Below are 55,581 nucleotides of genomic sequence, written 5' to 3'. Positions count from 1 at the left end.
GGCCGATACCGGTGCCGTCACGAAGACGAAGAGCGTGATCAGCAACTCGGGCACCCCGAGCCGGCCCTGCGCCGCACCCACCAGGATGGATGCCAGCAACACACCACCGACGCCCAGCGTCGACGCCTTGGTCGGAGCATGCAGGCGCATGAAGAAATCGGGCAGGCGGATCAGGCCGATCGCGCCCACCAGGATGAAGAAGGCCGCCACCAGCACGAGCGCGGCCGCCAGCCATTCGATCACGGGGTTCATCGCGCTTGCTCCTTCATTCGACGACGTCGCCGCGGGTGAGGTATCGCGCCAGCGCCACGGTGGACGCGAAGCCCAGCATGGCGATGATGAGGGCGGCCTCGAACAGCAGCGGCGTGCTCCAACGCATGCCCAGCATCACCACCAGCGCCACCGCGCTCAGGTAAAGGGTGTCGATGGCAAGAATGCGGTCGGTCACCTCGGGGCCGCGCAGGAGGCGCCAACCACAAAGCACCATGGACAAGGCCACGGCCATGCTGCCGATGTCAATGGCCAGATTCAACACACTCATGGCGATGCCTCCACCACACCGAAGATGCGCAGCAGTGGCGCCTCGTAGCGCGTCTTCATGTCGTCGATGGCAGCCTGGGCATCATCGCAATCCAGCGCGTGCACCCAGATGACCTGCCGGCTTTCATCCACCACGGCTGACACGGTGCCGGGCGTGGTGGTGATGATGCTGGCAAACAGCGCATTGACGCGCTCGTGCCCGCTGGCCAGCGGCACCGCGAGCCACGCTGGTTGCGGCTTGCGCATGGGGCCGAGCACGATGCGTGCCACCGTGATGTTCGACTTCACGATGTCCCACAGCACGACGAGGGTGAGACGCAGCGCGGCGCCCCACCGCACCCGCGAACCCCTGGGTGGCACGAATCGGTGCAGCAGGCGCGGCACGATCAGCCCAAGCAGCGCGGCCGACAGCAGGTGCACCGGCTCCAGGCTGCGCGAGAGCGCCAGCCAGCTCGCCGCCAGCAGCAGCGAGAGCACGGGATGGTCGAACCAGCCAGTGCGGCTGGCCGTGGACTTGTCCTCGGCAGTGGTCATGGTTGCTCCTTCGCAGCGCCGCCCGGAGCGCGCTGGCCGTCATAGGGTCGCGTGGTCGGCTGTGTCACGGCCTCCTCGCCGAGCACCGCGCGCACATAGGCCATGGGGTCGGCGAGTTGGGTGGCCGCGGCGTCGGTGTAGCGCTTGATCGGCGAGGCGAACACCGCCATCGCCACCGTCAACGCCATGAAGGCCCAGGCGGCCGCCAGCATGGGGCGGCTCGCGCCGGACACATCACCATCGGCGGGTGCTGGCTGCACATGCCAGAACACCACCACGCCGGCACGGGCCAGGCCCACGATGCTGAAGAAGCCGACCAGCAGAACGATGCTCCAGACCCAGGCCTGCGCCGCCAGGCCGGCCGCGCTGTCCAGAATCATGAGCTTGCCCAGGAAACCCGGTAACGGCGGCAGCCCGGCCGCCGAGGCCGCGCCGAACAGCATCATCAGCCCCAGCAAAAGCGGCTCGCGCACGGCGTTGGCAGGTTGCAGTCGATCACAGGCGGTCCCGCGCTGCGCGGCCATGAGTTCGACCAGCAGGAACAGCCCGGCCATCACGATCGTGCTGTGAAGCGTGTAGTAGAGAGCGGCCGACAGCGTGGCCGGACTGAACAACCCGACGCCCGCGAGGATCGTGCCCACCGAGGAGACGGTGAGGTAGGCGACCAGCCTCCCCATGGAATGCGCGGCCAGTGCACCGAGCACGCCGAGCACGCTCGTGGTGAGCGCGGCAGGCAGCAACCAATCCTGGGCAACCAGCGCAGCCCCGCCGGCCTGCTCGCCGAACACACTCCAGTGAACGCGGATGATGCTGTAGGCGCCCACCTTGGTCATGATGGCGAACAACGCCGCCACCGGCGCGCTGGCCGCGGCGTAGGTGCCGGGAAGCCAGAAATACAAGGGCACCAGCGCCGCCTTGAGGCCGAACACCACCAGCAGCAGCAGCGCGGCAGCGCGCGCGAACGCCACACCATCGCCTTGCAGCTGCTGCAGGCGCAGCGCCACGTCGGCCATGTTGAGTGTGCCGGTGGCCGCGTACAGCATGGCCAGGCCGATGAGGAACAGGCCGGACGCCGTGAGGTTGAGCACCACGTAATGCACGCCCATGCGGAAGCGCTCGCGTCCCTGTCCGTGCACCAGCAGCACGTAGGAGGCGATCAGCAAGACCTCGAAGAACACGAACAGGTTGAACAGGTCACCCGTGAGGAAGGCGCCGCTCAGGCCCATCAATTGGAACTGGAACAACGCGTGGAAGTGGCGTCCCCGGCTGTCCCAGCCACAACTGGCGTACCAGAGCACGGGCAGCGCCACCAACTGGGTGAGCAGCACCATCAGGGCAGACAGCCGATCAAGCACCAGGGCGATGCCGTAAGGCGCCGGCCACTCGCCCAGCCGGTAGACCAGGATGTCTCCCGTGGCGGCGTGCATCACGAGGCCGATCGACATCAGCAGGCCCAGCGACACCGAGAGCAGCGACAGGCGCCTGCGCCAGCGCAGCCGGGCATCGTCGTGCCCGCCACCCTGCCCCGCCATGCCCCCCGAGTCGCCAATGAGCAACAGGGCCACGGCCGTGAACAGCGGCAGCAGCACCGACAGCACCGGAGCGTGCTGCAGCCAGAAAGCGGTGATCGCGCTCATCGCTCACGCCCTCCGGGTTCCTGGCCATCGACGTGGTCGCTGCCGCTCTCGTGACGGCTGCGCAGGGCCAGCTCGATCACGAGTCCGGTGGTCGCAAAACCGATCACGATGGCCGTCAGCACCAGCGCCTGCGGCAGCGGGTCGGCGACCGCGCCCTCGCCCACGAGAATCGGGTTGGCGTTGAACCACAGCCGCCCCATCACGAAGATGAACACGTTGACCGCGTAGCCGAACATCGACAAACCCAACACCACCGGAAAGGTTCGGCCACGCAACATGAGGTAGACGCCGGCGGCGGTGACGACGCCGATGCCGCTGGCGAGCAGGAATTCCATGCTGATCATGGCGTGCTCCGGGGCGCGCCGGCAGGTGCCTCGCGCGAGACGGTGCCCAGCACCGAGATGGTCAGCAACGTGGACCCCACCACGGTGAGGTACACACCCAGGTCGAACGCGGCCGCCGAGGCGAAGGGCAGCTCGCCCAGCAGCGGCACATGCGGATGGCCGTGCGCGCTGGTGAGAAACGGCCGGCCGAGCACGAAGGCCCCCACGCCGGTAAGGCCGGCGATACCCAGGCCGGCACCGATCCAGCGCACGAAGCGCCGCCCGCCACCGGCCCGCAGCAGCAGTTCCGCGCGCGCCTGCCCCATGGCCATGAACTGCAGCACCAGCGCCACCGCGGTGATCAGGCCCGCGATGAAGCCGCCACCCGGGAGGTTGTGCCCACGCATGAAGATGTAGACCGAAAACACCAGGGCCACCGGCAGCACCACGCTGGCTGCCATGCGCAGCAGCAGCGGCTGGCGCGCAAAGGTCCAGGCGCGCCCGTCAGGGTCGGTGGTTCCGCGGCGCGTGCGCAGCCCGTCCATCAGCGCAAGCACGCCCACCGCGGCGATGCCGAGCACGGTGATCTCGCCAAAGGTGTCGTAGCCGCGGAAATCGACCAGGATGACGTTGACCACGTTGGTGCCGCCGCCCTTGGGGTAGGACTGCTCCAGGAAGTACCAGGAGATCGAATCGTGCCCGCGCGTAAGCAACCACCAGGCCGCCACCGCCACCGCGGCGCCCACGGCAAGTGCCAGGCCGGCATGCCACGCCCGCCGCACGGCGGGCGTCTCGCGCGGCGAGTGCTGCGGCAGCAGCGCCAGGCCCATGAGCAGCAGCACCGCCGAGACCACTTCGACCGACAACTGCGTGAGCGCGAGATCGGGTGCGGAGAGGCCGACGAACGTGAGCGAGACGATCAGGCCGACCACGCCGACCAGCACCACGGCGCGGAACCGCTGGTGGTGCGTGAGCACCAGCGCCAGGCAGGCCGCGAGCAGGAGTGCCCACACCACCAGCGCGAGCGGCGTGGCCGGCAGCGTTGCTCGCTCGCCAGTGCCGATGCCGCTGCCCACCAGCGGTGAGGCAGCGAGCACCAACGCCGCCACCAGAAAGCAGGCCACATACCGCTGCAGCGAGCCGTTTTCCAGCCGCTCGGTGACGCGCCCGGCCAGGCCGAAGAGCCCATCGATGGCACCCTCGAAAATGCGCCGTCCCGTGGCCCACCCAAACCACACTTCGCTCTGGATGCGGTGCAGGCGCCGACCCGCCGCCAGCCACAGGTACAGGCCCCCACCCGCCGCGAGTGCGATCACGCTCATCAGCAGCGGCAGGTTGAAGCCGTGCCAGAGCGAAAGATGGTACTCAGGCAGCGGGCGCCCGGCAAGCGCGGTGGCCGCCACGTGCACCAGCGGTCCGAAAGTGACCGCGGGCAGCAGGCCCACCACAAGGCAGATCAGCACCAGCAGCATCGACGGGGCCTTCATGCCCAGCGGCGGCTCATGCGGGTGTGTGTTCGGCACATCACCCAGCGGGCCGTTGAAGAAGGTGTCATGCACCAGCCGAAGCGAGTAGGCGACGCTGAAGATGCCGCCGAGGGTGACGGCCAGCGGCACCAGCAGGTGCCACAGGCCGCTGGTGCCGTTCACGGCCTCGGTGAAGAACATCTCCTTTGACAGGAAGCCATTGGTGAGCGGCACGCCAGCCATCGACGCTGCCGCAATCATGGCGAGTGTGGCCGTCCAGGGCATGAGCGCGAACAGGCCGCCAAGCTGGCGCATGTCGCGCGAATGCGTCTCGTGGTCGACGATGCCCGCGATCATGAACAGTGAGGCCTTGAAGCTGGCGTGGTTGAGCACGTGGAACACTGCCGCCACTGCGGCCAGTGGCGAGCCGAGCCCGACCAGGAAGGTGATCAGGCCGAGGTGGCTCACGGTGGAATAGGCCAGCAGGCCCTTGAGATCGTGCTTGAAGATCGCAATGAAGGCAGCGAACAGCATGGTCACGAGGCCCGCCGTGCCAACGATGACCTCGAAGTGGCCGGTGCCCGCCAGCACCGGGTACAGCCGCATGAGCAGGAACACACCCGCCTTCACCATGGTGGCCGAGTGCAGATAGGCAGAGACCGGCGTGGGCGCGGCCATTGCATCGGGCAGCCAGAAGTGAAACGGGAATTGCGCGCTCTTGGTGAAGCAGCCCACCAGGATGCACAGCAGCGCAGGCACGAAACGCGGGTCGGCCTGGATGGTGGCCACCTGCGAGAGCATGCCGCTGATGTCGTACGTGCCCGCGATCTGGCCCAGCAACACCACGCCGGCGAGCATCACCAGGCCACCGCCACCGGTGACGGCCAGTGCCTGGCGCGCGCCGGCGCGCGCGTCGGCGCGGTGGCTCCAGTAGCCCACGAGCAGGAACGACGACAGGCTGGTGAGCTCCCAGAACACCACCAGCAGCAAGAGGTTGTCCGACAGCACCACGCCCAGCATGGCGGCCATGAACAGCATCATCTCGCTGAAGAACTTGGCCACCGAGTCCTTCGCGCTCAGGTACCAATGGGCGTAGGTGACGATGAGCAGGCCGATGAACAGGATCAGGCCCGCGAACATCAACGACAGGCCATCAAGGCGCAGGCTGAGGTTCAGGCCAAGTTCCGGCACCCACTCCCAACGGTTGAACACGGTCTCGCCCCGCATCACGGCCGGGGCCTGCGACAGCAACGCGGCCAGGCTGGCCAACGTCACCGCGAACGCGGCCAGGGCGGTCAAAGGACGGGACTTGTTCCCCAACCACAGGGGGAGCAAGGTACCCAGCAGCAGAGGCAGCAGGATGGTGATCAGCAGCACGGTGTCTCTCTCGGGTCAACCTGCGATCGTAAACGCAGCGTCCTTCCGCCCCGCTGACAACGCGCTGAAAGCCCGGGAAATCAGGATTCCAGGGTTGACACCGGTGCCGGGCCGCCCGCCGGCGGGCGCAGCCGCCAGGCGATCGGCGAGGCCGAGCCGATCGCAGCACCCACGATCCAGAAAACGCCCGCCACCCCAAGCAGGGCGCCGGTGGAGCCGAACAGAAGCGGCATCACCACGCTCGATCCATTGATGGCCATGGCACGCAGGCCCAGCGCTTCACCGTGCCGGTGCGGCGGCGTCATCTGGTGCAACGTGCTCATGATCATGGGCTGCACCGAGCCCAACGCCAGACCGAGCAATACCGACAGACCCGCCATTGACCACGCCGCATGCGCCAGCGGGTAGAGCGCAAAGAGCAGTGCCGTGCAGACCATGGCGGTGGCAATCACGGCCGACTCGCGCAGCCGGGCCGCCACCCAGGGCAGGATCAGGCGGATCGCAGTGGCAGCCAGCGCGAAGGCGCCCAGGATGGTGCCGATGGCAGTGGCACTCAGGCCGCGCTCGTGGCCGATCACGGGCACCAGAAAAGTGTGCACGTCCCAGCACGATGACAGCATCCAGTTCAAGACCATGAGGCGGCGAAAATCGGGGTTGCGCAGCAAGTCCCAGGACGAGCGCTTGCGACCATCCGCGGGCTGCGGCGCGCTCGGCAACTCCTGCGTGCGCCGTACCCACCACCAGGCCAACCAAGGCAGCGATGCCAGCAACAGAAAGGCCCAGCGAAAGCCCGCGGCGTCGATCAGCAAGCCGGCCAGCAGCGGCCCGAGGAAGTTGGAGATCGAAGGACCAACCGCCATCCAGCTGAACACCTGGCGCAGTTCGGTGGCGTCGTGGGCGAGCCGGCCCACGTGGCGTTGCAGCGCGATCATGGCAATCCCGCTGGCCGCACCGCAAGCCGTGGCCGAAAGGCACAGCACCCAGAACGCCGGCCAGGCCACCGCCAGCATGGCTCCGGCGCTGGCCACGGCCACCGCCACCCGCACGGGGTGGCGCAAGCCGTGCCGATCGGCAAAGCGGCCGGCGGGCAAGGCCAGCACAGCGGGCGAGACGGCGAACAAAGCCAGCAGCACGCCCACCGACAAGGCGCTGTGACCCTCTCGCAGCGCCATCAGCGGCGCGGCCATGCGAAAGCCCGTCATGCACGCGTGCACGCAGATCTGCGAGCCGATCAGGCGCACGAGATCCACACGCAAGCGGGGGTTCAAGGTGCCTCGGAGGGGTCGTTGTCGAGCGGCAGCAAGGCGCTGCTGCGCTCCTGCGGCAGCGCCTCGACGGTCTTGAGCGCACGGCCCATGGCGCGGCTGCGCACCTCGGCGGCTTCCAGCGTGTTGAGCACGGTCTGCGTCTGGCCTTTCACCTTGGCCAGCACGTCGCCGAACTTGCCGAACTCGGTCTTGACCGCGCCCAGCACCTGCCAGACCTCGCTGCTGCGCTTTTCCAGCGCGAGCGTGCGAAAGCCCATCTGCAGCGAGTTGAGCATGGCCATGAGCGTGGTCGGGCCGGCCAGCGTGACGCGGTGCTCGCGCTGCAGCAGTTCCATCAGACCGGGGCGGCGCAACACCTCGGCATAGAGGCCTTCGGTGGGGAGGAACAGGATGGCAAAGTCCGTGGTGTGCGGCGGCTCGAGGTACTTCTCGGCCATGGACTTTGCTTCCAGGCGGATGCGTTGTTCCAGTGCCCTGCCCGCGGCCTCGGCGCCCTCCACATCGGCGCGCTGTTGCGCATCAAGCAGCCGCTCGTAGTCCTCGTTCGGGAACTTGGCATCGATCGGCAACCAGCACGGCGCACCGTCATCGCCGCGGCCGGGCAGGCGCACCGCGAAGTCGACCACGTTGCGGCTGCCCGGTCGCGTGGCCACCTGGGTGGCGTATTGGTCGGGCGCGAACACCTGCTCCAGCAAGGCGGCAAGTTGCGCCTCGCCGAACATGCCCCGCGTCTTCACGTTGGTGAGCAGATGCTTCAAATCCCCCACACCCTGCGCCAGCGTCTGCATCTCGCCCAGGCCCTTGTGCACCTGCTCCAGGCGGTCGGCCACCTGCTTGAAGCTCTCGCCCAGGCGCGCCTGCAAGGTGCTCTGCAGCTTCTCGTCAACCACCGCGCGCATCTCGTCGAGCTTGGCCGCGTTGCCCTGCTGCAACTGCGTGAGCTGGGCATCGAGCGTGGTGCGGATTTCGGCCAGGCGTCGCGCGTTGGCCTCGCTCATGTCCTGCAACTGGCGCGTGAGCGCGTCGCCCAGCGCGCCGCGCAACTGCACCAGTTGCTGCGCGAAGCCATCGAGCTGCGCGTTCTGCGTGCGCGTGGTTTCGGCCGACTGCGCGGTGAGCGATTCCTGGAAGCGAGCAAGGCTTTGCTGCTGCTCCTGGCGTGCGGCGCGCGCGTTGTCGGCCACCTCGCGGCGCAATTCGCCCTCCACGTGCTCCACGCGCTGCACAACCTGCTGCAGTTGTGCCAGCACGGCCTGGCGGTGCGCCAGTTCGGTGGCGTCGGGCGCCGGCTGACGGCGCAGCAGCAACACCTGCAACAGCACGGCGATGACCGCCAGCGCCAACAGAACCAGCAGCAGCCAGGAAGCCATCACGGGCGAGCGCCCTTTCCGATGATGTCGGCGTTGAGCGGGGTTCGCGGCTGGCCGGTGGTGAGGTAGTCGATCACATTGTCGGCCGCCAGCATGGCCATGGCGCGGCGCGTCTGGATCGTGGCGCTGGCGATGTGCGGCGTGAGCACCACGTTGGGCACGGTGAGCAGATCAGGGTGGACCTTCGGCTCGCCTTCGAACACGTCCAGGCCGGCAGCCGCAATGCGCCGCTCCTTCAGCGCCGCCGCAAGCGCCGCATCGTCCACGATGCCGCCGCGTGCGATGTTGGTGAGCGTGGCCGTGGGCTTCATCTGCGCGATCTCGGCCGCGCCAATGGCATGGTGGCTCTCGGCGCTGTAGGGCAACACGAGGATGAGGTGATCGGCCTCGCGCAGCAGCGTGGCCTTGTCCACGTAGCGCGCCTTGCATTCGGCCTCGGTGGCTGCGTCCAGCCGCGAGCGGTTGTGATAGATCACCTTCATGCCAAAGCCGTGCGCGCCGCGGCGCGCGATCGCCTGGCCGATGCGGCCCATGCCCAGGATGCCCAGCGTGCTGCCGTGCACCTCTGCGCCCGCAAACATGTCGAGCGCCCAGCGGTTCCACTGGCCGGCGCGCAGAAAGTGCTCGCTCTCGGTGAGGCGGCGCGCGGTGGCCATGAGCAGTGCAAAGCCGAAATCGGCGGTGGTCTCGGTGAGCACGTCGGGCGTGTTGGTGGCCAGCACGCCCGCGGCACTCAGCGCGGGTACGTCGAAGTTGTTGTAACCGACCGCGATGTTGGCCACGATGCGCAGTTGCGGACAGGCACCCGCCACAGCGCCGTCGATGCGTTCGCTGCCGGTGGTGAGTGCACCCACCTTGCCTTGCAGACGCTCGATGAGTTGCGCCGGTGAAAGAACGCCGTCAGCGTCGTTGTGATCGACGTCGAAATGCTGGCGCAGGTGTTCCACCACGTCGGGAAATACCTTGCGCGTGATGAGGATGGCAGGACGGGTCATTTCGTTCACACCGCGAGCAGGTCGACTTCGAACAGCAGCGTGGCGTTGGGCGGGATCACGCCGCCGGCGCCGCGCGCGCCGTAACCCAGCTCGGGCGGAATCACCAGCCGGCGCGTGCCGCCAACCTTCATGCCTTGCACGCCCTCGTCCCAGCCGCGGATGACGTGGCCCATGCCGAGGGGGAATTCGAACGGCTGGCCACGGTCCTTGCTGGAATCGAACTTGCGGCCGGCCACGCCGTCCTGGTAGAGCCAGCCGGTGTAGTGCACCTGCACCGGGCGGCCGGCGCGGGCTTCATCGCCCTGACCGAGCGTGGTGTCTTCGTACTGCAGGCCGCTGGGGGTGGTGATCATGGTCGTCTCCTGTGGTGTTGAAGGGTTCAGCCGAGCCAGTGCGTGAAAGCGGACACGGGCTCGCGAGGCGTGTGAAAGCCGTTGACCGGCGCGTCAGGGTCGGCGTAGCCCAGGGCCATGCCGCAGACCAGCATCTCGTCGGGCCCGGCGCCGATGTGGGGCAGGATGATCTTCGCGAAACCGTTCCATGCCGCCTGCGGGCAGGTGTGCAGGCCCTGGCCGCGCGCCGCGACCATGATGTTCTGCAGGAACATGCCGTAGTCCACCAGCGAGCCGCGCCCCATCACGCGGTCAAGCGTGAACATCAGACCCACGGGCGCGTCGAACAGCTTGAAGTTGCGCTGGTGCTGCGCGTGCATCTTGTCCTTCTCGCCCTTCTGGATGCCGAGCAGGCCATAGAGACCCCAGCCGTTCTCGCGTCGACGGTCGATGTAGGGGCTGACCCATTTCTCGGGGTAGTAGTCGTATTCCTCACGGTACTCGGCAGCAAGCGCGGGGTTGGCGTAGATGGCCTCGTGTGCCGCGCAAACCTTGGCCACCAGTTCGTCGCGCGCGGCGTTCTGCAACACATACACCTTCCAGGGCTGCGTGTTGGTGCCCGACGGGGCGCGGCGTGCCACGTCCAGGATGTGCTCGATCGTCTCGCGCGGCACCGGGGTGGGCAGGAAGGCGCGCATCGACATGCGGGTGGTGATCGCGGCGTCCACGCTCGCGGGGTCGATCACGGTCTCGGCAAGGTTCATCGCAGGGTCTCCAGAACGTTCTTGAAAGCGGGCGGCAGCGCCACCGGCCGGCGGGTGTGGCGATCCACATAGACGTGCACGAAATGGCCATGCGCGGCGGTGCTGTCGGCGCCATCGGCGAACAGGCCGACCTCGTAGCGCACGCTGGAGCTGCCCAGATGCGCGACGCGGATGCCGGCCCACACCGTCTGCGGGAAGGCCAGGGGCGCGAAGTAGTGGCACTGCGTCTGCACCACCAGACCGATCACGCTGCCGGTGTGGATGTCGAGCGCACCGGCTTCGATGAGGTGCGCGTTGACGGCCGTGTCGAACCAGCTGTAGTAGACGACGTTGTTGACGTGCCCGTAGACGTCGTTGTCGGCCCAGCGGGTGGTGATGGCGCGAAAGGCGCGGTAGTCGCTGCGGGGCCGCGGGGTCGGGCGTGGGGCCGGTGCGGTCGCGGTCATGGGCGGGCATTGTGCCAGCGCATGCCGGTGGGCGCTGTCGCCGCGGCGCGTGCTGCCGCCTGCCAGCGCTGCTCGAACGCCAGCGCCGTGCGGTAGGTGTTCACCTGTACCTGCACCGTGGCTTCAAGGTCATGCCCGTAGCCCCCGCCCATGGCGAACACCAGCGGCAGGCCACGCCGCCAGGCCCAGTCCATCACGCGCCGGTCGCGCGCCTCCAGGCCGTCAAAGCTCAGCTTCAGGCGCCCGAGCCGATCGCCTTCGTGAGGATCGGCACCCGCCAGATACAGCACCAGCCCGGGCTCGAAACGGCGCTCGAGCTCGTCGAGCGCAAGGTCAAGCGCGTGCAGGTAGTCGTCATCGCGCGTGCCGTCCGGCATTTCCACGTCGATGTCGCTCGGCTCCTTGCGGAACGGGAAGTTCTTGGCCCCGTGCAGCGACAGCGTGAACACGCTGGCGTCGTTGGCAAAGATGCGGGCCGTGCCGTTGCCCTGGTGTACGTCGAGGTCAACGATGGCGACCTGCAACGGCGCGCGGCCACCGTGGCGCCGCGCGTGCTCCGCCTGCATCAGACGCGCCGCCACGGCAAAGTCGTTGAACACGCAGAACCCGCCGCCCTTGTCGGCATACGCATGGTGGGTGCCGCCCGCCAGGTTGGCCGCGAGGCCGCCGCGCTGCGCCATCACGTGCCGCGCCGCCTGCAGAGTGGCACCCACCGAACGGCGCGCGCGCTCGGCCATGGCAGGACTCCAGGGGAAGCCGATCTCGCGCTGGAGCGCCGGCGCCAACGTGCCCTGGGCAATGGCGTCCACATAGGCGGGCGTGTGCACCAGGGCCAGTTCGCCGTCGCTGGCAGGCAGGGCTTCGTGCAACTCGACGGCGGGCAATTCACCCGTCAGTCGCTCGCGCAGACGCGCGTACTTGCCCATCGGAAAGCGGTGCCCGCTGGGCAGGGGAAGCACGAAATGGTCAGCGTAGTAAGCGCGCAAAGGCCAGGCCCCGAAATAGGGCAGCGATTGTGGCAAGCGCTTGAAGCCAGAGGCTCGCGCCCCGGATTTAGAACCGCACGCCTAGAATGTTGCAACGCAGCAAAAAACGCTTGCGCACCGGCGAACGATCCCTATAATTCGAACCATGTTGCAGCGCAGCAAATCATGCACAAGAGGACGGAAGAGCCCGCAAGTGTCCACGCCGCAACCGTGAACCGCATCCCTTCATCCACCCTTCAGGAGTACTGACATGCTGACCGCCGAACAAATCATTTCCGCCCAGAAATCCCAGATCGAGACCCTCTTCGGTCTGACCCAGAAAGCCTTCGAAGGCGTCGAAAAACTGGTCGAACTCAACCTGCAAGCCACCAAGGCTGCCCTGGCCGAGTCCGCCAACAACACCCAGGCCCTGCTGAGCGTCAAGGACGCCCAGGAACTGCTGAACCTGCAAGCCAGCCTGATGCAGCCCCTGGCCGAGAAGTCGGTGGCCTACAGCCGTCACCTGTACGACATCGCGTCGGGCACCAGCGCCGAGTTCAGCAAGGCCGCCGAAGCCACCGCCGCCGACGCCCAGAAGAAATTCATGGCCGTGGTCGACAACGCCTCCAAGAACGCCCCTGCCGGTTCCGAAACCGCTGTGGCCGTGATGAAGAGCGCCGTGTCTGCCGCCAACAACGCCATGGAATCGGTGCACAAGGCCGTGAAGCAAGCCACCGAAATGGCCGAAGCCAACTTCAACACGGTGACGGCCAGCGCCGTCAACGCCACCAAGACGGCCACGAAGAAGCGCTGAAAACCACGCACTTCGTGCCGCTGATCGTGGGACTTGACTTTTCATCGAGCGCCCACAATTGAATCCACGGCGCAGGCTTAACCTTCGGTCCAAGGCCTGCGCCCCCGGTTTTTCTGGTTGTCTCCTCGGGTCCCCTTCGAAATTCGGTTTCATCGGACCCTTCAAAGCCCTCCCCCCCCTGCGGTGCTAGCCGTTCGGTTAAGGGGTTGATAACGACCACTTCGGTGGTCGTTTTTCATTGCAGGACAACGACTTAGAGAGCCCACTGCTGACCAAGAAAAAGCGCCGGACAAGTCCGGCGCTAAGTGCTTGAATCAGCTGAAGATTTCCGCCTAGTCTGTTCGCTTAGCAACTCCTTTATGGAACGGCTAGCCCTGCGGTGAGGGCTTTTTTTTGGCCGGCGTCAGAACGGAACGCGGCGCGCCATGAGCGCCAGCAGCTGCGGCATGGCCGCGCGCATGGCCTGGCGGCCCGCGTCGATGGCTCGCTGGCGCACTGAGAAGTCCGCACCACCCATCCCGTCGAGCGCCGGATGCACCACCAGATCGGCACCGGTGAGTTCGTGGCGGTTGATGCTCTGCCCCATGATGGCGAAGGTTTGCAGCAGCACCTGCAGACCTCCGCTGGCGCTGTTGGCCTCGGGCACGCTGGAGATGTCGATGGCCAGCACCACCTCGGCCCCCATCTCTCGCGCCTGGCGCACCGGCACGGGCGCCACCAGGCCGCCGTCCACGAACTCGGTATCGCCGATCTTCACCGGCGAGAACACCCCGGGCACCGCGCTGGATGCGCGCACCGCCAGGGCGGTGTCGCCCCGGCGGAACAGGACGCCGCGCCCGGTCTTGAGGTCGGTCGCCAGCACACCCAGCGGCAGCGCCATGTTCTCGATCAGCCGTCCATCGACGGCGCGACGCACGTAGCGCGTGAGCGCCTCGCCGCGCAGCAGACCACGCCCGAGGATCGGCAGCGACCAGTCGGCGATCTCGGCCTCGTGCATCTGCAGGGCCAGGCGTTCGAGTTCGCTGCCGGGTTTGCCGCTGGCGTACAGCGCGGCAACGAGGCTGCCCGCCGATGTCCCGACCACCAGGTCGGGGCGGATGCCCACCCGCTCCAGCTCCTGGATCACCCCGATGTGCGCAAAACCGCGCGCGGCGCCACCCCCCAGGGCGAGGCCCAGCCGGGGCGGTCGCGTAAGTACCGGCGGCGGGTCCGGGGGTGTGACCGCCGGTGTCTGCGGCGTGGCGGGGGTTTCGGGGGCGAGGCTCGCGCAGCCCGCCAGCGCCATGACCAGGGCAAGGACACAAAGCCCCCCCATGCGACCAAGATACTTAGTGAGAACCATTCTCGCTTCTGTTAGCATAAACCTGCTGAGATGACCGGATGCCGGATTGTCCCAAAGCAACCGCCCCCTTTCGTGACTTCAACTTCGAGAGATCTCCTCATGAACGTCTCCCGCCGCCTCACCCTTGGCCTCGTGGCCGCAGCGGCCCTGTGTGCCACCACCGCCCAGGCCCAGGACAAGGTGCTCAACCTCTACTCGGCCCGTCACTACCAGTCGGACGAGGGCATGTACGAAGCCTTCACCCGCACCACCGGCATCAAGATCAACCGCGTGGACGCGGACGACGCAGGCATCCTGGCGCGCCTGCGCGCCGAGGGCGCGGCCTCGCCGGCCGACGTGGTGATGCTGGTCGACGCCGCGCGACTGGCCGTTGCGGATTCGCAAGGCCTGTTCCAGCCGATCAAGTCCGCCAAGCTGGACGCAGCCATCCCCGCCAACCTGCGCGCCGCGGCCACCCCCGACGGCGTGACCTGGACCGGTTTCTCCACCCGCGCCCGCGTCATCGTGTACGACCCGACCCGCGTGAAGGCCGCCGACGTCGCCACCTACGAGCAACTGGCCGACCCCAAGCTCAAGGGTCTGGTGTGCACCCGCTCGGGCTCGCACCCCTACAACCTGTCGTTGTTTGCCACGGTGGTCGAGCGCCTGGGCGAGCAAAAGGGCGAGGCCTGGCTCAAGGGTGTGGTGGACAACATGGCGCGCGCACCCAAGGGCGGCGACACCGACCAGATCAAGGCCGTGGCCAGCGGCGAATGCGGCGTGGCACTGACCAACAGCTACTACTTCGCGCGACTGCTCAAGTCGAACAAGCCGGAAGACCGCGCCGTGACCGAGAAGGTGCGCGTGGTGTTCCCGAACCAGAGCACCAGCGGCACGCACGTGAACATCGCGGGCGCTGCGGTGGCGAAGCACGCGAAGAACCGCGACAACGCGATCCAGTTCATGGAATTCCTGGCCAGCCCCTTCGCGCAGGACTACTTTGCCAACGGCAACAACGAGTTCGCGGCCGCCAAGGGCGTGAAGGTGGACAACGCCGCCCTCAAGGCCATGGGCGGGGACGACTTCAAACCCGAGACGGTGCCGCTGGCGTCGGTGGCGAAGAACCTCACGAAGGTTCAGCAAATGCTTGACCGCGTGGGCTTCAAGTGAACACCACAGGCACATGACGAAGGCCCGCGCGAGCGGGCCTTCTTGTTTGTGCGTCAGTAAACAGATGGCACGTAGATTTCTCCCGGCACCTGGTGGCGGCGGTAGCCCTCGTGGCGGATGCGCTCGGGCAAGGTGATGCCCGGGCGCTCGACCTCGTGGTACGGGATGCGTGACAGCAAATGGTGAATGCAGTTCAGGCGTGCCTTCTTCTTGTCGTCGGCCGGCACCACCCACCAGGGTGATTCGGGGATGTTCGTGCGCGCGAGCATCTCCTCCTTGGCCTTGGTGTAGAGCTCCCAGCGACGCCGGCTCTCCAGGTCCATCGGGCTGAGCTTCCACTGCTTGAGCGGGTCGTGAATGCGGCCCAGGAATCGCGCTTCCTGTTCTTCGTCGGAGATCGAGAACCAGTACTTCACGAGCTGGATGCCGGAGTTCACCAGCATCTTCTCGAACTCGGGCACGGTGCGAAAGAACGCCTCCACCTGCGCGTCGACGCAAAAGCCCATCACACGCTCGACGCCGGCACGGTTGTACCAGCTGCGGTCGAACAGCACGATCTCGCCACCCGCGGGCAGGTGCGTCACATAACGCTGGAAGTACCACTGGGTGCGTTCGCGATCATTCGGTGCGGGCAGGGCCACCACGCGGCACACGCGCGGGTTCAAGCGCTGCGTGATGCGTTTGATCACGCCGCCCTTGCCGGCGGCGTCGCGCCCCTCGAACACCACCACCAGCTTGTGGCCGGTGTGCACCACCCAGTCCTGCAGCTTCACCAGCTCGGCCTGAAGCCGGAACAGCTCGCGAAAGTAGGTGCGCCGGTCATCACGACGGCGCGCCGCCTCTGCCGCATCAACTTCTTCGTGGAGATCGCGGTCCTCGATCTCCATTTCGAGTTCTTCGTCGTAGCCGTCCAGCAGGTCGTCACTGACACGGCGAAAAAGGTCGTCGGAGGATGCAAACATGGTCCCATGCGCGCACGCAAAACCCCAGTTTCCCACCCTCACATGACAACGGCGTGACTGTCATGCTGGTATCGCACCGGCCGCAAGGTCATAATTGACGTTTACGTCAACGTCAAAGGCGCGCGACGCGCCACCTCAGGAGCACAAGCATGGACATTGCAGGCAAGGTATTCATCGTCACCGGCGGCGCATCGGGCCTGGGTGAAGGCACGGCGCGCATGCTGGCAGCCAATGGCGGCAAGGTGGTGATCGCCGACATGCAGGCCGACAAGGGCGAGGCCGTGGCCAAGGACATCGGTGGCGTGTTCGTGAAGTGCGACGTGAGCAGCGAAGCGGACGGTCAGGCCGTGGTGGCCAAGGCCGTGTCCATGGGCAAGCTGATGGGCCTGGTCAACTGCGCGGGCATCGCACCGGCCGAGAAGACCGTGGGCAAAAACGGCGCGCACTCGCTGGCCGTCTACACCAAGACCATCATGGTCAACCTGGTGGGCAGCTTCAACATGATCCGCCTGGCGGCCGAGGCCATGTGCAAGAACGAGCCCGAGGCGACGGGCGAGCGCGGCGTGATGATCAGCACCGCCAGCGTGGCCGCCTACGACGGCCAGATCGGCCAGGCCGCCTACGCGGCGTCCAAGGGCGGTGTGGTGGGCATGACGCTGCCGATCGCGCGCGACCTGGCGCGCAACGGCATCCGCAACATGACGATCGCCCCCGGCATCTTCGGCACGCCCATGCTGTTCGGCATGCCGCAGGAGGTGCAGGACGCACTCGCGGCCAGCGTGCCCTTCCCCAGCCGTCTGGGCACGCCGGCGGACTACGCGAAGCTGGCGAAGCACATCATCGAGAACGACATGCTCAACGGCGAGGTGATCCGCCTCGACGGCGCGATCCGTCTCGCCCCGCGCTGAGCGATCAATCGAGCGAGGCCACCGGCTCGAGAGTGGCCCCGCTCACCGGCACGCGCCAGACCGTGCCAGACGAAGGGTCGAACAGCACGGCCACTTGAGACGTTGCGGCCACCAGGCGGCCCTTGATCACACCACCGGGCAAGCCGCGTACCGCGACGCAGAGCGCGACAGGCTCCTGACCAAGCCGTCGGTGCTCCGGTTGCAGCCGCTGCTCGCGCGTCACCTGCGGCGCGCAACGCGCCGGTTCGACGACCCAGCGTTGCAGGGCGTCGCGCCCCAGGTGAAGCCCCAGCAGCGGCAACATCGCCATCGCACTCAAGCCAGTTGCCAGCACAAACCAGAGCATGGCCGTGGCAATGAAGGGCGCGACCGACACCAGCAGAGACAACACGACGCCTGCCCACGTCAGGCGTGACGTCCGCCAGCGCGCACGGATGTGCTTCGTGAATCGTCCGGCCCCGATGGCTGTGCGGCGACGCAGCGGCCGCAACTTCGGCCAGCGCACGACGGCCACGAAGGCCCAGATGGCGACCAGCGTGGCCAGCACCCATGGCCAGGCGCTGGCATAGACAACCCACCAGGTACGCGGTGAGCCCAGGTTCTTCAGCGCGTGCAACAGCAGTTGCGCAATCACGTGACCCGCCAGGCTCAGATAGTCCAGCGGCGAGGCCGGCACGTGCGCCTGTGCGATGCCGAATCGTGATTCGATGGCCAGCGCATAGCCATAGCCCAGCAAGCACAAGGCCAGCGTGATCACGGCCACGCCCCCCGCCACGCTGACGGGCCAGCGCGCGCTTGCGCCAACCTCGCCCTGGGGGCGCGCTTCTGGCGCCATCTCGATATGCTCCATGGCCCTTCCTTTCCTTCCGAACGGATCGCCATGGTCGGGCACGCCCCCGACACAGACCCGCGGGGGTATCGTCGGAGCACTGCCGTTTGCGACCATCGACACGCCACCATGAAGTACCACCCCTTCGCGGCCTTGACCCTCGCCTGTGCACTGAGCACCTGGCTCGCGGGTTGTGCCCAGCCCGTCACGGCCCCCCCACAGCCGGAAGCGCCGTCCGGGCTGCAGGCCAAGCCCGGCTGGTCATTCGAGCGACAGGCAGTCGCGGCCGCCAACCCGCTCGCGGCCCAGGCCGGCGCACAGGTTCTGCGCGACGGCGGCAGCGCGGTCGATGCGGCCATCGCGGTGCAGATGGTGCTCACGCTGGTGGAGCCGCAATCCAGTGGCATTGGCGGTGGCGCCTTTCTGCTGCACTGGGACGGCCGGCGCGCGCAGGCCTACGACGGGCGCGAAACCGCGCCGGCCGCCGTGGATGAGAGGCTGTTTCTCGACGCCGGGGGCAAGCCCTTGCCATTTGCCCAGGCAGTCGCCAGCGGGCGCTCGGTAGGCGTTCCGGGGATAGTCCACATGCTGGCACTCGCACACCGCCACCATGGCCGCTTGCCCTGGGCCCGCCTGTTCGAGCCCGCGATCGCGCTGGCCGAAAACGGCTTCGCGGTCAGCCCGAGGCTGCACACGCTGTTAGCCGCCGAGTCAGTGCTGCCGCGCGACCCACAGGCGCGGCGCTATTTCTACCGCGCCGATGGCAAGCCCCACCCGGTGGGACACGTGCTGCGCAACCCCGGGCTCGCGGTGGTGCTGCGCGAGATCGCCACGCTCGGCCCACTTGCGATGGTCGAAGGCCCGATCGCACGCGCCATGGTGGACAAGGTGCGCGCCCACCCCACCCTGCCCGGCACCCTCACGCAAGACGATCTGCGACGCTACCAGCCGCGCGAGCGGCAAGCCCTGTGCCACCCGCTGCGGGCTGGCGCACGCTGGCTGCGGGTGTGCGGCTTTCCCCCGCCCAGCTCCGGCGGCATCGCGGTCGGGCAGATCCTTGGCCTGCTCACCCGCACGCCGCAGGCCATGGCGTCGTTGCGCGAGGGCGTGCCAGGTGCCGACTGGCTGCACGCCTACACGGAGGCCTCGCGCCTGGCTTTTGCCGACCGGGCACTGTACGTGGCCGACCCGGACTTCGTGCCCGCCCCCGGTGGCGACTGGCGCAGCCTGCTCGACGCGGATTACCTCAACGCGCGCGCCGATCTCATTGGACGGCAGCGCATGCCGCAAGCGGAACCGGGCCGGCCCGCCGGCGCGGCGCTGGCCTTCGCGCCCATGCCCGCGCAGCCGGAGGCTGGCACCAGCCACATCGGCATCGTCGATGCTCACGGGAACGTGCTGGCCATGACGACCACCATCGAATCGGCCTTCGGCTCGCGGCTCATGGTGAGCCCCGATCCGTCCGGCCCGGGTGGATTCCTGCTCAACAACCAACTCACCGACTTCAGCTTTGCCCCCACCGACGCCGAAGGCCGGCCGATCGCCAACCGCGTGCAGCCGGGCAAGCGACCGCGCTCGTCAATGGCCCCCACGCTGGTGTTCGACGCGCACACCGGTGCACCGATCATGAGCGCCGGCAGCCCCGGCGGGGCGCTGATCATCCACTACACCGCCAAGGCGCTGTGGGGGGTGCTGCACTGGGGCCTGCACCCGCAGGCCGCGCTTGACCTGCCCAACTTCGGGACCCTGGGGGGCCCGCTGCTCCTGGAAAAAGAGCGCTTCCCGCCCGCCACCGTGCAGGCATTGCAGGCCTTGGGGCACACGGTGCAACAGGACGACATGACAAGTGGTGCCCAGGCCCTGGTGCGCCGCGGGGGTCGCTGGCTGGGCGGCGCCGATCCTCGGCGTGAGGGCGTCGTCGCGGGCAACTGATCCGGGGCCACCGGCGGGGTAAGCTAGCCTCCCTCTCCATGGCCATCCCCCAGAGCTTCATCCAGGAACTGCTCAGCCGCGTCGACGTGGTCGACGTGGTGGGCCGCTACGTGCAGCTCAAGAAGGGCGGCGCCAACTTCATGGGGCTGTGCCCATTCCACGGCGAGAAGTCGCCGTCCTTCAGCGTCAGTCCGTCCAAGCAGTTCTATCACTGCTTCGGTTGCGGCGCGAACGGCAACGCCATCGGTTTCCTCATGGAGCACACGGGCATGGGCTTTGTCGAGGCGGTGAAGGAACTCGCCTCGCAGGTCGGCTTGCAGGTGCCCGAGGAGGACAGCTCGCCACAAGAGCGCGAGCGCGCCGCACAGCAGCGACAGCAGCAAGCCACGCTGACCGAAGTGCTCGAGAAGGCCGCCGGTGCTTATCAGAAGGAACTCAAGGGCTCGCCGCGCGCCATCGACTACCTCAAGCGCCGAGGCCTGTCGGGCCAGATCGCCAAGGTCTTCGGCCTGGGCTACGCGCCCGAGGGTTGGCGCCACCTCGCCAGCGTGTTTCCCGACTACAGCTCGAACCTGCTCACCGAATCGGGTCTGGTGATCGAGCACGCCGACGAGAAGGACCAGAACGGCCAGGCCCGGCGCTACGACCGCTTCCGCGACCGGATCATGTTCCCGATCCGCAACGTCAAGGGCGAGTGCATCGGCTTTGGCGGGCGCGTGCTCGACAAGGGCGAGCCCAAGTACCTGAATTCGCCCGAAACGCCGGTGTTCAGCAAGGGTCGCGAGCTCTACGGCCTGTTCGAGGCGCGCACCGCGATCCGCCAGCACGGCTATGCGCTCGTCACCGAGGGCTACATGGACGTGGTGGCGCTCGCGCAGCTTGGCTTCGGCAACGCGGTGGCCACGCTGGGTACGGCCTGCACGCCCGAGCACGTGCAGAAACTCTTTCGCTTCACCGAGGCGGTGGTGTTCAGCTTCGATGGCGACGCCGCCGGCCGGCGTGCCGCGCGCAAGGCGCTCGACGCCGCCCTGCCGCTGGCCAACGACACGCGCAGCGTGAAGTTTCTCTTCCTGCCGGCCGAGCACGACCCGGACAGCTACATCCGCGAGCACGGCACCGAGGCCTTCGCGCGCTTCGTGCGCCAGGCGGTGCTGCTGAGCGAGTTCGTGGTCGAGGCCGCCGCCGACGGCTGCGACATGGCGACCATGGAAGGCCGCTCGCGCATGATCAGCAACGCCGGTCCACTCTGGAAGGCGTTGCCCGAGGGCGCCTTGAAACGCCAGCTCATGGGCGTGCTGGCCGACAAGGCGCAACTCGACGCGCACGATCTGCCTGAGCTCTGGGGAATCTCGGCCAAGGACAACAAGCCCGCGATCCGCGGCGGGCGCGGCACCGAGTCCCGCTACAAGCAGCGCGCCTACGGCGCCGGGGCGCGCCACGCGATCAAACCGAAGTCCATCGCCATGGCCGAGCACATCGCCCAGTCCGCACTGCGCAATTCCGCCACCTGGGACCTCCTGACGAACGACGACCACCACGTGCTGTGCGAGCTCCAGTCGCCCCACGGCGACCTGTTCTCCTGGATCGACGTGCGCTTCAACGAACACGGCGCAGAGCCCTGGGCCGTGCTGCAACTGGGCGTCGAGGGCCAGCCTTTTGCGGAGCTGGCGGGCCGCCTGATCGGTCTGGACCACCTGCAACCCAGCGGCCAGACGTACGAGATCGAGGAACTTGGCGAGGACGACCTGCGCCGTCTGATGACGGCGATCCATCTCGACGCCATTGCCGACGAGATCGGCAAGGCCAGCCAGCTGCCGGCGTCCGACCCGCAACGCATGGAACGGCTCTACGAGCTCAGCCGCAGGCAGCAGGCGCTGTTGTTGGCCCAACGGCCCAAGGCACAGGCCTGATTCACCGGATCGACCCTCAACGGTATAATCCACGGTTGCACCGCAAGCGCGACAGCAGCACCTCCGGCACCGGCCCGGCCCCTACGCAGGGGCTACATGGATCACCCTCCTGGCCACCCCGCCTTCCTCCCCCGAGGGGGCGCGCGGAAACCCGCAAGGACTGCACACCAAATGTTCGCCCCCACAGCTTGCAGGCCCGCCCGCACCGGCGCTCGGTGGGTTCGTGTGCTCTTCAAATCCTCCGGTTCGGCCCCAACTGGGGGCCTTCTGGCGGCTAGCTCGTTCTGCCGGTCCGTTCGTTGATTTTTTTGAGGTTCCCATGCCCGCGAAGAAAGCCAGTGCGTCCGCTGCGTCCAAAGCCCCCGCCAAGAAGGCCGCTCCCGTGAAAGCCAAGCCGGCGGCTTCCCCCAAGAAAGCCCCCGCAGTGACGACCAAGACCCCCACCAAGGCAGCCGCGAAGGCAGCCCCGGCCAAGAAGGCCCCGGCCGCCAAGACCACCGCCAGCAGCACCGCGAAGAAGGCCAAGCCCGAAGCGCTGGCCGAAGAACTGCTCGACGACGCGGTGCCCGCGAAGAAGAAGCCCGGCCGCCCGGCCAAGGCCGCGGCTGCGGCCGAAAAACCCGCCGCCAAGCGCGGGCGCAAGCCCGGCAAGGCCGCCGCGAAGGAAGAAGACGACCTGGGTGACGACCTGGCCGATCTCGAGGACGGCGACCTCGGCGAAGAGCTTCCCGAAGAGGTGGTGGTTGACGAAGCGCAGCCGGCCGAAAAGGCCAAGCCGCTGCGCATGAAGATCAGCAAGGCGAAGGAACGCGCGCTGATGAAGGAATTCGGTCTGGATGAAACCATCCTGTCCGAAGAAGAAGCCCGTGCCCGCCGCGAACGCCTCAAGACCCTGATCAAGCTTGGCAAGACGCGCGGCTACCTCACGCACGGCGAGATCAACGACCACCTGCCGGACAAGCTGGTCGAGGCCGAGACGCTGGAAGTGGTGGTCTCGCTGCTCAACGACATGGGCGTGGCTGTCTACGAACAGACGCCCGACGCGGAAACCCTGCTGCTCAACAACACCGGCCCCACCGCTGCCACCGAAGAGGAAGCGGAAGAGGAAGCCGAAGCCGCCCTGTCCACCGTGGACAGCGAATTCGGCCGCACCACCGACCCGGTGCGCATGTACATGCGCGAGATGGGCACGGTGGAGCTGCTCACCCGCGAAGGCGAGATCGAGATCGCCAAGCGCATCGAGGGTGGCCTGCACAGCATGATGGAGGCGATCAGCGAGTCGCCCGCGACCATCGCCGAGATCCTGGCCATGGCCGAGGAAATCCGCGAGGGCAAGGTCGTCATCTCCACCGTGGTGGACGGCTTTGCCGACGCCGACGAAGCCGACGACTACGTGGCCGAGGAAGACTTCGACGACTACGACGAAGCCGACGACGACGACGGCAAGGGCGGCTCCAAGGCGCTCACCCGCAAGCTCGAAGAACTCAAGCGCGAGGCGCTGGAGCGCTTCGACGCCATGCGCGTCATGTTCGAGAAGCTGCACAAGTCTTACGACAAGGAAGGCTACGGCAGCCCGACCTACGTCAAGACCCAGCATGCCCTGACCGAGAAGCTGATGACCATCCGCTTCACGGCCAAGGCGATCGAGAAGCTGTGCAGCACCGTGCGCAGCCAGGTCGACGAGATCCGCAAGAAGGAGCGCGAGCTGCGCCGCATCATCGTGGACAAGTGCGGCATGCCACAGGAAACCTTCATCAAGGACTTCCCGCCCAACCTGCTCAACCTCAAGTGGGTGGAGAAACAGGCCGCCGCGGGCAAACCCTGGAGCGTGGTACTCGAGCGCAACATCCCGCCGGTGCAGGAACTCCAGCAAGGCCTGATCGACATCCAGAACAGCGTGGTGGTGCCCATCGATCACCTGAAGGACATCCACAAGCGCATGAACAACGGCGAGGCTTCCTCGCGCGATGCCAAGAAGGAAATGATCGAGGCCAACCTGCGCCTGGTGATCTCGATCGCGAAGAAGTACACCAACCGCGGCCTGCAGTTCCTCGACCTGATCCAGGAAGGCAACATCGGCCTGATGAAGGCGGTGGACAAGTTCGAATACCGCCGCGGCTACAAATTCTCGACCTACGCCACGTGGTGGATCCGTCAGGCCATCACGCGCTCGATCGCCGACCAGGCGCGCACCATCCGTATCCCGGTGCACATGATCGAGACCATCAACAAGATGAACCGCATCAGCCGCCAGCACCTGCAGGAGTTCGGCTTCGAGCCCGATGCGTCCATCCTGGCCGAGAAGATGGAGATGCCCGAGGACAAGATCCGCAAGATCATGAAGATCGCCAAGGAGCCGATCTCGATGGAAACCCCCATCGGCGACGACGACGATTCGCACCTGGGCGACTTCATCGAGGACACCACCAACACCGCCCCGATCGAGGCCGCCATGCAGGCCGGCCTGCGCGAGGTGGTGAAGGAAATCCTCGACAGCCTCACGCCGCGTGAAGCCAAGGTGCTGCGCATGCGCTTCGGCATCGAGATGTCCACCGACCACACGCTGGAAGAAGTGGGCAAGCAGTTCGACGTCACGCGCGAGCGCATCCGCCAGATCGAGAGCAAGGCGGTGCGCAAGCTCAAGCACCCCAGCCGCAGCGACAAGCTGCGCAGCTTCATCGACTCGCTCTGATCGGGCGAGCCGGTCAACAAGAAGGGAGCCAATGGCTCCTTTTTTTTCGTCCGACGGATCGCATCGCGCTATGCCGTCGATTGCCGACATCGATTGGACCCTTTTGATAGTTTTTGACAAACTATCAGTCAACTTCGATACAACCCATCCATGACCACCCTGCTCCGCCAGATCCAGCCCGCGTGGGATGCCTTGCAGCCATGGGACTTCCCGCTGCCGGCAAATGCCCTGCGCCGCGCACTGCTCGCCTTGGCAGCCGGCCTGCTCCTGTTGGCCGGCGTGGCCGCCGCCTCCACGTTCTGGGCGCCCACCCGGACGTGGTGGATGGCCGTCGAGGGCGGCAGTGCGCTCGTCGCAGGCCTGCAGGCATCCCTGTTGGCGGCCCTGGCCACCGCGGTGGGCGCGCTGCCGGTCTTCGCCGTGCAAAGGCTGAGCAAGCGGCAGGAGTCGGCCTTCCTGGCCTTCTCGGCCGGCGTGATGCTCGCCGCCACGGTGTTCGCATTGTTGCTACCGTCGCTGGCGGCCAGCGAGGTGCTGGTCGGCAAAGGCGGCGCAGCTGCCCTGCTCACGGGCATGGGGTTAGCGTTGGGCATGGGCCTGATGCTGGTCATCGACCGTGCCCTGCCGCACGAGCACGCGGTGTTGCCGCCGGCCGCATCCGGCCACACCCGGACCCGCACACCGGCGGGCGCTGCCGCCCAGCGCGCCTGGTTGATGGTGCTTGCGCTGATGATCCACAACGTGCCCGAAGGACTGGCGGTGGGCGCGGCATACGCTGGCCCGGCCTCCGCCGACGCCGTGCAAGACGGCACCGCCGTGGCATTGGCCATCGGCTTGCAGAACATGCCGGAGGGTCTGATCGTGGCCATGGCCCTGCGCACACTGGGCCTGGGCGTGTTCCAGTCCTGGGGGGTGGCCGCACTGACCGGCCTGGCCGAACCACTGGGCGCTCTGCTGGGCCTGGCCGTGCTGGGCAGCCTGCCGGCGTTCTACCCGCTGGGCCTGGCGCTGGCGGCCGGCGCGATGCTGTTCGTGATCAGCCACGAGATCATTCCGGAAACCCACCGCAACGGCCACGAAGGGGCGGCCAGTGCCACCCTGCTCGCAGGATTCGTGTTCATGCTCTGGCTTGACGCCGCGCTGGCCTGAGGCCCGTGCCCCGCGGCACCCACCACCGCTCGCGCGGTGATCAACGTGCCGGGCAAGGCGAATCGAACAGCTGCTCGATCCGCAACGCCTTGTCAAAGCCCGGATCGTCCATCAGCGGCCCGCGTGGTTCCAGGTAATACCCCAGCACGCGCTCGCGCAGCGCTGGATCGGGGATGGCAAACGCCCCGCGGCGTTCCAGGTCGAGGATCAACCGTTGCATGGCGTCGAAGGCTTCGACGCCCATTTGCTGGAACCGCAACCGTCCGCCGCCGTGACGTTCGTAAATGAACCGCTGCACCTTCAGCGAAGACAGAGCCATGCGCGCGAACTCACGCTTGTGCTCGGGCGGGATGGCTTCTTGCTCCGCGGGCCGGCATCGGGCGTGCTGGCGTTCGGCCTCGATGTAGGCGCGAATGTCCGACTCCGTCACCTCCCACGCCTGCCGGTGTTGTGCCAGATAGGCCTGCACAGCCGGACCCACCACCATTTCACCCAGTCGATTGGCGCGTGCCTGGTCGGTGCTTCCCTTGACCTGGCTGGACAGGATGGGGCGGCCGGCCAGAAACGCGATCGGGGTGTCCGGGGCCTGGGCCCGGGCACCACCGAGTGTGATCAGCAGGGCGCAGAACATGAGCAACTTCACTGGGGACTCCTGAAAGGTGGGTAAACCGCCATTCGGACACAAACCGTGTCGCGATACCCCCCCACATGCATTGCGCCGACCGCACGGGAGAACGGCGGCTAAGATGCCCTGCATGAGTGTGCACATCCGATTCCTCGGTGGTGCCGGCACCGTCACCGGCTCGAAGTACCTGGTCGAACACGACGGCCAGCGCCTGCTCGTGGATTGCGGGCTGTTCCAGGGCTACAAGCAGTTGCGGCTGCGCAACCGCGACCCGCTTCCGGTGGTGCCGGGCCAGATCGGCGCCGTGGTGCTCACGCATGCCCACATCGACCACAGCGGCCACTTCCCGCTGCTGGTGAAAGAGGGCTTTCGTGGCAAGGCCTGGTGCACGGCGGCCACGCGCGACCTGTGTCAGATCCTGTTGCCCGACAGCGGGCACCTGCAGGAAGAGGAAGCGGAGTACGCCAACCGCAAGGGCTTCAGCAAGCACCACCCCGCCCTGCCGCTCTACACCGAGGCCGATGCCCGCACGAGCCTCAAGCAGTTGCGCACAGTGCGCCTGCACGAAACCTTCGAGCCGCTGCGCGGCTGGCAGGCACGGCTGACGAACGCTGGGCACATCCTCGGTGCCACCAGCGTGCTGATCGAAGTCGGCGGACGGCGCCTGCTGTTCTCGGGCGACCTGGGCCGGCCCGACGACGCGCTCATGCTCGCGCCCGAGCCGCCGCCGCAGGCCGACGTGGTGGTCTGCGAGTCCACCTACGGGGACCGCGTCCACCCGAAAGAAGACGTGCTGGCCGAACTTGGTCCGGCCCTCACACGGCTGGCTGCGCGCGGTGGCACGGCCGTGGTGCCGGTGTTCGCCGTCGGCCGTGCGCAAGCGCTGCTGCATGCGATCGGGCAGCTCAAGGCGCGGGGCGATCTGCCGCACGGGCTGCCGGTCTACCTGGACAGCCCGATGGCGGTGGAGACAACCGAACTCTACGAACGCCACGTCAGCGAACACCGCCTGAACGCCGCGCAGTGCCGCGACATGGAGCGCGTGGCGCGGCTGGTCACGAGCGTGGAGCATTCCAAGGCCATTGCGCGCCAGCACGGGCCCAAGGTGGTGCTGGCCGCCAGCGGCATGGCCACCGGTGGTCGCGTGCTGCACCACCTCACCCAATACCTGGGCGACCACCGCAACATGGTCGTGCTCACCGGCTACCAGGCGCCCGGCACGCGCGGTGCGCACCTGGCGCAAGGCACTCAGTCGCTGCGCATCTTCGGGCAGGAGTGGCCGGTGCGCGCCGAGGTGGTGCAACTCACGTCTGCCTCGGCGCACGCCGACGCCGATCAGCTCATGGCCTGGCTCACGCAGCTGTCCAAACCACCGCACCGCGTGTTCGTGACCCATGGCGACATGGAGGCTGCCGACGCGCTGCGCGCGCGCATCGAACACCAGCTCGGCTGGCGGGCGATGGTGCCCGAGCACGGCAGCACCTGGCTGGCCTGAACTTTCGGGGGCACGGCGCCTCCTTCCCGCATGCGATATCTGCCTTCCCTGTTGTTCGTGGTCGCGCTCGGCGCGCAGGCCCAGACCGATGAATTCGCGCGCTGCCTCGACGGCTTGCGCCCCGCGGCGCGGGCCGCAAGCGTGAGCGAGCCCACGTGGCGCACGCACACCGAGGCGCTGCAACCCGACATGGGTGTGGTCGCGAACCTCGACGCGCAGCCCGAGTTCAAGACACCGATCTGGGACTACCTGGCCTTCCTGGTCGATGAGGAGCGTGTGACCGACGGCTCAGCGCGATTGCAGGCCCACGCCGAGGTGCTGCAGCGTGTGCAGCAGCGCTACGGCGTGGACCCGGCCACGGTGGTGGCCGTCTGGGGCGTGGAGAGCAACTACGGCCAGGGGTTCGGCCGCACGCCCATCGTGCGCTCACTGGCCACGCTGTCGTGCTTCGGCCGGCGCCAGACCTACTTCCGCACCGAACTGTTCGCCGCACTGCGCATCCTGCAGGCGGGGCACTTTGCCCCTGAGCGTTTCACCGGCTCGTGGGCCGGTGCCTTCGGCCAGACGCAGTTCATGCCAAGCAACTTCGAGCGCCTCGCGGTCGACTTCGATGCCGACGGCCGCGCCGACCTGTTCGACAGCGCGGCCGACGCGCTCGCCTCCACCGCGCATTTCCTGCAGCGCGCGGGCTGGCGCCCCCAGTTGCCCTGGGGCTTCGAGGTGAAGCTGCCCGCGGGCTTCAGCGTGGCCGGCGAAGGCCGACGCAGCAAGCGCCCGAGCGCCGAATGGCGTGCGCGCGGCGTGCGCCTGGCCGATGGCTCCCCGGTACCGGAGGACCTGAGTCTGGGCCTGCTCACGCCCGCCGGGGTGCAAGGCCCGGCTTTCCTGGTCACGCGCAACTTCGACGCCATCTACAGCTACAACGCGGCCGAAAGCTATGGGCTGGCCATCGCCCACCTGGCCGACCGACTGCGCGGCGGCGGCCCCTTCACCACGCCCTGGCCCACCGACGATACCGGCCTCTCGCGCGCCGAGCGCCGCGAACTGCAGGCCTGGCTGATCGTGAACGGTCACCACGACATCGGCACCATCGACGGCCTGCTCGGCGAAAAGACCCGCGCTGCGGTGCGCGCTGAACAGCAGCGCCTGGGTTGGGCGCCCGATGGCCGCGCCGGGCAGAAGCTGCTGCAGGCGTTGCGCGCGCGCTAAAGCTCAGGACGCCACGCCCGAGCGCGCCAGGGCGCGCGCCACGCGCTGCGTTGCCTTCTGCAGCAGGGCATTCAACGTGGGTGGCTCCAGCACGTCGAACTCGACCTCCAGGGCCAGCAACCAGTACGCCAGCGATTCGAGGTGGTTGGCGCCGCTGTGCATCACGCACCGGGCGTCGTCGAGCCGCTCCAGCCGCGCGACCGTGGGCGGGATTTGCCGCGCCATTTCTTCGATAGGCTTGTGCAGCACGACGCGCGCCTGCTCGGTGAAGGCGGAGACACCGATCGAGCGCGAGACGAAGGCGCGCAGGTCACCGTCGCCGGGCCCCGTGCGCGGGGCGAAATGCTCGCTCAGCGCCGGTGCGCCGTCGATGCGGTCAATGCGGAAGGTGCGCCAGTCGGTGCGCGCCGGGTCCCAGGCCACGAGGTACCAGCGGCTGCCGGTGTGCACCATGCCCTGCGGCTCCACACGGCGTGCCGTGACCTGGCCGCGACCATCGCGGTAGGCGAACGCCACGCACAACTGGTCGCGGCAAGCCAGCGCCAGGGTGGCCAGCACGCCGGCGTCGACGGTGGGGCGCAGGTTCTCCAGCGGCAGGATGGCCGAGCGCAACGCATCGATGCGCCGGCGCAAGCGCAGCGGCATCACCTGCTCCAGTTTCACCAGCGCACGCAGCGAGCCCTCCTCCACCCCGCTGACGGTGCCTGTCGCCGCGGTCTGCAGTGCGATGGCCACGGCCTGCGCTTCTTCGTCGTCCAGCAGCAGCGGGGGCAAGGCCTGGCCGGCGCGGAAGGCGTAGCCACCGGCCACGCCGCTGCTGGCCTGGATGGGGTAGCCCAACTGGCGCAGACGGTCGATGTCGCGGCGCAAGGTGCGCGGGTGCACCTGCAGCCGCTCGGCCAACTCGGAGCCGGCCCAATGGCGGCGCGCCTGCAGCAACGACAGCACACGCAGCAGTCGGGAAGAAGAGGACAACATGCTCCGCACTCTACCTCGTATGAAGGGCCGAATCTGTCCGCAATGGACAGCACAGTGATGGCACGCGCTCGACACGGTGTCGGGCCCGATTCCCCCACTTTCAGGAGCCCACCATGTCCCTCGTCCTGTACTGGCACCCCATGTCCAGCGCCACCCCGATCGCCTGCGCCCTCGCCGAGCTCGGTTTGCCGCACGAGCGCGTGAAGATCGACATCACGCGGGGCGAACAACGCCGCCCCGAATACCTGGCGCTCAACCCCAACGGCAAGGTGCCCACGATGACGGTGGACGGTGCGCCCATGTTCGAGGCCCTGGCCATGGAACTGTGGCTCGGCGAACGCCATGGCGTGGCGCGCGGCCTGTGGCCCGAGGCCGGCACACCCGCGCAACTGCAGGCGTTCTCGTGGTGTACATGGGCCTACGTGACCTACGGCGCACAGCTGGTGCGCCTGCAGGCCGCGCGCGACCTGGGCACGCCGCACGACGCGCACGGCAGCGCGGCCAGTGCGGCACTGGACCAGTTGCTGGCCGTGCTCGACGCCCGTCTGGCGACACAGCCGTGGATGCTGGGCGACGCGTATTCGCTGGTGGACCTGTCGGTGGGCTCGGTGATCGGCTACAGCGCCTACCTCGACGCACCGGTGTCCAGGCACCGCCACGTGCAGGCCTGGCTGGCGCGGGTGCAGGCGCGCCCGGCCATGCAGATCGAGACCTGAACGCTCAGGCGCTCAGAGCTTCACCGCCGTGCCGCTGACCGCGACCATCATCATCCCGTTGGTCTCGCCCAGCACCTCGTAATCGAAGTCGATGCCGATGACGCCGTTGGCGCCGAGCTCGCGCGCGGATTCGATGAGGTCCTCGAGCGCGGCGTCGCGCGCACCCGACAGCGCGCGCTCATAGCCGCCGGCACGGCCGCCCACCACGTCGCGCACGGACGAGAACAGATCGCGAAAGATGTTGGCACCGATGATGGCTTCGCCATGCACCACGCCCAGCATCTGCGCGCGCTCGACGCCCGGCGGCTGCGTGGTGCTGAGGAAGAAGCCTTGCGGCGCTTTGGAAAACCAGCCCATGTGCGTGCTCCCGTGGGGTTGAAGCCGCGATCGTAGGTCACCAGAGCGGGTGCAGCATCCCGCCCTCAAGCGCCCAGCCGTGCTGCGCCATGGCGCGTGCCTCGGCCTCGTCGTGCGTCACCAGGATGGCGGCGATGCCGGCTTCGGCGATGCGTTCGCGGAACTCGGACCGGAGTTGCTCGCGCAGCACGGCATCCAGTGCCGAAAAGGGTTCGTCAAGCAACAGCGCGCGCGGCCGCGTGATGAGCGCGCGCGCCAGCGCCACGCGTTGCTGCTCGCCCCCCGACAGCGTGGTCACGCGCGAGCGCACGAGGGCGCCAAGGCCGAAGCGTTGCAGCATGTCGCGCGCACGCTCCCGTGCGGCGGCACGCGGCACGCCCTGCTCCACCAGGCCGAAGGCCACGTTGTCCTGCACGTCCAGGTGCGGAAACAGCGCGAAATCCTGGAACATGAGCGCAAAGCCGCGGCGGTGCGGCGGCGTGCGCGTGATGTCCTCGCCGTCGAAGAGCACGCTGCCGCGCTCGGGCGACTCGATGCCAGCCACGAGCTTGAGCAGCGTGCTCTTGCCACTGCCCGAGGCGCCCAGCAGCGCCACCGTCTGCCCGGCGCCCACGCGCAGGTTCACGCCATCCAGCAGGGGCCGGTGATCCCAGCGCAGGGCGATGTCACGCAGTTCGAGCATGGTGGTGGTGGTGGTGGCGGCGGCCAACGCCGTCGATCAACAGGAATGCCGCGAGCGCCAGCGCCATCAACAGCGCGGCCAGCACCAGCGCGGCCTGGAGGTTGGCCTCGCGGGGGCGGCCCAGGCGCTGATGGATCAACGTGGTGAGCGTGACCCATTCAGGCCGCGACAGAAACAACGAGACCGCGAACTCGCCCAGCATGGTGGCTGCGGCGAAGGCGCTGCCACGGCGCAGCGCGGGCCACACCAGCGGAAGGGTGACGCGCGTAAACACACGCACGGGTGACGCGCCCAGTGTGGCCGCGGCCTGCGCCAGATGCGGCGGCAGCGCATCGAGCGCCGCCGCCAGCGCCTTGGTGATGAACGGGTAGGCCACGAGGGCATAGGCGGCCACCAGCAAGGGCAGGCTCGCCGTCCACTGCGGGTAGAGCAGCAGCAGCCCGAAGGCCACGGTGACGGGCGACACCACGAACGGCAGAAACGCGGCGGCGCGCCACACGACACCCCAGCCGCGCAGCGCATGTGCCGACACCGCGTGCAGCACCCCCATGAGCAGCGCAAGCAGCAAGGCCATGCCGGAAAAGCGCAGCGTGTTGAGCAGGGCTTGCAAGGTGATCGGTTCGCGCAACACGGCCCAGGCCGTGCCGTCGGCCAGCGCAGGCCATGCGCGCGCGGCAATGGCCAACAGCGGCGCGCCCGCAATCAGGCCCAGCACGCCCAGCGCAACCGCCACCGCCAGCCACTCGCGTGCGCCGCGTGGCGCGCGGCGCGCCAGCGTATCGGCGCGCGCGGGCGTGGCCAGGCGCTGCTCGATGGCCGCGTAGGCCAGCGCCACCGCACCGTTGAGCAGCAGCATCCACACCGCCAGCACACCGGCCTGGCCGAGTGCGAGCTCGTGCGCCACCAGCGTGTAGATCTCGACCTCTGCCGTGGCCCAGCGCTGGCCGCCCAGCACCAGGGCCAGGCCGAAACCGCTGAGGCAATAGAGGAACACCAGACAAGCCGCCGACGCGAGCCAGGGCCGTATGGCGGGCCACTCCACGCGCCGGAAGGCGCGCCAGGGCGTCGCGCCCAGGGTGCGCGCGGCGGCCAGGCGCGAAGCACTCACGTGTTCGAGCGCGTCCACGCCCGCGCGCACCACCAGGCACAGGTTGAAGAACACGTTGCCGGCGATCAGCAGCCAGGGCGTGCCCGAGCCGTCGATGCCGAGCAGCCCGCGCGGACCGAACAAGGCCAGCACGCCCATCGCGGCCACCAGCGTGGGCACGACAAAGGGAAGCATGAGCGCGCGCAGCACGAGGGCACGGCCCGGGAAGTCGAGCCGCGCAAACACCCAGGCCAGCGGCACGCCGATCAGCAGGCAGGCCAGCGTGCTCAGCGCCGCCTGGGCGAGTGACCACAGCACGCGGCCACGCAGGTAGGCATCGCTCCAGAGCGCCCAGAATCCCAGGTCTGCCGTGCCCCAGCCTTCGGCCAGCAGACGCGCCACCGGCGCCACCGCCAGCAACAGCAGAAAACCCAGGGGCAGCGCGCTCAGGGCGAAGCGCATGGCGTTGGCGCGTCTCAGCGCAGCACCGTGCGTACCCAGCGGTCCTGCTAGGCGCGCAGTCGCTCGCTGGCCTGCGCCGCGGGTGGGTTGTCGACCTGCGCGGGCTGTGCGGCATGGCGCTGCAGCACCTCGGCCAGTGCGACGCCGGGTTCGGCCGGGTACATCCACATGCTGGTCTGCAGCGCCTGCTGCACCGGCGCCGAACGCAGGAATTCGATGAAGCGGCCCGCCGCCACACGCGCCGCCGGGTTGCCGCCCTTGATGAGCGCCACGCCCTCGACCTGGCGGTACACGCCCCCGCGCAGGAACAGGTTGGCGGTGGGCGATTCGGTGAGCGGCGTCTTGCTGTAGAAGACCTCGGCCGCCGGGCTGGTGGCGTAGCTCACCACGATCGGCCGCGTGCCGCCGTTGCGCGTGAAGTCGGTGTAGTAGGCCTCGCTCCAGCCCTTGGCCACCTTCACGCCGTTGGCCCGCATGCGCGACCACCAGGCAAAGGCCGCCTCCTCGCCCAGGCCGCCGATGGTGGCCTGCAGAAAGGCCTGACCGGGACTGGAGGTACCCGGGTGCTGGACCACCAGCAGATCCTTGTAGGCGGGCCGCGTGAGATCGTCCAGCGAGGCCGGCAATGCCAGCCCCTTCTGCGCGAACCAGGCCTTGTCGACATTGAGCGTCACATAGCCGTGGTCCACCGGCACCACGCCTGTCTGCGCTGCGTCGCCGATCGGCATGGCGCTGGCGCGCCGCGCCGACGGGCCGTCGTAGGCGTCCAGCACGCCGGCCTGCATGGCACGTGGCAGCAAGGCGTTGTCGATGCCAAACACCACGTCGGCGATCGGGTTGGCGCGCGTGAGGATGAGCCGGTTGAGCAGCTCGCCCGCATCACCGCCCTTGACCAGTTGCAGCTTCACGCCCGCCTCACGCTCGAACTGCGCCAGCAAAGGCGCCGGCAGATCGAACGAATCGTGCGTGATCACGCGCAGAGGCACCTGCGCCGCGGCGATGCCTGCGGTACTGGCGAGTGCGACGATGAGCAGGAAACGGCGTTGCATGAAGGGCATTCCCATGAAAAAAACCCGCCGAAGCGGGCTCGTCGGAGCGCGAGGCACCAAACCAAGGTGCGCCGCGGAACCGGCTCCGCCGGGCCGCGGGCGCCGCCCTTGCAGGGGTCGCGCGCAGCGCGGCGGGGGTGGGCTTGGTCAGCCGCTGTGAGCGCGCTTGCCCGGGTTCTTCTTGCTGCGCGTGGCCACGCCACGCTCCAGGCTCACGCGCTGGCCACGGCCGGCCGTGGGAATCACCGCGCCTTTGGCGGGGGTGGGACGCGGGGTGGCCTTGCGGTCGGCCTCGGTGACGATCTTGTTGCCCATGGCAATTCCTCGATTCAACAGAAAAAAGCAAAACCAGTATTCAACCACAGAGGCCACACGCCCCATGACCGCCGGGCGGGGCGCGTAAGCTCACCGCCATGCGCCGGCTGCTCACCACCTTCTCCTGGCAGGAGCTGCGCCACCACCCGTGGCGCAGCGTGGTGGCGGTGCTGGCCGTCGCGCTGGGCGTGGCGCTGGCGTTCGCGGTGCAGCTCATCAACGCATCGGCATTGGCCGAGTTCGGCCAGGCGGTGGCCGCCGTCAACGGCCAGCCCGACGCGGAACTGCGTGCGCGCCAGGGCTCGCTGGACGATTCGCTGTTCGAGCGCGTGGCGGCCCATCCGCAAGTGGCCGTGGCCAGCCCCGTGCTTGAACTCACCGGGCTGGCGCGCCAACCCGCGCGAGAGCCCGTGTCGTTGAAGCTGTTGGGCGTGGATGCGCTGGTGGTGGCGCGCGTGGCCCCCGCGCTGATGCCGGTGCTCGACGATCGCGGCACGGGTGGCGGCGACCGGCTCGACCTGTTCGCGCCCGACGCCGTGTTCCTCAACCCCGCGGCCCGTGAGGCACTGGGCGAGGCGGCAACGCTGGTGTTGCGCCTGGGCGAGCGCAGTGCCACATTGCGCGTGGCGGGCTCGGTGAATGCGCCGGGCGCGCCGCTTGCGGTGATGGACGTGGCGGCGCTGCAGGCGTTGGCCGCGCGAGAGGGCGCGCTCAGCCGCATCGACGTGCGCCTGGCCAGCGGCGCCGTGCTCGACCGCGTGGTCTCCGATCTCGCCCTGCCGGCACAGGTGCTGGTGCAACGCCCCGCCCAGGCGGGCGAACGCGTGAGCAACCTCTCGCGGGCGTACCGTGTCAACCTGACGGTGCTCGCGCTGGTGGCGCTGTTCACGGGCGCCTTCCTGGTGTTTTCGGTGTTGTCGCTGTCGGTCACGCGGCGCCAGCCCCAGTTGGCCCTGCTGGCGGTGCTGGGGCTGTCGGCGCGCGAGCGGCTGCGCCTGCTGCTGGCCGAGGCGGCCCTCATCGGCGCGGTGGGCAGCGCACTCGGCCTGATGCTGGGCACCGCGCTGGCGGCACTGGCGCTGCAACGGCTCGGGGGCGACCTGGGCGGCGGCTACTTCACCGGTGTGTCGCCGCCGCTGCGCTGGAGCCCCTGGGCTGCGTTGTTGTACGGCGCGCTGGGCGTGGCGGCGGCGCTGGTGGGCGGCTGGTGGCCAGCACGCGCGGCCGCGGGGCTGGCGCCGGCGTTGGCCCTCAAGGGCCTGGGCACGGCCGCGCCGCCTGTGCGGCGTCACGGCATCGCGTTGGGGTTGGTGGCGCTGGCCGGTCTGGCCGCGCTGGCCCCGCCGGTGGCGGGCATGCCCCTGGGCGCCTATGCCTCGGTGGGTCTGCTGCTGGTGGGCGGCATCGCGGCGCTACCACTGGCGGTCGGCGCGCTGCTGCAGCGCATCGCACCCTGGGTCGTGCACCGCGCCCTGCCCTTGCTGGCCGTGGAACGCGCGCGCCGGCTGCGCGAGACGGCAGCGGTCGCCACCAGCGGCGTCGTGGCCAGCCTGGCGCTGTCGGTGGCACTCACCGTGATGGTGGCGAGCTTTCGCGACTCGGTGACGCAATGGCTCGACGCCGTGCTGCCCGCCCCGCTGTACCTGCGCGCCACCGGGGGCGGGCCCGACGGCGTGCACCTGACGCCGGCCTTTGTGGCCGGGGTTCGTGCTTTGCCCGGTGTGGCGCGCGTGGACACGCTGCGCGCGCTGCCGCTGCAGTTCGATGCCGCACGCCCACCGGTGACGCTGGTGGTACGCACGCTGCAGGGCGAGCCGTTGCCGCTGCCCCTGGTGGGCAACCCGCTGCCCGTGCCTGCCGATGCCGTGCCGGTGTACGTGAGCGAGGCCATGCTCGACCTCTACGGTGCGCGCGTGGGTCAGCCGCTGCCAGCGCTCGCGCAGGCCATGGCCAGCCCCGAGGCGCAGGCCGCTCGCTACGTGGTGGCCGGCGTCTGGCGCGATTACGCGCGCCAGCACGGCAGCATTGCGATCGATGCCGAGGCCTTCGCGCGCCTCACGCGCGACACCCGCGTGAGCGACCTTGCACTTCATCTGCGCGAAGGCACAGACAGCGCCGGGATACAGGCCGCGCTGCGGGCTTTGGCCGAGCAGCACGACCTCGCTCAGGCCATCGAGTTCGCCACCGCGGACCAGATCCGCGCCACGTCGCTGCGCATCTTCGACCGCAGCTTTGCCGTCACGGTGTGGCTGCAGGCGGTGGCGATCGGTATCGGCCTGTTCGGGGTGGCGGCCAGCTTCAGCGCGCAGGTGCTCGTGCGCCGGCAGGAGTTCGGCCTGCTCGCGCACCTGGGGCTCACGCGCGCGCAGGTGCTGGGTGTGGTGGCGCTTGAAGGCCTGGCCTGGACGGTGCTCGGCGCTCTGGCCGGCCTGGGCCTGGGCCTGTTGGTGAGCCTCGTGCTGGTGCATGTGGTCAACCCGCAGAGCTTTCACTGGACCATGGACCTGGTGCTGCCCTGGCCGCGCCTGCTGGCGCTGTGCGCCGCCGTGGTGGCCGCGGGCACGATCACGGCATGGCTGTCGGGCCGTGCGGCTGCCTCGGCCGACGCGGTGCAGGCCGTCAAGCAGGATTGGTGATCTCATGCTCACACGCCGTCCCTTGCTGCTCGCTCCACTGCTCGGTCCGCTGGCGCTGGCGTCGCCAGCGGCCCGGGCACGCGACATCGCACGCCCCGGTGATCCTTTGCGTCCGCGCCCGCTGGTGTTCCCGCGCGATCACGGCACGCACAACGACACCCGCACCGAGTGGTGGTACCTCACCGGCCACGCGCAGGACGCGCAAGGCCGCGAGTTCGGCTTCCAGGTCACGTTCTTTCGCAGCCGGGTGGACCCGGCGCAGGCGCTGCCCGGCCGGCTCGCCGCGCGCCAGTTGCTGTTCGCGCACGCCGCCATCACGGACGTGAGCGGACAACGCCTGCATCACGACGAGCGCATCGCGCGCTGGAACGGCGAGCCGCCGGCCAACAGCGAGCGCGCGGTGTTCGCCAGCGAGCGCGACACCGACGTGCAGATCCGCGACTGGTTCATTCGCCGCCATCCGGCCGGCGGCTATGCCACGCGCGTGACGGGCGATGCGCTGCTGATCGACATCGAGGCGGACGCGCCCCAGGCCTGGCTGTTGCAAGGCGAAAACGGTTTCTCGCGCAAGGGGCCGGATCCCGCCCAGGCCAGCTTCTACGTGACGCACCCGCAACTGAGGGTGCGCGGCACGTTGGGGCTGGCGGGTCAGCGCTTTGCCGTCACCGGCACCGCGTGGCTCGATCACGAATGGAGCGAGGCGCTGCTGCACCCCGAAGTCGTGGGCTGGGACTGGATCGGCATGAACCTGTTCGATGGCCACTGCGTGACGGCATTCCAGCTGCGCCGCGCCGATGGCAGCAAGGTATGGGCCGGCGGTTCGTTTCGCGCCGCGGGCAGCGCGCAGAGCCCTGAGGACATCTACCGCTTCCGCCCGGGCGAGGTGGACTTCCAGCCACGGCGCTGGTGGACCAGCCCCCTCACGCGCACACGCTACCCGGTGGAGTGGCTGGTGCGCACCCCGGCGGATTTCTACACCGTACGCGCGCGCGTCGATGCGCAGGAACTCGACAGCCGCGCCACCAGCGGCGCGATCTACTGGGAAGGCCTGTCCGACCTGATCGACAGCAACGGCCGAACGGTGGGCCGTGGCTACCTGGAAATGACGGGCTACGCGCGCCGGCTGCGCTTGTGAGTCCGCTCAGGCCGGCTTCTTCTCGGCACCCACCGCGTCGCGGATGCACTTGTTGGTGAAGCTGTTCTTGGCGGCTCCGGCCAGCTTCTTCTCCATCGCATTCGCGTTGCAGGCGGCCGTGGCGTCCTTCTCGCATTTGCTCAGGAAGCTGGTCTTGGCGGCGCCGGCGAGTTTTTTCTCGGCTGCGCGCGCGGTGCAGCTGCCGGATTCGGCCAGCGCCCCGCCGGCGAAGAAAGCCAGGCTCAGTGCCGCGAGAAAGGGTTTGGTGAACATCCGTCGCTCCAGATTCAAGGGTGCAGCGATTGATATCACCCAATTCGATGGCGCGCAATCGGATCGAACGCGATCCACCATCCGGGCACCGGGCAGAATCCCCGCATGACCACCGTTTCCGACCGCCCCCAGGGCCGCAGTCCACGCTCGCTCAGCGGCCTGGTGCCCTTCATGCGCCCTTACAGGCTGCAGATCGGCCTGGCGCTGTTGTTTCTGGTGCTGGCCGCGGCCGCCACGCTGGCGTTTCCGCTCGCACTGCGCCTGCTGATCGACAACGGGCTGGTGCCCGCGGGTCGGGGCGAGCAGGCGCTGGCCCTGCGCGGGCACTTTGCGGTGTTGTTCGGCGTGGCGGTGGCGCTGGGCCTGTTCTCGGCCGTGCGCTTCTACCTCGTGAGCTGGATCGGCGAGCGCATCACCGCCGACCTGCGCAACGCCGTGTACGCGCACGTGCTGCGCCAGAGCCCGCAATTCTTCGAGACCACCCAGACCGGTGAGGTGCTATCGCGCCTGACCACCGACACCACGCTGGTGCAGACGGTCGTGGGCTCCTCGCTGTCGATGGGTCTGCGCAACGCGGTGATGGGGCTCGGCGCCCTGGGTATGCTGGTGTGGTCGCACCCCTACGTGATGGTGCAGGTGCTTGCGGTGGTGCTGTTCGTGGTATTGCCCGCCATGTGGTTCGGCCGCCGCGTGCGCCGGCTCTCGCGCGCCAGCCAGGACCGGGTGGCCGATTCGAGCTCGATCGCAGCCGAGGTGCTCAACGCCATCCCCACTGTGCAGAGCCACGCGGCCGAAGCGCGCGAGTCGCAACGCTTCGACCGCTCCACGCAGTTCGCCTTCGAGACCGCGGTGCGCCGCACCCGCGCGCGCGCTGCGCTGGTTGCCTTCGTCATCATCGCCAACGCGGCGCTCATCTTGTGGGGGCTCTACCAGGGCACGCAGGCGGTGCTCGCGGGCCAGCTCACGCCCGGGCAACTCGGCCAGGCGGTGTTCTACGTGATCATCTTCGCGGGCGCGGTGGCGGTGCTGGGCGAGGTCTATGGCGATCTGCTGCGCGCCGCCGGCGCGAGCGAGCGCCTGATGGAACTGCTGGCCAGCGAGTCGCCGGTGCAGTCGCCCGCGAAGCCCGTGGCCGCGCCCCTGCCAAAAGGCGGCAGCGCACTGGCGTTCGAGGGCGTGGGTTTTCACTACCCGTCGCGCCCCGCTCAAGCGGCGCTGGAGGACTTCTCGCTCGCAGTGACGCCAGGCCAGACGGTGGCGCTGGTGGGCCCGAGCGGCGCCGGCAAGACGACCGTGTTCGGCCTGCTGCTGCGCTTCTACGATCCCCAGCGCGGACGGATCGTGCTCGACGGCACACCGATCGATGCGATGGACCTGCACGCGCTGCGCGAACGCATCGGCATCGTTCCTCAGGAGCCGGTGATCTTCTCCAGCAGCGCGCTCGAGAACATCCGCTACGGCCGCCCGGACGCCAGCGACGAGGAGGTGAAGGCCGCCGCCCGCGCCGCCTTCGCCGACGAGTTCATCCAGCGCCTGCCCGAGGGCTATGACAGCTTCCTTGGCGAGCGTGGTGTGCGTCTGTCGGGCGGGCAGCGCCAGCGCATCGCGATCGCGCGCGCCATGCTGAAGAACCCGCCGCTGCTGCTGCTTGATGAGGCCACGAGCGCGCTGGACGCGCAGAGCGAACGCGTGGTGCAGGCCGCACTGGAGGCCGCCATGCGCGACCGCACGACGCTGGTGATCGCGCACCGTCTGGCCACCGTGCAACGCGCCGACCGCATCGTGGTGCTCGACCACGGCCGGCTGGTGGAGCAAGGCACACACGCCGAACTGGTGGCGCGTGGCGGCGTGTACGCGGGGCTCGCCGCCCTGCAGTTCACCGCCTGAGGCGCGGGATCAGCGAACCTCGGGCGACCAGCCCTGAAAGAAGCGCACCCGTTCGGCGTCGGCCGGGTGGCTGCCAATGGCGATCGGCAGCAGTTCCTGCTCCTCGCCTTCGCCGCTTCGGGGTTGACGGGCGCGCAGCCGTTCGAACAGCGTGGTCATCACCGCGGGTGACACCCCGTTGGCATGCAGCAATTCGGCGGCACGCAGGTCGGCGCGGCGCTCGGCATCGCGCGAATAGGCCTGTGTGAGCAGCGCGGCAGGCACCGCGGCGACGAAGCCCCCCATGTCACCGAACACCACACCCACCAGCGCGCTGATGAACGTGGAGCGCACCAGCATGTCCATGCCGTCGCGGTGGCGGACATGGCCGAGTTCGTGGCCAATAACGCCCATCAGCACCTCGGGCCGGTCCTGCAGCAGGACCACCAGTTGATCGGTGACCACGATCTGCCCGCCAGGCAGCGCCAGCGCGTTCGGCCCCAGGCGCACCGAGGCGCGAAACGACAGGGTGTGGGCCGGCGCGTCGCCCGCGGGGTGCGCCCGTTGCACCATGGCCTGCCAGCGCGCTTGCAGCGCTGCCTGCTGCGCCGCAGGCAACTGGCTGGGCGCGAGGAACAGGCGCTCCAGCTGCGCCAGGCTCTCCTGGCCAATGCGCTGCTCGATGGCTTCGGGCATGTGCTGCGCGATGCGGGCGCTGGCCCAGGGCACGCCCCAGGTCCAGGTGGCGGCGAGCACCAGCACGGTGGCCAGCAGCGCCACCAGCACGCCGCGCCAGCTTTGCTGCCAGCCCACCACGAAGGACTCGTCCAGGCCCTGTTCAGCCCACCACGCGTCCCATTCGGCGGCGTCGGCGTGCTGCAGCAAGCCGCCGTCGGGCAGGTCCGTCTGGCGCTGGCCATGGGTGCGGCGCTCGGGCCAGCGCACCCCTGCGATCGGGTGGCGTTGCACGCCGATCGTCGACTCCCGCGGCTCGATCACGAGCACGTCGCCGTCCAGGCGTACGAGCACCGCGTGGGCGCGCGGGCTGTGGCCGTCGTACCAGCGCGTGAACAGCGGTGCACCGCGTGGCATCACAAGCCCACGTCGATGCCGAAGAAATCGCCTGCGGCGTCGCCCAGCACGCCGTCCTGGCGACGCGCCTCGGCACGCGCCATCCAGGTGTCGACATCGCCCTTGACCTGCAGCGCCATGGCTTCCAGACGCGCGCGCGCCATGCGCACCTGCGCGAACGGCCAGTACAAGCCGAGCGTGAGCGCGATCAGCAGCCAGTTGAGTGCATTGACCTTGAGCAGCCTGCCATGGCGCAGCTCGCTTCGAAAGCGTGTGTTGCGCGAACGCGTGTTGGCCCACACGAGGTTCTGCAGCGCGACCGTGGCAAAGGGGATGACGATGAGGGGCAGCAGCAGGTACAGCAGGCCGATGGCGCCGAAGAAGGCCATCATCCGGCCAGCGGGGTTGCCACCGCCGCCGGCCATCAGCAGCGCCATCACGCCACCGATGACCGTGCACACCAGCAGCACCACGCCGATCAGGCGCAGCATGAGGGCGTAGAAACTGGCGGTGCTGGCACGCAGCTGCGTGCGTTCACCCGCGAACAGGTAGCCGCCGTGCTGGTAGCGCTTGAGTCGCGCAAAGCATCACGGGAGCAAACCGAACGTGAACAGCGCAACGAGGCCCAGCACGGTGAACATCTGGCGCGCCTGGGTCGGCGTGGGTTTTTCGTCCTCGGCCAGTTCGGGCATGAACAGCACCAGGGCCAGCGCGGGCAGGAAGAACGGCAGCAGCGCGACATAGGCGCCCTTCAAGTCGCCCACGAAGGCCATGCGCACGCCGCGCCAACTGGTGTTGCGCAGACGGAACTGCAGCGAAGCACGCCACAGCGCGGGCCACACGAGCGCGAACGCGATCAGCAACAGGGCGGCGATCGAAGGCACCGTATTCGACAAGGCGCCGTAGGTGATGCCCATGAGCAGCACCACCAGGTAGCCCCGGAACATCTTCCACGGGTCACCGTGAAAACCGAGCGGGTCGTCGCCCACCAGCGTGTTGTTCTGGAAGTAGGCGATGCGCCGGGCGCGCGCGAACGGCCAGTACAGGGAGAACGTCACCAGGGTGAGCAGCAGGTTGACGATCCAGATGCGGAAATACTCGCTGCCCGATCCGGTGAAGCGGATCGACAGGGTCTGTACGCGCGGCGCAGCCGCTCCCGTGTTCTCGGCCAAAGCCATGGTTCCTCCCTCGGTGGTTGTTTGGGGTCTGAGGCGCGCCGGATGGTATCAGCGCACCTGCCAGATACCCCCCATGCAGCCGCCGCATGAAGCCATCCTGAGCCGGCCTTGGACAGCGCAGCAGCGCCTGCTTACAGTGCCGCTGAGGCCGCCACCGCGGCCCATTCCACCCGGAGCCGCACACACCATGTCGCACACCCATGCCCCTCAGGCGCTCACCCAGGCGCTGCCCTCCTACCTCGACCCCAACCACCTTGGCCCCTGGGGCATCTACCTCCAGCAGGTCGACCGCGTCACGCCCTACCTGGGCAAGCTCGCGCGCTGGGTCGACACGCTCAAGCGCCCCAAGCGCACCCTGATCGTCGACGTGCCGATCCACCTGGACAACGGCACCGTGGCCCACTTCGAGGGCTACCGCGTGCAGCACAACACCAGCCGCGGCCCAGGCAAGGGCGGCGTACGTTTCCACCAGGACGTGACGCTCTCCGAGGTGATGGCATTGGCCGCCTGGATGTCGATCAAGAACGCCGCCGTCAATGTGCCGTATGGCGGCGCCAAGGGTGGCATCCGGGTCGATCCGCGCCAGCTCTCGCTGGGCGAGCTCGAGCGCGTGACGCGCCGCTACACGAGCGAGATCGGCATCATCATCGGCCCGACCAAGGACATTCCCGCGCCCGACGTGAACACCAACGAACAGGTGATGGCCTGGATGATGGACACGTACTCCATGAACGAGGGCGCCACCGCCACCGGCGTGGTCACCGGCAAGCCGGTGGACCTGGGCGGCTCGCTGGGCCGGCGCGAGGCCACCGGGCGCGGCGTGTTCACCGTCGGCTGCGAGGCCGCGCGCCGCATCGGCATGGACATCAAGGGGGCACGCGTGGCGGTACAGGGCTTCGGCAACGTGGGTGGCGTGGCCGCCAAGCTGTTCGCCGAGGCGGGTGCCCGTGTGGTGGCTGCACAGGACCACGGCGGCACCATCTACCGCGCGGCTGGCCTGGACGTGCCCGCCCTGCTCGACCACGTGGCGCGCCACGGCACCGTCAAGGGCTTCGCCGACGCCGAAACCCTGCCCGACGCCGACTTCTGGGCCACGCCCTGCGACATCCTGATTCCCGCCGCGCTCGAGGGCCAGATCACCGAAAAGAACGCGGGCCGCATTCAGGCGCGCATGGTGATCGAAGGTGCGAACGGCCCGACCACCCCGCAGGCCGATGACATCCTGCACGACCGGGGCGTGCTGGTGTTGCCCGACGTGATCGCCAACGCCGGCGGCGTGACGGTGAGCTACTTCGAATGGGTGCAGGACTTCTCGAGCTTCTTCTGGACCGAAGACGAGATCAATGCACGTCTGGTGAAGATCATGAAGGACGCCTTCGCCGCCGTGTGGCAGGTGTCCGAGGACAACAAGGTGAGCCTGCGCACCGCCACCTTCATCATCGCCTGCCAGCGCATCCTGCACGCGCGCGACCTGCGCGGGTTGTATCCCTGACGCGCCGCTGCTATTGCAGCGTCTCCTTGGTCGGCGGCAACAGGGGCAGCGGCATCACGTCCACGCCCTCTTCGATCAGCTCCAGTGCGACCTCGGGGGTGGCGTTGCCGCGGATGTTGCGGCGTTCGATCTCGCCGTGGTGCATGGCGCGCGCCTGTTCGGCAAAGCGCTCGCCCACGTCCTCGGTGTTGGCCACGATCTCGCGCATGGCCTTGAGCATGCGCGCCTGCAGCTGCGCCAGTTCGGCGTACGCGGGGTGGTTGCTCATGGCCAGGGCGGGCGGGTTCGCGGGCACAGGCGCGGGCGCGTCCTTGCCACCGCGCAGGTTCAGGCGCGGCGCCGAGAGCTTCTTTTCGATGCGCTGATCACCGCACAACGGGCAGCTCACCAGCCCGCGCTCGAGCTGGCTCGCGAAATCTTCCTCGGAGCCGAACCAGCCTTCAAACACGTGCTGGTGTGCGCATTGCAGATCGAGAACCTTCATGACGCAGAATTGTCCTGCCAATCCAGAACCCAGGCGCCACTCAGGACGTTCTGCAGCCACAAGGCGCCGACCAGGGTCTTGCAGTCGATGATGCGGCCGTCACGGCACATGGCCTGCAGCTCCTCAGGAGTGGCGCTGATCACGTCCAGCGCTTCGCCATCGTCGAGCGCACGCTCACCCTGGGTGAGGCCGCGCGCGAACCAGATGTCAATGATCTCGTCGGAGTAGGCGATGGTGGGGGCAAGCCGGCCGGCAAAGGCCCATTCGCGGGCGCGATAGCCGGTTTCCTCCAGCAGTTCACGCTGCGCGCAGGCGAGGCTGCCCTCCCCCGGATCGAGCTTGCCGGCGGGAAACTCCACCATCACCGCCCGCATGGGGTGGCGGTACTGGCGCTCCAGCACGACACGGCCATCGTCGAGCAGGCCGATCACCATCACGGCGCCCGGGTGAAGCACGTACTCGCGTGTGGCCTCGCTGCCGGCGGGCAGGCGCACGGTGTCGCGCACCACGTGAAGAAAATGTCCGCGCAGCAGCTCGGTGCGCGACAGCGGCCATTCCTTCAGGTGCTCATCAGCCATGCCGCTTCATGTAGAGGTAGCGGTAGACGAAGCCGGGAAAGGCCAGTGTGGCGAACAGCGACGCGGTGGTGGCGTAGAACTCCCAGCCCTGCGGATAGATCTGGCCAGCGCGGTGCTCCAGCCCCAGACCGATGGCGCCGACCACGAAGTACAGCAACACCAGCTCGAGCAGCCGCAGCCACAAGGTCTTGGGTTCGCGGCGCGGCAGCACCGCGAGCCAGCGGTCGTTGAGAAACGGCAGGTTGGCAGCCACGAGGGCCGTGATGAGCACCAGCCAGACGGCAGCGGTTTGGTCCATGGGGGTCAGAGCCGGGCAAGCGCCGCGGGTTCCACGGCGCCGCCGATCAGGCGAACAGCGCCGCGACCGATTGCGCGCACAGCGCCATCAAGCCGCCCGGCACGATGCCCAGCACCAGCACCAGCGCACCATTGAGCGACAGCACGGAACGCACATCGGCGCCGGCTTCGATCGGCGCGGTCTGCACCGGCGCATCGAAGTACATCACCTTGACCAGACGCAGGTAGTAGAAGGCGCCAATGAGCGACATGATGACGGCGAACACCGCCAGACCGATGTGGAAGGCGGACGGCGACGCCAGCAGCGCCTGCAGCACCGAGAGCTTGGCGTAGAAGCCCACCAGGGGCGGCACACCGGCGAGCGAGAACATGCACACCGCCATGACGCCGGCGTACAGCGGGCTGCGCTGGTTCAGGCCAGCAAGATCCTCGATGTTGTCGGACTCGAAGCCCTGGCGCGAGAGCAGGATGATCACGCCGAATGTGCCCAGTGTGGTCAGCACGTAGGTGACGACGTAGAACATGGACGAGCCGTAGGCGTTGGCCATGTTGGACGCGTCGCCGCCCGCGACACCGGCCAGCAATCCCAGCAGCATGAAGCCCATCTGTGCGATGGTGGAGAAGGCCAGCATGCGCTTGAGGTTGGTCTGCGCAATGGCGGCCAGGTTGCCCACCAGCAGCGACACCACCGCCAGCACGCCCAGCATCTGCTGCCAGTCGATCGCAAGCGGCGCCATGCCCTCGACGAGCAGACGGATCACGATGGCAAAGGCCGCCAGCTTGGGCGCGCCACCGATGAGCAGCGTGATCGCCGTCGGAGCACCGTGGTAGACGTCGGGCACCCACATGTGAAACGGCGCCACGCCCAGCTTGAACGCCAGACCCGCGACCACGAACACCAGGCCCAGGGTGAGCACCTGCGGCGAGCCCTTGAGCGTGGCCTCGCCACCCGCGATGGCCGCGAGCACCTGCGCGAGATCGAGTGAGCCCGTGGCACCGTACACCATGGACAGGCCGTAGAGCAGGAAACCACTGGCGAGCGCACCGAGCACGAAGTATTTCATCGCCGCTTCGGTGGCGGCCGTGTCGTCGCGGCGCAGCGCCACCAGCGCATAGCTGGACAGCGTGAGCAGCTCCAGACCGAGGTAGATGACCAGAAAGTTGTGGCCCGAGATCATCACGAACATGCCCAGCAGCGCAAGCAGGCTGATGGAGAACATCTCGCCGCCACGCAGCATGTCGCGCTGGCTGGCGTACCCGCGGCCATAGACCAGCGTGACCATGAGGGCAATGGCAGCGAAGCACTTGAGCCAGTTGCCCATCGGGTCGCTCACGATCATGCCGCCGAAGCCGACGATGGTCTGACCACCGGAAGCGGCCAGACCGAGCAGCAACGCCACCACGGCGAGCGTGGCCAGGGTGAGCCCGTGGGTGGCCCCGCGCTGGGGAGACTTGACGCCGAGGTCGACCAGCGCGATCACGCAGGCCATCACCGCGAGCAGGATTTCCGGGTACGCCGCGACCCAGCTGAGTTTGTCGATCATGGGGAAGTTCTCGCTGTTCTCGGTGCGGTCAGTTCAGCTTGGAGTTCGCCACGTGGCGCAGCAGCTCGGCCACCGACGGGTCCATCACATCGGTGAAAGGCTTGGGGTACACGCCCATCCAGAGCACGGCAATCGCCAGCAGGGCCATCACGAAGAACTCGCGGGCATTGATATCGGTCAGCGCCTTCACATCGGCGTTGCCCGGCTCGCCCAGGTAGACGCGCTTGAACATCCACAGCGAATAGGCGGCACCGAAGATCAGGGCCGAGGCGGCCAGCAGGCCGATCCAGAAGTTGGCCTTGACGGCCGCAAGGATGACCATCCATTCGCCCACGAAGCCGGCGGTGCCGGGCAGGCCGCAGTTGGCCATGGTGAACAGCAGGGCAAAGGCGGCAAAGCGCGGCATGGTGTTGACGACACCGCCATAGGCCGCAATCTCGCGCGAGTGCACGCGGTCATAGAGCACGCCGATGGACAGGAACATGGCGGCCGAGACGAAGCCGTGGGCGATCATCTGCACCAGCGCGCCCGAGACGCCCAGGTCGCTGAAGACGAAGAAACCCAGGGTGACGAAGCCCATGTGTGCGACCGACGAATAGGCCACGAGCTTCTTCATGTCCTGCTGCACCATGGCGACCAGGCCGACGTAGATCACGGCGATCAGCGACAGCGCGATCATGAAGCCGGCCCACTCGTGCGAGGCGTCGGGCAGGATGGGCAGCGAAAAGCGCAGGAAGCCGTAGGCACCGAGCTTGAGCATGATGGCCGCCAGCACGGCCGAGCCGCCGGTGGGCGCTTCCACGTGCACATCGGGCAGCCAGGTGTGCACCGGCCACATCGGCACCTTCACCGCGAACGCGGCAAAGAAGGCGAAGAAGAGCAGCGTCTGCGGCGTGCTGCCCAGCGGCAGCTGGTACCAGTCGCTCAGGGCGAAGCTGCCGTTGGACTGCACGTACAGGTAGATCAGCGCGATCAGTAGCAGCAGCGAGCCGAGCAGCGTGTACAGGAAGAACTTGAACGCGGCGTAGATCTTGTTCGGCCCGCCCCAGATGCCGATGATCAGGTACATCGGGATCAGCGTGGCCTCGAAGAACACGTAGAACAGCATGCCGTCCTGCGCGGAAAAGACGCCGATCATGAGACCCGAGAGGATCAGGAAAGCGCCCATGTACTGGTTCACGCGCTCGGTGATCACCTCCCAGCCTGCGATCACCACCACCACGGTGATGAAGGCCGTCAGCAGGATCAGCCACAGCGAAATGCCATCCACGCCGAGGTGGTAGTGCACGTTGAAGCGATCGATCCAGAGCGCCTTCTCGGTGAACTGCATCGCCGCGCTGCCAACTTCGAAGCCGGTGTAGAGCGGCAACGTGACGGCCAGGCCAGCCAGTGCGCCGATCAATGCAATCCAGCGCACCATGCCGGCTTGTTCGTCGCGGCCCAGCGCGAGCAGCACGACACCGAAGAAGATCGGCGTCCAGATGGCAAGGCTCAGCAAACCCATGGTCTTATCTTTCCGTTCTTGTTATTTCGCGAGCCAGACGAACCACGTCATGAACAGCATCACGCCCACCAGCATCATGAGCGCGTAGTGATAGAGGTAGCCGGTCTGGGCACGGCGCACCACGCCCGAGATCAGGCCCACGAGCTTCCAGCTGGCGTTGACCACGCCACCTTCGATGACACCGCGGTCACCACCCTTCCACAGACCAACGCCCAGTCCACGCGCAGCGCGGGCCAGCACGTTCTCGTTGAACCAGTCCATGTAGTACTTGTTCTCGAGCACGTTGACGACAGGCTTGAGCGCGCGCGCGATGGCCGCCGGCACCGCCGGATTGACCATGTAGCAGTACCAGGCACTCACGAAACCGGCCAGCGCCAGGTACAGCGGCGGCGTGCTGAAGGCATGCCCCGCCATCGACAGCGGGCCGTGGAAGATCTCGGCGAACTTCGTGAGCGCGGGGTGGGCAGCGGCGTTGATGGTGATGGCGTCGCGGAAGAAATCACCGAACACCATGGGCTCGATGGTGAGGTAGCCAATGACCACCGAGGGAATGGCCAGCAGCACCAGCGGCAGCGTCACCACCCAGGGCGACTCGTGCGGCTTGCCGTCACCATGGTGGCCGTGGTCATCGTGATGGTGGTCATCGTGGTGCGCGTCCGGGTTCTGGTCGTAACGCTCCTTGCCGTGGAACACCAGAAAGTACAGGCGGAACGAGTAGAACGAGGTGACGAACACACCGGCCAGCACCGCGAAGTACGCGAAGCCCGCACCCGGCAGGTTGCTGAAGTGCACCGCCTCGATGATCGAGTCCTTGGAGTAGAAGCCCGAGAACAGCGGCGTGCCGATGAGCGCCAGCGTGCCCAGCAGCGAGGTGATCCAGGTGATCGGCATGTACTTGCGCACCCCACCCATCCAGCGGATGTCCTGGTTGTGGTGCAGGCCCATGATCACCGAGCCTGCCGCCAGGAAAAGCAGCGCCTTGAAGAAGGCGTGGGTCATGAGGTGGAACACCGCGACCGAATAGGCCGAGGCGCCGAGCGCCACCGTCATGTAGCCGAGTTGCGAGAGCGTGGAATAGGCCACCACGCGCTTGATGTCGTTCTGGATGATGCCCAGGAAGCCCATGAACAGCGCGGTGATGGCGCCGATGATGAGCACGAAGTTCAGCGCCGTGTCGGACAGCTCGAACAACGGGCTCATGCGCGCCACCATGAAGATGCCCGCCGTCACCATGGTGGCGGCGTGGATCAGCGCGGAGATGGGCGTGGGGCCTTCCATGGAGTCGGGCAGCCACACGTGCAGGGGAAACTGCGCGCTCTTGCCCATGGCGCCGATGAACAGGCAGATGCAGATCACCGTGACCAGCATCCATTCGGTGCCAGGGAACGTGATGCCGCCGAGTTCGCCCGCCTTGGCGAAGACCTCGGTGTAGTTCATGGTGCCCGCGTAGGCAACGATGAGACCGATGCCGAGGATGAAGCCGAAGTCGCCCACCCGGTTGACCAGGAAGGCCTTCATGTTGGCGAAGATCGCCGAGGGCTTGTTGAACCAGAAACCGATCAGCAGGTAGGACACCAGGCCCACCGCCTCCCAGCCGAAGAACAGCTGCAGCAGGTTGTTGCTCATGACCAGCATGAGCATGGAGAAGGTGAACAGCGAGATGTAGGCGAAGAAGCGGTTGTAGCCCTCGTCTTCAGCCATGTAGCCGATGGTGTAGAGGTGCACCATGAGCGAGACGAAGGTGACGACCACCATCATCATGGCGGTCAGGCCATCGACCAGGAAGCCGATCTCCATCTTCAGGCCGCCGATCACCATCCACTCATAGATGGTGGCGTTGAAGCGCGCGCCGTCGATCACATCGACCAGCGTGATGGCCGACAGAATGAAGGCGACCAGCACGCCCAGGATGGTGGCGCCGTGCGAGGCGCGGCGGCCGATGACGTTGCCGCCAAAGGCGGTGCCCAGGATGCCGGCCACGGCCGAGCCCACCAGGGGCGCCAACGGCACGGCCAGCAGCGTGGAAGCGGAAAGCGTGTTGCTCATGTTCCGGTCAGCCCTTGAGGACGTTCAGTTCTTCGACGCTGATCGACGACTTGTTGCGGAACAGCAGCACGAGGATGGCCAGGCCGATGGCCGATTCGGCCGCCGCCACGGTGAGGATGAAGAAGACGAACACCTGGCCGTGCAGATCGCCGAGAAAGTGCGAGAAGGCCACGAAGTTCATGTTGACCGCGAGCAGCATGAGCTCGATGGCCATGAGCAGCACGATCAGGTTCTTGCGGTTGAGGAAGATGCCCACGACCGAAATCGCGAACAGGATCGCGCCGACCGACAGGAAGTGACCCAGAGTCAGATTCGTGAGGTTCATGCCGTCTTGCCCTCCTCGGCCGCAGCGGCGGGCGCCGCGGGCGCTTGCTTCACGGCGGCCATCGGCACCACCACGAGGCGATCGCTGGCGCGCACCTGCACCTGGTCACCCGCATGAATGAACTTGCTGTCCTTGCGCTGGCGCAGCGTGAGCGCGATGGCCGCCAGCATCGCCACCAGCAGGATGAAGCCCGCCACCTGGATGGGGTAGAGGTAGGCGCTGTAGAGCAGTTTGCCGAGCTCTCGGGTGTTGGACACGTCGGCCGCCACGACCGGGGCGTTGGTCGCGATGCTCGGGAAGCCCGCCCACATCACGGCAATGAGCTCACCCGCCACCACGGCACCGATGACGGCCGCCAGCGGGAAGTGGCTCCAGAAGCCGCGGCGCATGGCATCGATGTTGATGTCGAGCATCATCACCACGAAGAGGAACAGCACCATCACGGCGCCCAGGTACACCAGCACCAGGGTGATGCCCAGGAACTCGGCCTTGAGCAGCAGCCACAGGGCCGCGGCCTGCGAGAAGGCCAGCATGAGGTAGAGCACGGCGTGCACCGCGTTGCGCGAGGTGACCACGCGAAACGCCGCAAACAGCAGCACCGCCGCGAAGAGGTAGAAGAAACCGGTCGTGAAGTCCATGGTGTCTCGGGCTCAGCGGTACGGGGCGTCGGCCGCCTTGGCCGCGGCGATCTGCGGTTCGTAGCGGTCGCCCACGGCCAGCAGCATCTCCTTGGTGAAATAGAGATCACCGCGTTTTTCGCCGTGATATTCGAAGATGTGCGTCTCGACGATGGAGTCGACCGGGCAACTCTCTTCGCAGAAGCCGCAGAAGATGCACTTGGTGAGGTCGATGTCGTAGCGCGTCGTGCGGCGCGTGCCGTCGTCGCGCACGTCGCTCTCGATGGTGATGGCCATCGCGGGGCACACGGCCTCGCAGAGCTTGCAGGCGATGCAACGCTCCTCGCCGTTCTCGTAGCGGCGCAGCGCGTGCAGCCCCCGGAAACGCGGCGACAGCGGCGTCTTCTCCTCGGGGAACTGCACCGTCACCTTGCGGCGAAAGGCGTATCGGCCGGTCAGGGCCATGCCCTTGGCCAGCTCGACGAGCATGAAGCTCTTGAAGAAATCGCGCAGGCTGAAGGGCGCGACGGCGGTCGTGGTGGTGGACATGATCAGGGCCTCCCGCTCAGTTCCAGATGTTCCAGGGCGACTTCATCAGCGCGCCCACGAGCAGCAGCCACACCAGGGTGACGGGGATGAAGATCTTCCAGCCCAGACGCATGATCTGGTCGTAGCGGAAGCGCGGAAAGGTGGCGCGGACCCAGATGAACAGCGAGACCACGAAGAAGGTCTTGATGCCCAGCCAGATCCAGCCGGGAATCCAGTTGAAGAGTGCGCTGTCGATGGGGGGCAGCCAGCCACCCAGGAACATCAGCACGGCCAGGATGGACACCAGCCACATGCTCGCGTATTCGGCGAGGAAGAAGATGGCGAAGCCCATGCCCGAGTACTCGACCATGTGACCGGCAACGATCTCGGCCTCGCCTTCCACCACGTCGAAGGGGTGGCGGTTGGTTTCGGCCACGCCCGAGATCACGTAGACCACGAAGATGGGCAGCAGCGGCAGCCAGTTCCACGACAGGAAGTTCAGGCCCATGTCGGCGGCGAAGCCGCGGTCCTGCGAGGCCACGATTTCGGCGAGGTTCAGGCTGCCCGCGGTCATCACGACCACCAGGAAGCAGAAACCGATGGCGATCTCGTAGCTCACCATCTGGGCCGAGGCGCGCAGCGCGCCGAGGAAGGCGTACTTGGAGTTGGAGGCCCAGCCCGCGATGATCACGCCGTACACCTCGATCGAGGTGATGGCCAGGATGACGAGCAGGCCGGCGTTGACGTTGGCCAGCACCGCCTCGGGGCCGAAGGGAATGGCGACCCACGCGGCCAGCGCCGGCATGATGGCCATGATGGGGCCGAGGCGGAACAAACCGTTGGCGGCAGCGCTTGGGCGGATCAATTCCTTGGTCAGCAGCTTGAGTGCGTCGGCAATGGGTTGCAGCAGACCGAACGGGCCCACGCGGTTGGGGCCGTGGCGCACCTGCATCCAGCCCAGCAGCTTGCGCTCCCACAGCGTGAGGTAGGCCACCGCGCCCATCAGCGGCGCCAGCACCGCGACGATCTTGATGAGGTTCCAGATGACGGGCCAGGCCGCCGCGCTCCACCAGGGCGCGTTGATCAGGCCGAGGCCACCGTTGTAGAAGGCGTCGATCACGCTGCGGCTCCTTCCTCGGCGCGCGCGCGACGCGCATCGGCCGTGAGTTGCAGCGCGGGCGCACGGCGCACCAGGGCGTCGAGCTGGTAGATGGCGGCCACGGCGGGCAGGCCCTGGGCAGGCGTGAGGTCGATGGCAGCGGCGCTGGTGTTGTCCAGGCGATCGGCGGGCACCACGGTACCGGCTTCGATACCTGGCAGCGCGCGGGCCAGCACGGCCTGCGAGGAGTCGGCGTCGAATCCGCTCAGACCCATCAGGTTGCCGAGCACGCGCAACACCTTCCAGCCCGGGCGGGTTTCGCCCAGCGGTCGCACCACGGCATGGAAACTCTGCAGGCGCCCTTCGGCGTTGACGAAGCTGCCCGAGGTTTCGCTGAACGGGGCGATCGGCAGCAACACGTCGCTCACGTCCAGGTTGGTCTTGAAGGCGCTGAGCGTGACCACCATGCCCGCGTTTTGCAGGCCGGCCAGGCCAACCGCCGTGTCCTGCGCTTCCACGTTGAGCAACAACGCGGCCTTGAGCGCGCCACCGAGCATCTGCGCTGCGTTCAAGCCGTCTTGCGCCGGCACGGCGCCCACGAGTTGTGCGCCCACGGTGTTGGCGGCTTCGGTGAGGTAGCCGACACGCGCGCCGGTGTGCTCGGCGATGAAGTTGGCCAATGCCAGCAGGCTGGCGGCCTTTTCGTGGTGGGCCGCGGCGTTGCCCAGCAACACGGCCTTGCGCTCGCCGCCCAGCAGCGAAGCAGCGATGGCGCGGTGGGTGTCGTTGACCTCGGCCGCGACCGGGGCGCTGACGCCCTTCTCGGCCGCCACCGCCGCGGCGATGCCCGCCAGCGCAGCGACCCACTGGCGGCTGTCGGCCAGCAGGGTGTGCTTGAGCCTCATCGCCCAATCGGAATCGCTCGCGACCAGCGCGCTCAGTTGTGCGCCGTGACGCACGGCCTGACGAATGCGCTGGGCGAACAGCGGATGGTCCTTCCGCAGGTTGGAGCCCACCACCAGCACGCGCTGCAGCGTGGAGAGTTCGGCAATCGGCAAACCCAGCCAGCGGGCGCGGCCTGCGCTCGCGGCGTTGCTGAAATCGGCCGCGCGCAGGCGGCTGTCGATGTTGTCGCTGCCCAGGCCGCGCACCAGAGCGCCGGCCAGGGCGAGTTCTTCCACCGTGCTGTGCGGGCTGGCCAGCAGGCCGACCGCACGAGCACCATGCTCGGCGTGAATCTGCTTGAGGCCGTGGGCCACGTATTCCAGTGCGGTCTGCCAGTCGACGGTTTTCCACTCGCCGCCCTGCTTGAGCATGGGCTGGGTGAGGCGGTCAGGGCCGTTGAGCGCTTCGTACGAGAAGCGGTCGCGGTCGGCGATCCAGCACTCGTTGACGGCTTCGTTCTCCAGCGGCACCACGCGCATGACCTGGTGGTTCTTCACCTGCACCACGAGGTTGGCGCCGGTGGAATCGTGCGGGCTCACGCTCTTGCGGCGCGAGAGTTCCCAGGTACGGGCGCTGTAGCGGAACGGCTTGCTCGTGAGCGCGCCCACGGGGCAGATGTCGATCATGTTGCCCGAGAGCTCGGAATCCACCGAGTTGCCCACGAAGGTCTCGATCTCGGCGTGTTCGCCGCGATGGCTCATGCCGAGCTCCATCACGCCGGCGATCTCCTGTCCAAAGCGCACGCAGCGCGTGCAGTGGATGCAGCGGCTCATCTCCTCCATGGAGATCAGCGGACCCACGTTCTTGTGGAAGACAACACGCTTTTCTTCCTGGTAGCGCGAGCCGGAGCCGCCGTAGCCCACGGCGAGGTCCTGCAACTGGCATTCACCGCCCTGGTCGCAAATGGGGCAGTCGAGCGGATGGTTGATGAGCAGGAACTCCATCACCGACTTCTGCGCCTTGACGGCCTTCTCGCTCTGGGTGCGCACGATCATGCCCTGCGTGACCGGCGTGGCGCAGGCGGGCATGGGCTTGGGCGCCTTCTCCACCTCGACCAGGCACATGCGGCAGTTGGCCGCGATCGAGAGCTTCTTGTGATAGCAGAAGTGCGGAATGTAGGTACCCGCCTTCTCGGCCGCATGCATGACCATGCTGCCCGGGGGTACTTCGACCTTCTGGCCGTCGAGTTCGATTTCAACCATGGGGATGTCCGTGTTCCTCGTGCTCAGGCCGCGGCCGCTTTGGTTTGCGCGGCGGCGATGCGGGCTTCGAACTCGTGGCGGA

The 55,581-nt window shown here is 67.9% G+C and carries 51 protein-coding genes and 1 pseudogene (2 of these 52 only partly in view); 14 read left to right on the top strand and 38 right to left on the bottom strand.

The features are described 5' to 3' along the window. From M3149_RS01345 to M3149_RS01285, 13 genes are all read right to left on the bottom strand, one after another. Positions 1-252 carry the 5' portion of a Na+/H+ antiporter subunit G gene (locus M3149_RS01345; RefSeq protein WP_251707531.1) on the bottom strand. It extends 90 nt beyond the left edge of the window, so only the first 252 of its 342 coding nucleotides appear in the window; it begins with the start codon at positions 250-252; its stop codon lies beyond the left edge, outside the window. Positions 253-265: 13 nt separating this feature from the next. Then, positions 266-541: a K+/H+ antiporter subunit F gene (locus tag M3149_RS01340; protein WP_251707530.1), complete on the bottom strand. Its 276-nt coding sequence runs from the start codon at positions 539-541 to the stop codon at positions 266-268. Then, entirely contained in the window at positions 538-1,074 is a 537-nt protein-coding gene (locus tag M3149_RS01335; protein ID WP_251707529.1) for a Na+/H+ antiporter subunit E, read from the bottom strand. Before M3149_RS01335 ends, M3149_RS01340 begins: the two co-directional genes overlap by 4 nt. Then, positions 1,071-2,711 carry a monovalent cation/H+ antiporter subunit D gene (locus M3149_RS01330; RefSeq protein ID WP_251707528.1) on the bottom strand — a complete coding sequence of 547 codons (1,641 nt, stop codon included), beginning with the start codon at positions 2,709-2,711 and terminating at the stop codon, positions 1,071-1,073. Before M3149_RS01330 ends, M3149_RS01335 begins: the two co-directional genes overlap by 4 nt. Then, positions 2,708-3,046, bottom strand: coding sequence for a Na+/H+ antiporter subunit C (locus tag M3149_RS01325; protein WP_251707603.1), 339 nt, complete (start codon positions 3,044-3,046; stop codon positions 2,708-2,710). Before M3149_RS01325 ends, M3149_RS01330 begins: the two co-directional genes overlap by 4 nt. A 5-nt stretch (positions 3,047-3,051) precedes the next feature. Beyond that, a complete protein-coding gene (locus M3149_RS01320; RefSeq protein ID WP_251707527.1) occupies positions 3,052-5,877 on the bottom strand; it encodes a monovalent cation/H+ antiporter subunit A in 2,826 nt (941 codons plus the stop codon). An 80-nt stretch (positions 5,878-5,957) separates the two neighbouring features. Further along, the gene (locus M3149_RS01315; RefSeq protein ID WP_435370712.1) at positions 5,958-7,145 is read right to left on the bottom strand and encodes an MFS transporter; all 1,188 of its coding nucleotides are present in this window, start codon (positions 7,143-7,145) and stop codon (positions 5,958-5,960) included. Further along, positions 7,142-8,515: a DNA recombination protein RmuC gene (gene rmuC / locus M3149_RS01310; RefSeq protein ID WP_251707526.1), complete on the bottom strand. Its 1,374-nt coding sequence runs from the start codon at positions 8,513-8,515 to the stop codon at positions 7,142-7,144. Before rmuC ends, M3149_RS01315 begins: the two co-directional genes overlap by 4 nt. After that, positions 8,515-9,510: a 2-hydroxyacid dehydrogenase gene (locus tag M3149_RS01305; RefSeq protein ID WP_251707525.1), complete on the bottom strand. Its 996-nt coding sequence runs from the start codon at positions 9,508-9,510 to the stop codon at positions 8,515-8,517. Before M3149_RS01305 ends, rmuC begins: the two co-directional genes overlap by 1 nt. A 5-nt stretch (positions 9,511-9,515) precedes the next feature. Continuing rightward, a complete protein-coding gene (locus M3149_RS01300) occupies positions 9,516-9,863 on the bottom strand; it encodes an FKBP-type peptidyl-prolyl cis-trans isomerase (RefSeq protein ID WP_251707524.1) in 348 nt (115 codons plus the stop codon). A 26-nt stretch (positions 9,864-9,889) separates the two neighbouring features. Then, positions 9,890-10,606 (bottom strand): nitroreductase, encoded by a 717-nt coding sequence (locus tag M3149_RS01295; protein WP_251707523.1) that lies wholly within the window; start codon positions 10,604-10,606, stop codon positions 9,890-9,892. After that, positions 10,603-11,052 carry an acyl-CoA thioesterase gene (locus tag M3149_RS01290; RefSeq protein WP_251707522.1) on the bottom strand — a complete coding sequence of 150 codons (450 nt, stop codon included), beginning with the start codon at positions 11,050-11,052 and terminating at the stop codon, positions 10,603-10,605. Before M3149_RS01290 ends, M3149_RS01295 begins: the two co-directional genes overlap by 4 nt. Further along, entirely contained in the window at positions 11,049-12,038 is a 990-nt protein-coding gene (locus M3149_RS01285; protein ID WP_251707601.1) for a histone deacetylase family protein, read from the bottom strand. The genes M3149_RS01290 and M3149_RS01285 overlap by 4 nt, the downstream gene beginning before the upstream one ends. A gap of 250 nt (positions 12,039-12,288) precedes the next feature. On the opposite strand from M3149_RS01285, the gene M3149_RS01280 reads away from it, so the two are divergent. After that, positions 12,289-12,831, top strand: coding sequence for a phasin family protein (locus M3149_RS01280; RefSeq protein WP_251707521.1), 543 nt, complete (start codon positions 12,289-12,291; stop codon positions 12,829-12,831). A 403-nt stretch (positions 12,832-13,234) separates the two neighbouring features. Here M3149_RS01280 and M3149_RS01275 read toward each other — a convergent pair whose 3' ends face one another. Beyond that, positions 13,235-14,116, bottom strand: a complete 882-nt coding sequence (locus M3149_RS01275) for a patatin-like phospholipase family protein (RefSeq protein WP_251707520.1) — start codon at positions 14,114-14,116, stop codon at positions 13,235-13,237. 156 nt (positions 14,117-14,272) lie between these two features. On the opposite strand from M3149_RS01275, the gene M3149_RS01270 reads away from it, so the two are divergent. Then, positions 14,273-15,322, top strand: a complete 1,050-nt coding sequence (locus M3149_RS01270; RefSeq protein ID WP_251707519.1) for an extracellular solute-binding protein — start codon at positions 14,273-14,275, stop codon at positions 15,320-15,322. A gap of 53 nt (positions 15,323-15,375) precedes the next feature. On the opposite strand, the gene ppk2 is transcribed toward M3149_RS01270, so the two are convergent. Further along, complete coding sequence (gene ppk2, locus M3149_RS01265) at positions 15,376-16,284, bottom strand: polyphosphate kinase 2 (RefSeq protein ID WP_251707518.1); 909 nt, start codon at positions 16,282-16,284, stop codon at positions 15,376-15,378. Positions 16,285-16,433: 149 nt separating this feature from the next. Here ppk2 and M3149_RS01260 point away from each other — a divergent pair, with 149 nt between their 5' ends. Next, positions 16,434-17,192, top strand: coding sequence for a 3-hydroxyacyl-CoA dehydrogenase (locus M3149_RS01260; RefSeq protein WP_251707517.1), 759 nt, complete (start codon positions 16,434-16,436; stop codon positions 17,190-17,192). A 4-nt stretch (positions 17,193-17,196) separates the two neighbouring features. Here the strand turns inward: M3149_RS01260 and M3149_RS01255 are convergent, their stop codons facing one another. Next, positions 17,197-18,042 carry a hypothetical protein gene (locus M3149_RS01255; RefSeq protein ID WP_251707516.1) on the bottom strand — a complete coding sequence of 282 codons (846 nt, stop codon included), beginning with the start codon at positions 18,040-18,042 and terminating at the stop codon, positions 17,197-17,199. Between the two features lie 108 nt (positions 18,043-18,150). Between M3149_RS01255 and M3149_RS01250 the strand changes: the two genes are divergently transcribed. The 4 genes from M3149_RS01250 (at position 18,151) to M3149_RS01235 (ending at position 25,704) form a co-directional block, all read left to right on the top strand. Continuing rightward, positions 18,151-19,953, top strand: a complete 1,803-nt coding sequence (locus tag M3149_RS01250; RefSeq protein ID WP_251707515.1) for a gamma-glutamyltransferase family protein — start codon at positions 18,151-18,153, stop codon at positions 19,951-19,953. A 38-nt stretch (positions 19,954-19,991) separates the two neighbouring features. Further along, positions 19,992-21,863, top strand: coding sequence for a DNA primase (gene dnaG / locus M3149_RS01245; protein ID WP_251707514.1), 1,872 nt, complete (start codon positions 19,992-19,994; stop codon positions 21,861-21,863). A 319-nt stretch (positions 21,864-22,182) separates the two neighbouring features. Then, positions 22,183-24,555, top strand: coding sequence for an RNA polymerase sigma factor RpoD (rpoD, locus tag M3149_RS01240; RefSeq protein ID WP_251707513.1), 2,373 nt, complete (start codon positions 22,183-22,185; stop codon positions 24,553-24,555). Positions 24,556-24,705: 150 nt separating this feature from the next. Next, positions 24,706-25,704 (top strand): ZIP family metal transporter, encoded by a 999-nt coding sequence (locus tag M3149_RS01235; RefSeq protein WP_251707512.1) that lies wholly within the window; start codon positions 24,706-24,708, stop codon positions 25,702-25,704. A gap of 40 nt (positions 25,705-25,744) precedes the next feature. Here the strand turns inward: M3149_RS01235 and M3149_RS01230 are convergent, their stop codons facing one another. Beyond that, positions 25,745-26,347: a hypothetical protein gene (locus M3149_RS01230; RefSeq protein ID WP_251707511.1), complete on the bottom strand. Its 603-nt coding sequence runs from the start codon at positions 26,345-26,347 to the stop codon at positions 25,745-25,747. A 112-nt stretch (positions 26,348-26,459) separates the two neighbouring features. On the opposite strand from M3149_RS01230, the gene M3149_RS01225 reads away from it, so the two are divergent. Together M3149_RS01225 and M3149_RS01220 are read left to right on the top strand one after the other, a co-directional pair. Beyond that, entirely contained in the window at positions 26,460-27,824 is a 1,365-nt protein-coding gene (locus M3149_RS01225) for an MBL fold metallo-hydrolase RNA specificity domain-containing protein (RefSeq protein WP_251707510.1), read from the top strand. A 30-nt stretch (positions 27,825-27,854) separates the two neighbouring features. Further along, positions 27,855-29,033, top strand: a complete 1,179-nt coding sequence (locus M3149_RS01220; protein WP_251707509.1) for a lytic murein transglycosylase — start codon at positions 27,855-27,857, stop codon at positions 29,031-29,033. Between the two features lie 3 nt (positions 29,034-29,036). Here M3149_RS01220 and M3149_RS01215 read toward each other — a convergent pair whose 3' ends face one another. Further along, on the bottom strand, positions 29,037-30,011 hold the full coding sequence (locus tag M3149_RS01215) for a helix-turn-helix transcriptional regulator (RefSeq protein ID WP_251707508.1): 975 nt from the start codon (positions 30,009-30,011) through the stop codon (positions 29,037-29,039). Between the two features lie 113 nt (positions 30,012-30,124). On the opposite strand from M3149_RS01215, the gene M3149_RS01210 reads away from it, so the two are divergent. Next, positions 30,125-30,727, top strand: a complete 603-nt coding sequence (locus M3149_RS01210) for a glutathione S-transferase family protein (RefSeq protein ID WP_251707507.1) — start codon at positions 30,125-30,127, stop codon at positions 30,725-30,727. Between the two features lie 12 nt (positions 30,728-30,739). Here M3149_RS01210 and M3149_RS01205 read toward each other — a convergent pair whose 3' ends face one another. The 5 genes from M3149_RS01205 to M3149_RS01185 all read right to left on the bottom strand — a co-directional run bounded on the left by M3149_RS01205 (position 30,740) and on the right by M3149_RS01185 (position 34,679). Beyond that, positions 30,740-31,084, bottom strand: a complete 345-nt coding sequence (locus tag M3149_RS01205) for a heavy metal-binding domain-containing protein (RefSeq protein WP_285886281.1) — start codon at positions 31,082-31,084, stop codon at positions 30,740-30,742. A 37-nt stretch (positions 31,085-31,121) separates the two neighbouring features. After that, complete coding sequence (locus M3149_RS01200) at positions 31,122-31,766, bottom strand: ABC transporter ATP-binding protein (RefSeq protein ID WP_251707506.1); 645 nt, start codon at positions 31,764-31,766, stop codon at positions 31,122-31,124. Beyond that, the gene (locus M3149_RS01195) at positions 31,750-33,315 is read right to left on the bottom strand and encodes an ABC transporter permease (protein ID WP_251707505.1); all 1,566 of its coding nucleotides are present in this window, start codon (positions 33,313-33,315) and stop codon (positions 31,750-31,752) included. Before M3149_RS01195 ends, M3149_RS01200 begins: the two co-directional genes overlap by 17 nt. Positions 33,316-33,362: 47 nt before the next feature. Then, on the bottom strand, positions 33,363-34,364 hold the full coding sequence (locus M3149_RS01190; RefSeq protein WP_251707504.1) for a thiamine ABC transporter substrate-binding protein: 1,002 nt from the start codon (positions 34,362-34,364) through the stop codon (positions 33,363-33,365). 147 nt (positions 34,365-34,511) lie between these two features. Continuing rightward, positions 34,512-34,679: a hypothetical protein gene (locus M3149_RS01185; protein WP_251707503.1), complete on the bottom strand. Its 168-nt coding sequence runs from the start codon at positions 34,677-34,679 to the stop codon at positions 34,512-34,514. Between the two features lie 98 nt (positions 34,680-34,777). On the opposite strand from M3149_RS01185, the gene M3149_RS01180 reads away from it, so the two are divergent. Next, positions 34,778-37,315, top strand: a complete 2,538-nt coding sequence (locus M3149_RS01180; protein ID WP_251707502.1) for an FtsX-like permease family protein — start codon at positions 34,778-34,780, stop codon at positions 37,313-37,315. Between the two features lie 4 nt (positions 37,316-37,319). After that, positions 37,320-38,450, top strand: coding sequence for a carotenoid 1,2-hydratase (locus M3149_RS01175; protein ID WP_251707501.1), 1,131 nt, complete (start codon positions 37,320-37,322; stop codon positions 38,448-38,450). A gap of 6 nt (positions 38,451-38,456) precedes the next feature. On the opposite strand, the gene M3149_RS01170 is transcribed toward M3149_RS01175, so the two are convergent. Beyond that, positions 38,457-38,723: a hypothetical protein gene (locus M3149_RS01170; RefSeq protein ID WP_251707500.1), complete on the bottom strand. Its 267-nt coding sequence runs from the start codon at positions 38,721-38,723 to the stop codon at positions 38,457-38,459. Positions 38,724-38,828: 105 nt separating this feature from the next. On the opposite strand from M3149_RS01170, the gene M3149_RS01165 reads away from it, so the two are divergent. After that, positions 38,829-40,610, top strand: a complete 1,782-nt coding sequence (locus tag M3149_RS01165; RefSeq protein ID WP_251707499.1) for an ABC transporter transmembrane domain-containing protein — start codon at positions 38,829-38,831, stop codon at positions 40,608-40,610. Between the two features lie 9 nt (positions 40,611-40,619). On the opposite strand, the gene M3149_RS01160 is transcribed toward M3149_RS01165, so the two are convergent. Continuing rightward, on the bottom strand, positions 40,620-41,681 hold the full coding sequence (locus M3149_RS01160) for a M48 family metallopeptidase (protein WP_251707498.1): 1,062 nt from the start codon (positions 41,679-41,681) through the stop codon (positions 40,620-40,622). Beyond that, a pseudogene (locus M3149_RS01155) lies at positions 41,681-42,838 on the bottom strand (YjgN family protein). The gene M3149_RS01160 and the pseudogene M3149_RS01155 overlap by 1 nt, the downstream one beginning before the upstream one ends. A 187-nt stretch (positions 42,839-43,025) precedes the next feature. On the opposite strand from M3149_RS01155, the gene M3149_RS01150 reads away from it, so the two are divergent. Then, positions 43,026-44,330, top strand: a complete 1,305-nt coding sequence (locus tag M3149_RS01150) for a Glu/Leu/Phe/Val family dehydrogenase (RefSeq protein WP_251707497.1) — start codon at positions 43,026-43,028, stop codon at positions 44,328-44,330. Between the two features lie 10 nt (positions 44,331-44,340). On the opposite strand, the gene M3149_RS01145 is transcribed toward M3149_RS01150, so the two are convergent. The 12 genes in view from M3149_RS01145 to nuoF are tightly spaced (at most 46 nt apart) and all read right to left on the bottom strand, a layout consistent with a single transcriptional unit that may run on beyond the window. Beyond that, positions 44,341-44,814 (bottom strand): DUF1178 family protein, encoded by a 474-nt coding sequence (locus M3149_RS01145; RefSeq protein ID WP_251707496.1) that lies wholly within the window; start codon positions 44,812-44,814, stop codon positions 44,341-44,343. Continuing rightward, the gene (locus tag M3149_RS01140; protein ID WP_251707495.1) at positions 44,811-45,392 is read right to left on the bottom strand and encodes an NUDIX domain-containing protein; all 582 of its coding nucleotides are present in this window, start codon (positions 45,390-45,392) and stop codon (positions 44,811-44,813) included. Before M3149_RS01140 ends, M3149_RS01145 begins: the two co-directional genes overlap by 4 nt. After that, positions 45,385-45,690 carry a DUF2818 family protein gene (locus M3149_RS01135; protein ID WP_251707494.1) on the bottom strand — a complete coding sequence of 102 codons (306 nt, stop codon included), beginning with the start codon at positions 45,688-45,690 and terminating at the stop codon, positions 45,385-45,387. The genes M3149_RS01140 and M3149_RS01135 overlap by 8 nt, the downstream gene beginning before the upstream one ends. A 46-nt stretch (positions 45,691-45,736) precedes the next feature. Then, positions 45,737-47,233, bottom strand: coding sequence for an NADH-quinone oxidoreductase subunit NuoN (nuoN, locus tag M3149_RS01130; protein WP_251707493.1), 1,497 nt, complete (start codon positions 47,231-47,233; stop codon positions 45,737-45,739). A gap of 28 nt (positions 47,234-47,261) precedes the next feature. Continuing rightward, positions 47,262-48,737: an NADH-quinone oxidoreductase subunit M gene (locus M3149_RS01125; RefSeq protein WP_251707492.1), complete on the bottom strand. Its 1,476-nt coding sequence runs from the start codon at positions 48,735-48,737 to the stop codon at positions 47,262-47,264. 21 nt (positions 48,738-48,758) lie between these two features. After that, entirely contained in the window at positions 48,759-50,783 is a 2,025-nt protein-coding gene (gene nuoL / locus M3149_RS01120) for an NADH-quinone oxidoreductase subunit L (RefSeq protein WP_251707491.1), read from the bottom strand. 7 nt (positions 50,784-50,790) lie between these two features. Continuing rightward, positions 50,791-51,108 (bottom strand): NADH-quinone oxidoreductase subunit NuoK, encoded by a 318-nt coding sequence (gene nuoK, locus M3149_RS01115; protein WP_251707490.1) that lies wholly within the window; start codon positions 51,106-51,108, stop codon positions 50,791-50,793. Then, positions 51,105-51,746, bottom strand: coding sequence for an NADH-quinone oxidoreductase subunit J (locus M3149_RS01110; protein ID WP_251707489.1), 642 nt, complete (start codon positions 51,744-51,746; stop codon positions 51,105-51,107). The genes nuoK and M3149_RS01110 overlap by 4 nt, the downstream gene beginning before the upstream one ends. A 12-nt stretch (positions 51,747-51,758) precedes the next feature. After that, complete coding sequence (gene nuoI / locus M3149_RS01105) at positions 51,759-52,274, bottom strand: NADH-quinone oxidoreductase subunit NuoI (RefSeq protein ID WP_251707488.1); 516 nt, start codon at positions 52,272-52,274, stop codon at positions 51,759-51,761. A gap of 16 nt (positions 52,275-52,290) precedes the next feature. Next, positions 52,291-53,373: an NADH-quinone oxidoreductase subunit NuoH gene (gene nuoH / locus M3149_RS01100; RefSeq protein ID WP_251707487.1), complete on the bottom strand. Its 1,083-nt coding sequence runs from the start codon at positions 53,371-53,373 to the stop codon at positions 52,291-52,293. After that, the gene (nuoG, locus tag M3149_RS01095; protein WP_251707486.1) at positions 53,370-55,499 is read right to left on the bottom strand and encodes an NADH-quinone oxidoreductase subunit NuoG; all 2,130 of its coding nucleotides are present in this window, start codon (positions 55,497-55,499) and stop codon (positions 53,370-53,372) included. Before nuoG ends, nuoH begins: the two co-directional genes overlap by 4 nt. 23 nt (positions 55,500-55,522) lie before the next feature. Beyond that, on the bottom strand, positions 55,523-55,581 hold the 3' end of the coding sequence (gene nuoF / locus M3149_RS01090) for an NADH-quinone oxidoreductase subunit NuoF (protein ID WP_251707485.1). The gene runs 1,291 nt beyond the window's last position; 59 of the gene's 1,350 nt are visible here — the last part of the coding sequence; the start codon falls outside the window, past its right edge; its stop codon occupies positions 55,523-55,525.

It is taken from the genome of Hydrogenophaga intermedia, assembly GCF_023715105.1.
Taxonomy (GTDB): Bacteria; Pseudomonadota; Gammaproteobacteria; order Burkholderiales; family Burkholderiaceae_C; genus Hydrogenophaga; species Hydrogenophaga intermedia_A.
Note: the sequence above shows the minus strand (reverse complement) of the source record. Positions and strands in the feature narration are given on the sequence as shown.

What these genes read in the sequence shown, in the direction of transcription:
- M3149_RS01340 (WP_251707530.1), bottom strand. Translation starts at nt 541, where the DNA reads ATGAGTGTGTTGAATCTGGCCATTGACATCGGCAGCATGGCCGTGGCC.
- M3149_RS01335 (WP_251707529.1), bottom strand. Translation starts at nt 1,074, where the DNA reads ATGACCACTGCCGAGGACAAGTCCACGGCCAGCCGCACTGGCTGGTTC.
- M3149_RS01330 (WP_251707528.1), bottom strand. Translation starts at nt 2,711, where the DNA reads ATGAGCGCGATCACCGCTTTCTGGCTGCAGCACGCTCCGGTGCTGTCG.
- M3149_RS01325 (WP_251707603.1), bottom strand. Translation starts at nt 3,046, where the DNA reads ATGGAATTCCTGCTCGCCAGCGGCATCGGCGTCGTCACCGCCGCCGGC.
- rmuC (WP_251707526.1), bottom strand. Translation starts at nt 8,515, where the DNA reads ATGGCTTCCTGGCTGCTGCTGGTTCTGTTGGCGCTGGCGGTCATCGCC.
- M3149_RS01305 (WP_251707525.1), bottom strand. Translation starts at nt 9,510, where the DNA reads ATGACCCGTCCTGCCATCCTCATCACGCGCAAGGTATTTCCCGACGTG.
- M3149_RS01300 (WP_251707524.1), bottom strand. Translation starts at nt 9,863, where the DNA reads ATGATCACCACCCCCAGCGGCCTGCAGTACGAAGACACCACGCTCGGT.
- M3149_RS01295 (WP_251707523.1), bottom strand. Translation starts at nt 10,606, where the DNA reads ATGAACCTTGCCGAGACCGTGATCGACCCCGCGAGCGTGGACGCCGCG.
- M3149_RS01290 (WP_251707522.1), bottom strand. Translation starts at nt 11,052, where the DNA reads ATGACCGCGACCGCACCGGCCCCACGCCCGACCCCGCGGCCCCGCAGC.
- M3149_RS01280 (WP_251707521.1), top strand. Translation starts at nt 12,289, where the DNA reads ATGCTGACCGCCGAACAAATCATTTCCGCCCAGAAATCCCAGATCGAG.
- M3149_RS01275 (WP_251707520.1), bottom strand. Translation starts at nt 14,116, where the DNA reads ATGGCGCTGGCGGGCTGCGCGAGCCTCGCCCCCGAAACCCCCGCCACG.
- M3149_RS01270 (WP_251707519.1), top strand. Translation starts at nt 14,273, where the DNA reads ATGAACGTCTCCCGCCGCCTCACCCTTGGCCTCGTGGCCGCAGCGGCC.
- ppk2 (WP_251707518.1), bottom strand. Translation starts at nt 16,284, where the DNA reads ATGTTTGCATCCTCCGACGACCTTTTTCGCCGTGTCAGTGACGACCTG.
- M3149_RS01260 (WP_251707517.1), top strand. Translation starts at nt 16,434, where the DNA reads ATGGACATTGCAGGCAAGGTATTCATCGTCACCGGCGGCGCATCGGGC.
- M3149_RS01255 (WP_251707516.1), bottom strand. Translation starts at nt 18,042, where the DNA reads ATGGAGCATATCGAGATGGCGCCAGAAGCGCGCCCCCAGGGCGAGGTT.
- M3149_RS01250 (WP_251707515.1), top strand. Translation starts at nt 18,151, where the DNA reads ATGAAGTACCACCCCTTCGCGGCCTTGACCCTCGCCTGTGCACTGAGC.
- dnaG (WP_251707514.1), top strand. Translation starts at nt 19,992, where the DNA reads ATGGCCATCCCCCAGAGCTTCATCCAGGAACTGCTCAGCCGCGTCGAC.
- rpoD (WP_251707513.1), top strand. Translation starts at nt 22,183, where the DNA reads ATGCCCGCGAAGAAAGCCAGTGCGTCCGCTGCGTCCAAAGCCCCCGCC.
- M3149_RS01235 (WP_251707512.1), top strand. Translation starts at nt 24,706, where the DNA reads ATGACCACCCTGCTCCGCCAGATCCAGCCCGCGTGGGATGCCTTGCAG.
- M3149_RS01225 (WP_251707510.1), top strand. Translation starts at nt 26,460, where the DNA reads ATGAGTGTGCACATCCGATTCCTCGGTGGTGCCGGCACCGTCACCGGC.
- M3149_RS01220 (WP_251707509.1), top strand. Translation starts at nt 27,855, where the DNA reads ATGCGATATCTGCCTTCCCTGTTGTTCGTGGTCGCGCTCGGCGCGCAG.
- M3149_RS01215 (WP_251707508.1), bottom strand. Translation starts at nt 30,011, where the DNA reads ATGTTGTCCTCTTCTTCCCGACTGCTGCGTGTGCTGTCGTTGCTGCAG.
- M3149_RS01210 (WP_251707507.1), top strand. Translation starts at nt 30,125, where the DNA reads ATGTCCCTCGTCCTGTACTGGCACCCCATGTCCAGCGCCACCCCGATC.
- M3149_RS01205 (WP_285886281.1), bottom strand. Translation starts at nt 31,084, where the DNA reads ATGGGCTGGTTTTCCAAAGCGCCGCAAGGCTTCTTCCTCAGCACCACG.
- M3149_RS01200 (WP_251707506.1), bottom strand. Translation starts at nt 31,766, where the DNA reads ATGCTCGAACTGCGTGACATCGCCCTGCGCTGGGATCACCGGCCCCTG.
- M3149_RS01195 (WP_251707505.1), bottom strand. Translation starts at nt 33,315, where the DNA reads ATGCGCTTCGCCCTGAGCGCGCTGCCCCTGGGTTTTCTGCTGTTGCTG.
- M3149_RS01190 (WP_251707504.1), bottom strand. Translation starts at nt 34,364, where the DNA reads ATGCAACGCCGTTTCCTGCTCATCGTCGCACTCGCCAGTACCGCAGGC.
- M3149_RS01185 (WP_251707503.1), bottom strand. Translation starts at nt 34,679, where the DNA reads ATGGGCAACAAGATCGTCACCGAGGCCGACCGCAAGGCCACCCCGCGT.
- M3149_RS01180 (WP_251707502.1), top strand. Translation starts at nt 34,778, where the DNA reads ATGCGCCGGCTGCTCACCACCTTCTCCTGGCAGGAGCTGCGCCACCAC.
- M3149_RS01175 (WP_251707501.1), top strand. Translation starts at nt 37,320, where the DNA reads ATGCTCACACGCCGTCCCTTGCTGCTCGCTCCACTGCTCGGTCCGCTG.
- M3149_RS01170 (WP_251707500.1), bottom strand. Translation starts at nt 38,723, where the DNA reads ATGTTCACCAAACCCTTTCTCGCGGCACTGAGCCTGGCTTTCTTCGCC.
- M3149_RS01165 (WP_251707499.1), top strand. Translation starts at nt 38,829, where the DNA reads ATGACCACCGTTTCCGACCGCCCCCAGGGCCGCAGTCCACGCTCGCTC.
- M3149_RS01160 (WP_251707498.1), bottom strand. Translation starts at nt 41,681, where the DNA reads ATGCCACGCGGTGCACCGCTGTTCACGCGCTGGTACGACGGCCACAGC.
- M3149_RS01150 (WP_251707497.1), top strand. Translation starts at nt 43,026, where the DNA reads ATGTCGCACACCCATGCCCCTCAGGCGCTCACCCAGGCGCTGCCCTCC.
- M3149_RS01145 (WP_251707496.1), bottom strand. Translation starts at nt 44,814, where the DNA reads ATGAAGGTTCTCGATCTGCAATGCGCACACCAGCACGTGTTTGAAGGC.
- M3149_RS01140 (WP_251707495.1), bottom strand. Translation starts at nt 45,392, where the DNA reads ATGGCTGATGAGCACCTGAAGGAATGGCCGCTGTCGCGCACCGAGCTG.
- M3149_RS01135 (WP_251707494.1), bottom strand. Translation starts at nt 45,690, where the DNA reads ATGGACCAAACCGCTGCCGTCTGGCTGGTGCTCATCACGGCCCTCGTG.
- nuoN (WP_251707493.1), bottom strand. Translation starts at nt 47,233, where the DNA reads ATGATCGACAAACTCAGCTGGGTCGCGGCGTACCCGGAAATCCTGCTC.
- M3149_RS01125 (WP_251707492.1), bottom strand. Translation starts at nt 48,737, where the DNA reads ATGGGTTTGCTGAGCCTTGCCATCTGGACGCCGATCTTCTTCGGTGTC.
- nuoL (WP_251707491.1), bottom strand. Translation starts at nt 50,783, where the DNA reads ATGAGCAACACGCTTTCCGCTTCCACGCTGCTGGCCGTGCCGTTGGCG.
- nuoK (WP_251707490.1), bottom strand. Translation starts at nt 51,108, where the DNA reads ATGAACCTCACGAATCTGACTCTGGGTCACTTCCTGTCGGTCGGCGCG.
- M3149_RS01110 (WP_251707489.1), bottom strand. Translation starts at nt 51,746, where the DNA reads ATGGACTTCACGACCGGTTTCTTCTACCTCTTCGCGGCGGTGCTGCTG.
- nuoI (WP_251707488.1), bottom strand. Translation starts at nt 52,274, where the DNA reads ATGTCCACCACCACGACCGCCGTCGCGCCCTTCAGCCTGCGCGATTTC.
- nuoG (WP_251707486.1), bottom strand. Translation starts at nt 55,499, where the DNA reads ATGGTTGAAATCGAACTCGACGGCCAGAAGGTCGAAGTACCCCCGGGC.